Annotated in this window: 46 protein-coding genes; 4 read left to right on the forward strand and 42 right to left on the reverse strand. The window is 41.4% G+C overall.

Going from position 1 to position 44,700, the window contains the following annotated elements; all coding sequences use genetic code 11:
* Nucleotides 1-219: 219 nt before the first annotated feature.
* From D5F11_RS23340 to D5F11_RS23450, 24 genes are all read right to left on the reverse strand, one after another.
* Complete coding sequence (locus D5F11_RS23340; protein ID WP_244861997.1) at nucleotides 220-1,635, reverse strand: amino acid permease; 1,416 nt, start codon at nucleotides 1,633-1,635, stop codon at nucleotides 220-222.
* Nucleotides 1,636-1,946: 311 nt separating this feature from the next.
* A complete protein-coding gene (locus tag D5F11_RS23345; RefSeq protein WP_120119481.1) occupies nucleotides 1,947-2,147 on the reverse strand; it encodes a 4-oxalocrotonate tautomerase in 201 nt (66 codons plus the stop codon).
* A gap of 19 nt (nucleotides 2,148-2,166) precedes the next feature.
* A complete protein-coding gene (locus tag D5F11_RS23350) occupies nucleotides 2,167-2,958 on the reverse strand; it encodes a 2-keto-4-pentenoate hydratase (RefSeq protein ID WP_120119482.1) in 792 nt (263 codons plus the stop codon).
* Between the two features lie 2 nt (nucleotides 2,959-2,960).
* Entirely contained in the window at nucleotides 2,961-3,986 is a 1,026-nt protein-coding gene (dmpG, locus tag D5F11_RS23355) for a 4-hydroxy-2-oxovalerate aldolase (protein ID WP_120119483.1), read from the reverse strand.
* A 39-nt stretch (nucleotides 3,987-4,025) separates the two neighbouring features.
* Nucleotides 4,026-4,901 carry an acetaldehyde dehydrogenase (acetylating) gene (locus tag D5F11_RS23360; protein WP_120119484.1) on the reverse strand — a complete coding sequence of 292 codons (876 nt, stop codon included), beginning with the start codon at nucleotides 4,899-4,901 and terminating at the stop codon, nucleotides 4,026-4,028.
* Between the two features lie 25 nt (nucleotides 4,902-4,926).
* Nucleotides 4,927-5,703: a 2-keto-4-pentenoate hydratase gene (locus D5F11_RS23365; RefSeq protein WP_120119485.1), complete on the reverse strand. Its 777-nt coding sequence runs from the start codon at nucleotides 5,701-5,703 to the stop codon at nucleotides 4,927-4,929.
* Nucleotides 5,704-5,767: 64 nt separating this feature from the next.
* Nucleotides 5,768-7,237 (reverse strand): aldehyde dehydrogenase, encoded by a 1,470-nt coding sequence (locus D5F11_RS23370; RefSeq protein ID WP_120119486.1) that lies wholly within the window; start codon nucleotides 7,235-7,237, stop codon nucleotides 5,768-5,770.
* The gene (locus tag D5F11_RS23375) at nucleotides 7,234-7,731 is read right to left on the reverse strand and encodes a RidA family protein (protein WP_120119487.1); all 498 of its coding nucleotides are present in this window, start codon (nucleotides 7,729-7,731) and stop codon (nucleotides 7,234-7,236) included. The genes D5F11_RS23370 and D5F11_RS23375 overlap by 4 nt, the downstream gene beginning before the upstream one ends.
* Nucleotides 7,728-8,738, reverse strand: a complete 1,011-nt coding sequence (locus D5F11_RS23380; protein ID WP_120119495.1) for an amidohydrolase family protein — start codon at nucleotides 8,736-8,738, stop codon at nucleotides 7,728-7,730. Before D5F11_RS23380 ends, D5F11_RS23375 begins: the two co-directional genes overlap by 4 nt.
* Complete coding sequence (locus D5F11_RS23385) at nucleotides 8,735-9,280, reverse strand: 3-hydroxyanthranilate 3,4-dioxygenase (protein ID WP_120119488.1); 546 nt, start codon at nucleotides 9,278-9,280, stop codon at nucleotides 8,735-8,737. The genes D5F11_RS23380 and D5F11_RS23385 overlap by 4 nt, the downstream gene beginning before the upstream one ends.
* A 294-nt stretch (nucleotides 9,281-9,574) precedes the next feature.
* A complete protein-coding gene (locus tag D5F11_RS23390; protein WP_120119489.1) occupies nucleotides 9,575-10,231 on the reverse strand; it encodes a cysteine hydrolase family protein in 657 nt (218 codons plus the stop codon).
* Nucleotides 10,215-10,364: a hypothetical protein gene (locus D5F11_RS26985; RefSeq protein ID WP_185830879.1), complete on the reverse strand. Its 150-nt coding sequence runs from the start codon at nucleotides 10,362-10,364 to the stop codon at nucleotides 10,215-10,217. Before D5F11_RS26985 ends, D5F11_RS23390 begins: the two co-directional genes overlap by 17 nt.
* A gap of 67 nt (nucleotides 10,365-10,431) precedes the next feature.
* The gene (locus D5F11_RS23395; protein WP_120119490.1) at nucleotides 10,432-10,959 is read right to left on the reverse strand and encodes an FAD synthetase family protein; all 528 of its coding nucleotides are present in this window, start codon (nucleotides 10,957-10,959) and stop codon (nucleotides 10,432-10,434) included.
* A 38-nt stretch (nucleotides 10,960-10,997) separates the two neighbouring features.
* On the reverse strand, nucleotides 10,998-12,503 hold the full coding sequence (locus D5F11_RS23400) for a 4-hydroxyphenylacetate 3-hydroxylase family protein (RefSeq protein WP_120119491.1): 1,506 nt from the start codon (nucleotides 12,501-12,503) through the stop codon (nucleotides 10,998-11,000).
* A gap of 21 nt (nucleotides 12,504-12,524) precedes the next feature.
* Nucleotides 12,525-13,016 (reverse strand): flavin reductase family protein, encoded by a 492-nt coding sequence (locus tag D5F11_RS23405; RefSeq protein WP_120119492.1) that lies wholly within the window; start codon nucleotides 13,014-13,016, stop codon nucleotides 12,525-12,527.
* Between the two features lie 612 nt (nucleotides 13,017-13,628).
* Complete coding sequence (locus D5F11_RS23410; RefSeq protein ID WP_120119493.1) at nucleotides 13,629-14,912, reverse strand: TRAP transporter large permease; 1,284 nt, start codon at nucleotides 14,910-14,912, stop codon at nucleotides 13,629-13,631.
* Entirely contained in the window at nucleotides 14,909-15,394 is a 486-nt protein-coding gene (locus D5F11_RS23415; protein ID WP_126646672.1) for a TRAP transporter small permease, read from the reverse strand. Before D5F11_RS23415 ends, D5F11_RS23410 begins: the two co-directional genes overlap by 4 nt.
* A gap of 15 nt (nucleotides 15,395-15,409) precedes the next feature.
* Nucleotides 15,410-16,429, reverse strand: a complete 1,020-nt coding sequence (locus D5F11_RS23420; RefSeq protein WP_120119613.1) for a TRAP transporter substrate-binding protein — start codon at nucleotides 16,427-16,429, stop codon at nucleotides 15,410-15,412.
* Between the two features lie 68 nt (nucleotides 16,430-16,497).
* Nucleotides 16,498-17,286 (reverse strand): IclR family transcriptional regulator, encoded by a 789-nt coding sequence (locus D5F11_RS23425; RefSeq protein WP_120119612.1) that lies wholly within the window; start codon nucleotides 17,284-17,286, stop codon nucleotides 16,498-16,500.
* A 212-nt stretch (nucleotides 17,287-17,498) separates the two neighbouring features.
* Entirely contained in the window at nucleotides 17,499-18,719 is a 1,221-nt protein-coding gene (locus D5F11_RS23430) for an MFS transporter (protein ID WP_245998305.1), read from the reverse strand.
* Nucleotides 18,709-18,969 carry a hypothetical protein gene (locus tag D5F11_RS23435; RefSeq protein ID WP_221768462.1) on the reverse strand — a complete coding sequence of 87 codons (261 nt, stop codon included), beginning with the start codon at nucleotides 18,967-18,969 and terminating at the stop codon, nucleotides 18,709-18,711. Before D5F11_RS23435 ends, D5F11_RS23430 begins: the two co-directional genes overlap by 11 nt.
* 235 nt (nucleotides 18,970-19,204) lie before the next feature.
* Complete coding sequence (kynB, locus tag D5F11_RS23440) at nucleotides 19,205-19,837, reverse strand: arylformamidase (protein ID WP_120119135.1); 633 nt, start codon at nucleotides 19,835-19,837, stop codon at nucleotides 19,205-19,207.
* Nucleotides 19,838-19,950: 113 nt separating this feature from the next.
* Entirely contained in the window at nucleotides 19,951-20,943 is a 993-nt protein-coding gene (locus tag D5F11_RS23445; protein WP_120119134.1) for a TauD/TfdA family dioxygenase, read from the reverse strand.
* Between the two features lie 173 nt (nucleotides 20,944-21,116).
* Nucleotides 21,117-21,299 carry a hypothetical protein gene (locus tag D5F11_RS23450; RefSeq protein ID WP_120119133.1) on the reverse strand — a complete coding sequence of 61 codons (183 nt, stop codon included), beginning with the start codon at nucleotides 21,297-21,299 and terminating at the stop codon, nucleotides 21,117-21,119.
* An 827-nt stretch (nucleotides 21,300-22,126) separates the two neighbouring features.
* On the opposite strand from D5F11_RS23450, the gene D5F11_RS23455 reads away from it, so the two are divergent.
* The 3 genes from D5F11_RS23455 (at nucleotide 22,127) to D5F11_RS23465 (ending at nucleotide 26,493) form a co-directional block, all read left to right on the forward strand.
* Complete coding sequence (locus D5F11_RS23455) at nucleotides 22,127-23,536, forward strand: sigma-54 interaction domain-containing protein (protein ID WP_120119131.1); 1,410 nt, start codon at nucleotides 22,127-22,129, stop codon at nucleotides 23,534-23,536.
* A gap of 341 nt (nucleotides 23,537-23,877) precedes the next feature.
* The gene (locus D5F11_RS23460; RefSeq protein WP_120119130.1) at nucleotides 23,878-25,044 is read left to right on the forward strand and encodes an alanine dehydrogenase; all 1,167 of its coding nucleotides are present in this window, start codon (nucleotides 23,878-23,880) and stop codon (nucleotides 25,042-25,044) included.
* Nucleotides 25,045-25,065: 21 nt separating this feature from the next.
* A complete protein-coding gene (locus tag D5F11_RS23465) occupies nucleotides 25,066-26,493 on the forward strand; it encodes a sodium/glutamate symporter (RefSeq protein ID WP_120119129.1) in 1,428 nt (475 codons plus the stop codon).
* A gap of 930 nt (nucleotides 26,494-27,423) precedes the next feature.
* On the opposite strand, the gene kynB (D5F11_RS23470) is transcribed toward D5F11_RS23465, so the two are convergent.
* The 4 genes from kynB (D5F11_RS23470) to kynU all read right to left on the reverse strand — a co-directional run bounded on the left by kynB (D5F11_RS23470) (nucleotide 27,424) and on the right by kynU (nucleotide 31,774).
* Entirely contained in the window at nucleotides 27,424-28,050 is a 627-nt protein-coding gene (gene kynB, locus D5F11_RS23470; RefSeq protein WP_120119128.1) for an arylformamidase, read from the reverse strand.
* A 63-nt stretch (nucleotides 28,051-28,113) separates the two neighbouring features.
* Nucleotides 28,114-29,457: a sodium-dependent transporter gene (locus D5F11_RS23475; RefSeq protein ID WP_120119127.1), complete on the reverse strand. Its 1,344-nt coding sequence runs from the start codon at nucleotides 29,455-29,457 to the stop codon at nucleotides 28,114-28,116.
* Between the two features lie 88 nt (nucleotides 29,458-29,545).
* Complete coding sequence (kynA, locus tag D5F11_RS23480) at nucleotides 29,546-30,325, reverse strand: tryptophan 2,3-dioxygenase (RefSeq protein WP_244862005.1); 780 nt, start codon at nucleotides 30,323-30,325, stop codon at nucleotides 29,546-29,548.
* Nucleotides 30,326-30,496: 171 nt separating this feature from the next.
* Nucleotides 30,497-31,774 carry a kynureninase gene (gene kynU / locus D5F11_RS23485; protein ID WP_120119126.1) on the reverse strand — a complete coding sequence of 426 codons (1,278 nt, stop codon included), beginning with the start codon at nucleotides 31,772-31,774 and terminating at the stop codon, nucleotides 30,497-30,499.
* 166 nt (nucleotides 31,775-31,940) lie between these two features.
* Here kynU and D5F11_RS23490 point away from each other — a divergent pair, with 166 nt between their 5' ends.
* Nucleotides 31,941-32,555: a TetR/AcrR family transcriptional regulator gene (locus D5F11_RS23490; RefSeq protein ID WP_120119125.1), complete on the forward strand. Its 615-nt coding sequence runs from the start codon at nucleotides 31,941-31,943 to the stop codon at nucleotides 32,553-32,555.
* Between the two features lie 261 nt (nucleotides 32,556-32,816).
* Here D5F11_RS23490 and D5F11_RS26990 read toward each other — a convergent pair whose 3' ends face one another.
* From D5F11_RS26990 to D5F11_RS23540, 14 genes are all read right to left on the reverse strand, one after another.
* On the reverse strand, nucleotides 32,817-32,984 hold the full coding sequence (locus D5F11_RS26990; RefSeq protein WP_185830880.1) for a hypothetical protein: 168 nt from the start codon (nucleotides 32,982-32,984) through the stop codon (nucleotides 32,817-32,819).
* 40 nt (nucleotides 32,985-33,024) lie between these two features.
* Entirely contained in the window at nucleotides 33,025-34,296 is a 1,272-nt protein-coding gene (locus D5F11_RS23495; RefSeq protein ID WP_120119123.1) for an ATP-binding protein, read from the reverse strand.
* A gap of 304 nt (nucleotides 34,297-34,600) precedes the next feature.
* Nucleotides 34,601-35,320: a hypothetical protein gene (locus tag D5F11_RS23500; RefSeq protein ID WP_120119122.1), complete on the reverse strand. Its 720-nt coding sequence runs from the start codon at nucleotides 35,318-35,320 to the stop codon at nucleotides 34,601-34,603.
* A 166-nt stretch (nucleotides 35,321-35,486) separates the two neighbouring features.
* Entirely contained in the window at nucleotides 35,487-36,794 is a 1,308-nt protein-coding gene (locus D5F11_RS23505) for a purine-cytosine permease family protein (RefSeq protein WP_120119121.1), read from the reverse strand.
* 101 nt (nucleotides 36,795-36,895) lie between these two features.
* On the reverse strand, nucleotides 36,896-37,468 hold the full coding sequence (locus D5F11_RS23510; protein ID WP_120119120.1) for an amino acid synthesis family protein: 573 nt from the start codon (nucleotides 37,466-37,468) through the stop codon (nucleotides 36,896-36,898).
* Between the two features lie 43 nt (nucleotides 37,469-37,511).
* The gene (locus D5F11_RS23515; protein ID WP_120119119.1) at nucleotides 37,512-38,687 is read right to left on the reverse strand and encodes an amidohydrolase family protein; all 1,176 of its coding nucleotides are present in this window, start codon (nucleotides 38,685-38,687) and stop codon (nucleotides 37,512-37,514) included.
* A gap of 7 nt (nucleotides 38,688-38,694) precedes the next feature.
* The gene (locus D5F11_RS26995) at nucleotides 38,695-38,859 is read right to left on the reverse strand and encodes a hypothetical protein (protein WP_185830881.1); all 165 of its coding nucleotides are present in this window, start codon (nucleotides 38,857-38,859) and stop codon (nucleotides 38,695-38,697) included.
* 51 nt (nucleotides 38,860-38,910) lie between these two features.
* Nucleotides 38,911-39,588 carry a cysteine hydrolase family protein gene (locus D5F11_RS23520; RefSeq protein WP_120119118.1) on the reverse strand — a complete coding sequence of 226 codons (678 nt, stop codon included), beginning with the start codon at nucleotides 39,586-39,588 and terminating at the stop codon, nucleotides 38,911-38,913.
* Between the two features lie 148 nt (nucleotides 39,589-39,736).
* Entirely contained in the window at nucleotides 39,737-41,539 is a 1,803-nt protein-coding gene (locus tag D5F11_RS23525) for a sigma 54-interacting transcriptional regulator (protein ID WP_120119117.1), read from the reverse strand.
* Between the two features lie 115 nt (nucleotides 41,540-41,654).
* On the reverse strand, nucleotides 41,655-41,798 hold the full coding sequence (locus D5F11_RS27000) for a hypothetical protein (protein WP_185830882.1): 144 nt from the start codon (nucleotides 41,796-41,798) through the stop codon (nucleotides 41,655-41,657).
* Between the two features lie 118 nt (nucleotides 41,799-41,916).
* Entirely contained in the window at nucleotides 41,917-42,675 is a 759-nt protein-coding gene (locus D5F11_RS23530) for a coiled-coil domain-containing protein (RefSeq protein WP_120119116.1), read from the reverse strand.
* Between the two features lie 6 nt (nucleotides 42,676-42,681).
* Entirely contained in the window at nucleotides 42,682-42,837 is a 156-nt protein-coding gene (locus tag D5F11_RS27005; RefSeq protein ID WP_185830883.1) for a hypothetical protein, read from the reverse strand.
* A 262-nt stretch (nucleotides 42,838-43,099) separates the two neighbouring features.
* A complete protein-coding gene (aguA, locus tag D5F11_RS23535; protein WP_120119115.1) occupies nucleotides 43,100-44,200 on the reverse strand; it encodes an agmatine deiminase in 1,101 nt (366 codons plus the stop codon).
* Between the two features lie 227 nt (nucleotides 44,201-44,427).
* A partial coding sequence (locus D5F11_RS23540; protein ID WP_143253789.1) for an RNA-guided endonuclease TnpB family protein occupies nucleotides 44,428-44,700 on the reverse strand: 273 nt, incomplete at its 5' end.

Here is a 44,700-nt window from a genome sequence, read left to right on the forward strand (position 1 = left end):
GCGGTTGCACTCGAACAGTCGGTCAATGGTTTCCTTGCTTGCGCGAAACAGAGTTTTCATGCAACGGAGCATTTCGTTTCCTCCCACTCGTAAATAATGAGGATACCTATGTCTCATTATAACACAAAAGGAACAAATGTTCCCGAAAATTCCAACAAAGCAAGCATTCATCCCCCACCTACGCTTTGCGTTGAGGAAGGGGACTTCTGCCCTAAGTTGTTAAAGTGCCTCTTCCTGACTTTCCACCCCATCCTGATCCGGCTGTATCTTTTTCCATACGAAATATACAGCGGTAATTAAAATCAACCATGGGATCCCATAAATTAACGTTTCTTTGAAGTTTTCCGAGTACCAAGTAGAAATGACGACAGAGAAAACGAGAGCTGCCCCTAAAATAGATGTAAAAGGATATCCGATCATTTTAACCGGTAGTTTTCTACCTCCTATTTCATTCCAAGTTTTCCGGAACGCCAGGTGGGTAATAAAAATCATAAACCAAGTAAACATCGCTCCAAAGCTGGAGATAGAAATCATTGTTGTAAATGCTGTTTCTGGCGAAACAACTGTGTAAACGGTCGCAATGGCGATACCGATAACGGACGTTGCTAGGGCCAATGTTGGCACAGATCTTTTACTTAATTTTCCAAATATCTTTGGTGCATAGCCGGCTCGCGATAATGAAAACATCATGCGTGTGGATGTATATAGCTGACTGTTCATTGCTGATAGTGCTGCGACCAGAACAACGAAGTTCACAATACCTGCAGCCCCAGGAATATTTAAAATTTCCATAACCTTTACAAAAGGACTTACTTCTATACCCGCTACACCCCACGGAACAATCATAAGCATAAGTGATAAAGATACAATATAGAACAATATTAATCTTACAACGGCAGATTTTAAAGCGATGGGAACTGCCCTTTCCGGCTCTTTCGCTTCCCCTGCACTAACCGCAATCATTTCAATACTCAGGTAACTAAAAAGTGAAATAAATATAGCGATCCACATACCCCAAAGCCCATTAGGGAAAAAACCACCATCGTTTGTATAATTTTGTACGCCAATTCCAGAAGAACTATCTGCTCCCACTATTACGTATACTGCAAGGATAATAAATGCAGTAATCGCTACAATTTTGATTAGAGACAGCCAATATTCAACTGCCCCAAACATGTTCACACTCGTTGCATTTACATAAATAAGAAGGCCCGCAAAAAGAAGAATCCACACGATTCCAGGCACTGTTGGGAACCAATATTTCATATAAATGGCAATCGCTGTTACTTCCGTCCCTACCGCACACACAAGGCAAAACCAATATGAATATCGGACAGAGAAGCCTGACCATGTGTTTAAATATCGCTCGGCATAGGCGCCAAATGAACCGGAAGTCGGGTGCGCAACGGTCATTTCAGAAAGAGCTCCCATCAATAATAGAGCGATAAGTGCACCTATTGCATAGCTGATAATGACACTTGGCCCAGCTGTGCTGATGGCTAGTCCGCTTCCCAAAAACAATCCTGTTCCAATTGCACCGCCAATGGCAATCATGGTCAGCTGTTTCGTAGTCAATCCTTTGTTGAGTCCTTTTTCTCTTTCAATAATCTCTTTAATTCGATCATTTTGTTGCAAGTATCTCACCTCAAATTCCTTTTTTGTCATTTCGGTTTTTGAAGGCGTTTTCATTTTTTTAAAAAATAATCTTTGTTATCCTTCAGATTGATCCCGTTCAAGATAATTATTATCGAAAAAATATTTTATTTATATGACTTTCTCAATCCCACGACAACGATGAAACTTGATATGCTGTTCCGTACCATCCTGATCCCTCTCTATGCTTTGCTTTATCATGGTCTGCTGGAAACCTTATTTCAGAAAATAAATATACGTTCGAACATCCGCAGAAAAAGACTCTTACCATAAGGCTTTCTATTATACTTAGTTTAATCCTTTTGCCTCCTTAGTTCTTCCATTGGGAGGCCACCAGCCCCCCAATGACTATGTTCAATTTCCGTTACCAGCACCCTAACTTGCTCCGGCTTGACTGAAAGATTTTTTACTGCAGCTTGTGTTACATCCGCAATTAACCCCTTCACCTGTTCGCGACTCCTGCCTTTTAAAACTTGAACTTGAAAGATTGGCATAACATCCCCCCATACACCTTCATTGGCAGTAGAAAGAGACACTGCCTAAGCCGTGAAACTGGGCTACGATCGTATCTCCGGAATCAAAAGAAATAGCTTCGGACATCGCTCCGCTAAGGATAATTTCACCCTTTTTAAACCCTCTGCCCCTTTTGCTTAACTGGCTGGCCGCCCATGCTATGGCTGTCGCAGGATGACCAAGAACAGCAGCACTTGAACCGGTCTGCTCTACTTTTCCATTCTTGGACATGACCATACCGATATTTCCCAGATCCAATTCACGAGGACTGACCAACTGGCTGCCCACAACAAACTTGATAGATGAACAATTATCCGCAACAACATCTGTCAATGTGAATCGGAAATCCTTATAACGGCTGTCGATTACTTCCAATGCAGGAGCTACATACTTGGTAGCTTCCATAACATCTTCTTCCGTTACATTTTCTCCTTCCAAATCCTTTTCCAAAAAAAAGGCGATTTCAGGTTCAGCTTTCGGATGGATAAGCTCCGACCTTTTCATCGGCTCCCATTCGTATGCCAGCATATCCGCATGCAGGTAGCCATAAATAGCTTCATTGACTCCCATCATTTCCTGCTTAGCCTTGCTTGTCAATCCTAGTTTAATACCAACTGTTTTTGTTTGGTTGTCTTTCAGTCTGCGGGCAAGAAGTCCATCCTGAAGCTCATAAGCTTTTTCAATCGTCAAGTCAGGATATGTATCTGTAATTTTGACTACTTCACGAGCTTCACGTTCGGCAGACAACAGATAGTTAATAATCTCTTGATCCTCATTTGTTTTTAATAACATGATCATGCCTCCACTGTTTGTTTTTTAGACAAATTGGCCGCCACATCCAAGATCATATCTTCCTGCCCGCCGACAACCTTCATTTTGCCCAGCTCTATTAAAATATCACGTGGGTCGATTCCGAATTTGTTGCCAGCACGCTCTGCATGAAGTAAAAAACTTGAATATACCCCTGCATAACCAAGGGCCAAACTTCCTTTTTTAATTTCTTGGGAGCCAGGTATAATCGGTCCAACCACCTCTTCTGACAAATCCATCATTTTATATAAATCAATCCCGACATCATACCCCATCCGCTCCATCACCGCCAGCAGCACTTCCGTCTGTGTATTGCCTGCTCCTGCTCCGAGACAGCGTACACTGCCGTCAATCCGTGTAGCCCCTTCCTCAATGGCAGCAAGGGTATTAGCAACTGCTACAGACAAGTTGTTATGTCCATGAAACCCGACTTCGATATCAAGGGATTCACGGAGGGCTCTTATTCTTTCCCGCACTTCATGCGGAAGTAAAGCTCCGGCAGAATCAGTGACATAGACTGCTTCAGCTCCATAGCTTTCCATTAATTTTGCCTGTTCCACTAGTTTTTCGACTGGTGCAGAGTGTGCCATCATCAAGAAGCCCAAAGCTTCCATTCCCAGTTCGCGAGCCATATGAATATGCTGAGCTGAGACATCTGCTTCCGTTACATGAGTTGCCACTCTGACTAGTTTCGCACCGCACTTGCTGGCTTCTTTTAGCTCATGCACCGTACCGATGCCCGGCAGCAGCAAAACTGCTATTTTGGATTGCTTCACTTCCTCAACAGCTGCTGCAATCAATTTCAGTTCATTCACAAGAGACCGGCCGTATTGGATTGTAGATCCTCCAAGTCCGTCCCCATGGCTGACTTCTATATAATGCATACCTGCGTCATCCAATGCCCGAGTTACATCCCGCACTTGCTGCTCAGTAAACTGGTGAGCCACCGAGTGACTTCCGTCACGTAGACAAACTTCTGTAATTTTAATATCCTTTCCAGGTTTACTCATAAGGTGTACTCCTTTCTGATTCGATTATTAACTTCTGGCTTAAGAGACGACAACCATGTTGCGAGCAATATCTTCCCCTACTCTTGCAGCAGCAGCTGTCATAATATCAAGGTTTCCTGCATATGAAGGAAAATAGTCTCCAGCCCCTTCCACTTCTAGGAAGATTGTAACGATATTGCCGTCAATGAGAGGCTCCTGCTTTAATCGATAACCCGGCACGTATTCCTGTACTTTTTTGGCCATGGAATGAATTGAATCAAGAATCGCTTGTTCATCCATATTTTTCACTTCGCAATAAACCGTATTTCTCATTAAAATCGGTGGTTCCGCAGGATTTAATATGATGAGGGCTTTTCCCTTGTCCGCCCCGCCGATTTCCTCGATTCCACGTCGGGTTGTCAGTGTGAACTCGTCAATATTGGCGCGAGTGCCAGGTCCTGCACTTTTACTGGAAATAGTGGCTACAATCTCTGCATAAGCCACATCTGCTGCCTGATTCACTGCGTTCACCATCGGAATCGTTGCCTGACCGCCACAAGTAATCATGTTGACGTTATCTGCAGGGTCATCCCCAACCTTGGTGCCGACTGCCGGGCTAAAAAATGGCCCTACCGCTGCGGGTGTCAAGTCTACTACTTTCTTCCCCATCTCTTTTAAAATTCTCGCATGGTTCAGATGGGCTTTGGCTGATGTAGCATCAAATACAATATCGGCGAGGTTTGGATGATCAATAAGCGCCTGGATTCCATTAAAAAATGTCTGGTACCCTTTATTCTGTGCTCTTTTCAAACCTTCGGAATGCTCTTCTATGCCGATCACAGCCGTCAATTCGATTACATCACTGTTTTCAAGCTTATACATCAGGTCTGTACCGATATTCCCCGAGCCGATAATAGCGGCCTTTACTTTTCCCATAAAATATTCTCCTTTCATATCACTTCTATTTAAATGTCACACTGACGGACCCCAACGAGCCGAAGTCGGCTTTTACATAATCACCGGCCTTAACCGCAATGGCAGCGGAGAGGGCCCCAGGTAAAATTAGTTCATCTTTTTTCAAAGTGATGCCGAATTCATGCAATTTATTAGCCAGCCAGGCAATGGCCTCCGCCGGATGTCCAAGAGCAGCTGCTCCGGAACCGGTAGCTATTAGTTCCTCATTTTTATAAAGAGCCATTCCCGCTGCACGAAGGTCTGTGTTTTCCAAGCCAGTCTGCCGGTCTCCCAACACCACTTTTGCTGATGATCCGTTGTCTGCTACCGTATCGATCAGTTTAATTTTCCAATCGGCGATGCGACTGTCGATGATTTCCAAAGTAGGAATAACATATTTTGTAGCCATCAAAACATCCAAATAGGTTACGTTCGGACCGACTAGGTCCTCGCTTAACATGAAGCCGATTTCGGCTTCTACCTTTGGAGCTATCATGTCAGCTGTATCAATTATGCTGCCATTTCTAATTTGCATATCATCAAACAGATGCCCGTAATCCGGTTCTTCAACATTGAGCATCTTCTGCATGGCCACACTCGTTAATCCTACCTTCTTACCGATCACTGTTCTTCCTTGTTCATTTTTTAATTTGACTGTCTCCAATTGAATTTGATAGGCGTCTTTTATCGTTAGTGACGGGTCACGTTCTGTCAAAGGAGACACTTCTTTTCGGGTTTCTTCAGCATTTAACAGCTCTTTGGCATAATCCGCTAATGTAGTCAATTTTTCCCCTCCACAAGTAAGTAAAACAAAGGAAAGGTGATGGGATCACCTTTCTTTTGTCTTGTCATTTTTTAACTGTGATTGTTTTAGCCTCAGTATAGAAATCAAAGCTGTGTCTTCCGCCCTCTCTTCCGATGCCACTGGCTTTGGAGCCTCCAAACGGTGTGCGCAGATCACGGACATACCAGCAATTGACCCACAATAGCCCAGAATTGATAGCAGACGAGACTCGCTGAGCTCTTCTCAAATCGTTTGTCCAGACCACACCAGCCAGGCCATAGATGGAGTCGTTGGCAATAGCAACAGCCTCTTCTTCGGTTTTAAATGGAATAATCACCGGGACCGGCCCGAAGATTTCTTCCTGTGCCACTCGCATTTTGTTATTCACATCATATAAAACAGTCGGCATATAGAAGTTTCCTTCTTCAAGTCCTTCAACCCTCTTACCTCCATACGCCAGTTTGGCCCCCTCTTCAAGCCCAATCTGCACATACTTGTCAACCGTCTCCAAATGGCTTTGGGAGACAAGAGCACCCATATCAGTAGACTCATCCAATGGATCTCCCACCTCAATATCGCGGACTGCTTCTACAAATTTGTCCAGAAATTGGTCATAAACGCTTTCTTGCACTAGAATTCTAGATCCTGCTAAGCAGATTTCTCCCTGGTTACGGAATATCGCTTCGATCGAACCGGCTACTGCTTCATCTAAATCTGCATCTTCAAAAACGATATTAGCTGACTTTCCGCCTAGTTCCAGTGAAACAGGAATGAGGCTCTTCGACGCATTAGCCATGACCGTCTTACCGGTTTCTGATTCGCCGACAAAAGATATACGGCGCACAGACGGTTCGGTAGCCATCACCTTACCTACCGTACTGCCCGGGCCGGTTACGATGTTCAGCACACCCGCGGGCAATCCAGCTTCATTGGCAATTTCCCCAAGCATGACAGCACTTAGAGGTGTATAAGAGGCCGGTTTAACAACAATAGTGTTTCCCGCCGCTAGGGCAGCCGATGCTTTCCAAGTCATTTGCATAAACGGTAGATTCCAAGGAATAATCAGACTGGTGACCCCCGCTGGAGCATATTGGGTATAGGACATATGGTTGCTCATATCATAGTGTTCATGGGCCATATACTTAGCCATTTCAGCAAAAAAACGGAAGTTTGCTGCTGCACGCGGAATGTCAAAATCCCGGCTTTCTTTGATCGGCTTCCCAACATCCAACGTTTCCACAAAGCTGAGCTCATCTACTTTTTCTAAAATAAGGTCAGACATTTTGCATAAAATACGGGATCGCTCTTCAACCGGCATGCCGCTCCATACACCGCTGGTGAAGGTGCGCTGAGCGACATCGATGGCGCGTTTCGTATCAATTTCATCTGCACTTGCTACAGAAGCTAGTCTTTGGTTGTTTGCCGGATTAAGGGAATCGAACGTGACTCCAGAATGGGCATCTACATATTGGCCATCTATAAAAAGCTTAGCATCTTGTATTCTTGCTTTTTCCAATATTTTCTGTTTCGTCACTTTGATTCCTCCTCGTCCTCCACTTCAAGAATCATTTCAATTTCAATTGCTGTATTGTTAGGTAGTTGCGCCATCCCAACAGCAGACCGGCCATGTTTACCTTTCTCACCGAAAACTTTTCCAAGGAGATCAGATGCTCCGTTCATGACAACCGGCTGCTCTGTGAAGTCTTCCGTACTGTTCACCATGCCCAACACTTTTACAATCCGTTTCACCTTGCTTAAATCACCTAATTCATTCTTGACTACGCTGAGCAAATTGAGCATTGACTGCTGGGCCGCCTTATATCCTTCATCTGTTGTCAAATCTCTGCCTAGCTTTCCATGGTACTCATCCACTCCCTGCCCTGCGGTAAACAAAAGATTTCCTGTCCGTACGCAACTGACATAAGAGCCGACAGCTGGCCTTAGAGGTGGAAGCTCCAGTCCGAGCTGTTCCAATCTTTTTTCAGGAGTTTCAGCTATATCTGCAACATTTGCTTTTGGATTCGTCATTTTAACAATTCTTCCTTTACATTGATATTTAAGAAAGCTAGTGCGTTTTCACCAAGAATGGCTTTCTTTTGTTCTTCCGTTAGCCCGGAAGTGTCATCAATCACCTTCCCCGGTGGAATCTCCCGTAGCAAGAAAGGATAATCGGAGCCCATGACAATTCTCTCATGGCCGAAGCGGTCAACTAAATATTCCAGATTCATTGGGTCATAGTTCAATGAATCAAAGTAGAATTTTTTAGCATAAAAGCTCGGCGGCTTCTCGATTTTTCGGATGTCCGGCCAGACACTCCAGCCTTGATCCAGACGAGGCAGAATATAAGGGAACGATCCTCCGCCATGTGCAAAGCAGACTTTCAGGTTCGGATGTTTCTCCATAACAGCTCCGTTGATCAGGCTGGATGCCGCCAAAGCCGTCTCACTCGGCATTCCGACTGTATACATGAAGTTATGACGCGGAAAACGTTCCCTTCCAAGGGTCTCCCAGGGATGAACAAAGAGTGGGACGTTCCACTTTTCTGCCATCTCAAAAAAATCGGCAAAAGATGGATCATCCAAGTTTTGGCCATTAACGTTTGTGCCAATTTCTATTCCCTTTAGACCAAGTTCAAAGATACAGCGTTTCATTTCACGTATAGCCGTATTCGCATCCTGCATGGGAACGGTTCCAAGACCGATGAAGCGATCCGGATGATCTTTTACCGTTTCGGCGATAAAATCATTTTGTATCTTGGAAAAATCCTCGGCTTGAGCCGAATCCGCCCAGTAAGAAAAAGTGACCGGGATCGGAGACAATACCTGAATGTCGACGCCTTCTTTATCCATGTCTTCAATTCGCTTTTGTGGACTCCATACCTGATCAGTAACCTCACGGAAATTCCTGCCGGAAACCATAATATTGGCCCCGCACGAACAAGTTTTCTCCAATACGGGCCAGCGACCACCCCCATACTTTTCGACAAAATTCGGAATGTCTTCTGGAATAATATGTGTGTGGAAATCTACTCTCATTTCCACAAGCCTACTTCCTCAGGCATAGCATGGCCGCAATTGTCACACATGCGAAGATCCTCGCTGCTGTTAAATTCTTCAATGCCAGCTTTTAGTTGAGTTTCAATATTGGTCAGCTGCATGGTAATGCGATGCAATTCATGATCGCACTTGTCACAGAACCAAACCATATCCTCTAATTGCCCGGGTCCACGCTTTTTCTCAATTACAAGCCCGTACGTGTCAGCAACACGATGAGGTGAATGCGGTACGTTGGCCGGAAGTAAGAACACTTCTCCTTCTTTGACTGTGACCACTTCCCGCTTCCCCTCGTCATTAATGATTTCAACATAACAGTCTCCTTCGACCTGATAAAAAAACTCTTCGGCTGGGCTAACGTGGAAATCGCGGCGTTTGTTAGGCCCACCTACCATCATGTAAATGAAATCAGAGTCTTGCCATAAAGCTTTATTGTTCACCGGCGGCTTCAACTGATCTTTGTTTTCCTCAATCCATCCCTTTAGGCTAAATGCTTTAAACGTTCTGATTGTGTCTTTTGACATAATCAATACCCTCCATTCTAAATTCTCCCTAAATAAAGCGCATTCATCGGCGAGTTTTCAGCGGGGCACGCTTTCTAGCTTAGGAGTTTTATATTTAAGATTAGTATAATGAAAGGGCATTATTTATACGGCGGCATTATTTCATCATATGAAATATACCAATATTTCTTTAAATTTTTTCCTTAATGTATTTTTGGGTAATTAGCAAATGCGCACATAAAAAGCTTGTAGAGAAAAAACTATTTTTCTCTACAAGCCAAGCAGCACTTTTGGGTTAGTTATCTCAAATCAAGCCTACACCTGCTCAACCTCCTCCGTACCTTCAACCTTCTGCATAAAGTCTTCCGCTTTCATCACGTGAGCAGTAGATCCTCCCAAAATCGTTAAACATACACGGTGAACTTCCTCCGCTGGAACCTTTCCGAAGCCAATGTCCCCATAATCATAGGTACCTGTCACATCTGATAGAAAAGCGACCTTATATCCTCTATACATCGCATCCCGCGCTGCCGCAAAACAACAATCTTCTGTTGTCAGTCCTACAATCGCCACATTCTCAATCCCCTGATTCCGCAGGATCATATCCAAGTTAGTACCAAAAAAGGGACTGTATCGATGCTTTTTAATCACAATCTCATTTTCCAAAGGAGCGACTTCAGGATATATCTCTGTACCCAGTGTGCCATCAATTAAGCAGGCTCTATCAGCAACAGACGGATAAATCTCTTCGTACAATCCCATATCGGATCCGTCTTCGCGGTGGACATGGGCTGTATAGATCACCGAAATTCCTTTTGTCCTTGAAAACTCCAGAACATCTTTGAGTCTCGGTAGCATCTTTTGTCCCATCGCAGTCTCCAGCGGTGCTCCTGATGCGACGAAATCATTTTGCATGTCTATTACCAATAAAGCTGTTTTTTTCGGATCGATATGATTAATTTGTAACCCCATACTTATCCCTCCTTATCAAATGCGCCTTGGCGTATTTGCGCCCAAATTTTATCGAGCTCCGCTCGATAAATTCCTCTGAAAATCTGTGGCATCCGCCGGAGGCCTTAACTTTATTTAGCTGGGGTTTGACCAATAGGCTTTCATCTCACCATTTACAGATGTGGGAGACTTCCGCTGAATGAAGTTAACTTACCTCATCACTACCCCCACCCCAGCAACGGCAAGGCCTGATCCTGCTTCCCCTGTAAAATCAACTCTCTTATCCTAGTGGAAGAAATGCGCTCCCCATTTGCACAACAGATAGGACGAATCGGGTTGACGAGGAAATGTTTCTTTAAAAGGGAAACATCCCCACCACGCTTATGTCCAAACCTAAAATCATCTCCAACAGTAATTGACCTTGGATTCATCATAGATAACTCATTAATAAAATCATCCGGCGTCCGTTGCAAATAGTGTTCATCAAATTTTGCAAGCACGACATGGTCTACACCTAAATCCTTCAAAAGCTTTAGCTTTTCATTCGGGTTTGTCAGTATCTGAGCCCCCTGAAAGTACGCTCGGGGAGGCGGATCAAATGTATACACTACACTCGATACTCGCTTGGAATGGCTGTTCTTTACCATTTCACGAATGACGGTTTGATGTCCGCAATGCACCCCATCAAAAGCTCCGATAGCAACAACCGACCCGGATAGTATAAGACTTTCAGGCTCGTGAACTCGCAACTGCTCTCCCTCTTTTCATCGAATATGAAATTGCAAAGCTACTTAATTACTTCTTCGACACTGCTTTGATATTCCTCAGACATTAACAGCGACTCCTCCAATGCACGATCCACACGGGAATAAGAAGGATTGTTTCTCTTATGCACATTGTAGAACATTCCCATTTTGCGAACAGGATCTCCTGAATAATAGCGCTCATATTGTAACAGCCTTTGACCAAACGCCTCTCCGCTCAGATCCCAGGCAAGCTTGAACAAACGCACTCTCTTTTCAGATGAGATACCTGAACGGCCAGCATAATACTTATTCATATCATCAGCTATTTCCGGATTATTAAAATCTGCTCCTGTCGGTGACATCAAGAGGCCGCCCGCTGCGATTGTCTGGAGAATCTCTATTGCTCTCGGATACATATTAGGCAGTAAGCCACGAACAGTTTCCAGCGGTACAATATTTGGAATTGCTTCTCCTTGTTCCGTGATAGTAAATTCCCGTTCAGCAGTGCGCACCAATGATCTAATGGTTTCCACGCCTTGAATCAGTTCAGACAATTGATTTTGAACGTTCAGGAACCCATCCACCCCAATGGAATCTGCTATGGCACACGTCACATCAGTTACAAAAGAGATTTTTGCCAATCCCCTTACAGCCGACTGATGAGAAGGCTGTAAATTGGCGCCCGTTTTCGGATACAATAAGTTCCCGGCCTCTACATTTTGATTGATAAATACACGATCCCAAGGAACTAGCACATCATCAAAAACTAATACCGCATCCATTTCTTCAAACCTTGAAGCAAGTGGGTGATCCCACGTTGAGCGTTTTCCATCCTGGGTTTCTTCACGGCAGTAGATTTTCAAACCAGGTGTGTCGATTGGCAGAGCAAACGAAAGGGCAAACTTTTCATCACCTGGCTTAAAGCTTGGATAAGAATAAATAATCACTTCATCTGTAATAGGCGCAAGCGTTGCCAGCATTTTAGAACCGCGGACAATTAATCCATCTTCCGCTTCTCTTACCACCCCCAGGTGAGAGTATTCTGATTCTTGTTCATGCGAAGATTTACTTCGGTCATTTTGCGGATTCACAATCGCATGTGTGAGAAATAGATCGTTATCCCTTACGTATCTGTAATAATTAATGATATTCTCGCCGAAGCGGTCTTCCCCATACTCCCTGAAGAACCAGTCATTTGTCGCAAAGGAAGTGAGGACTACATTCAAGAAATCCGGAGTTCTCCCCATCAACCCAAAAGTAGCTTCAGCCCATATTTCGAATACGCGTCTGCGCTTCTGCAGATCCTCTCCGTCCCTTGGAATCAAAAACGAATTATTGACTCTTTCTCCTGTCTCCTCACAAATATGAGTAATTTCTTCCTGGTACTCAGGGTCATGCTGCATATCATATAGCCTGGCCAACTCTTTAATCGGCTGCGTGAAAACCGGATGATTATATACATCTGTTATTCTTTCGCCACGAAGCCATACCTCCGGTTGCCTTGATTTAACTCCTTTAATGTAATCTGCTCCTGTTCTAATCCCCATTTTCTTTCCCTCCATTTGTTATTAAAAAGATTTATTTCCTGCTAAAATAGCTTTATATTCCGTTTCGAAAAACCTACCTCTGTAAAAAATGAGCCCTTCACGGTCACTGTGGGAAAAACCCTCAATCTTACCTACAAACAACAGATGGTCCCCACCTTCATATTCCGCCCAAGGAGAACATTCAAAATGAGCCGAGGCCCCTTTTAGTCTGGGACCTCTTGTACTTTCTTCCCATTCCACAACTAAATCTTCTTGAGGGCGCCCTGCAAATTGCATAGCATAGGCTGACTGATCCGCAGATAAAACGTTGATTACAAATGGCCTGTTCCTTAATTCTTCAAAAGCTTTTGTCCTTTTATCAATTGAAACGAGCAAAAGTGCCGGGTCCAAAGATACTGAAGTAAAGGAATTAACAGTAATCCCTCTTCTTTGACCTTCATCATTCACCCATGTGACCACTGTGACACCGGTTGCAAAACAGCCAAAGGAATTTCTTAACTCTCTAACATCCATGTGCTTACTTCCTCCAATCTCGGCGTTTGTAATATCACTATATTGAAAACGCTAACAACGCTCAATCTCAGGATTCCTCATGATGAAATCATCAAAATTTTTTTCAAATCCACTCAGAACAAAAGCGCAAGCGCCTGTTCATCGACGTACAGACTGAGCTGAAATGCGGAAACGCCTTGGTCAGCCCCGACAAGCATAAGACGATTCCCGAGGAGGCAGTATTTCAGCCACCACAGGGAATTGGCTTATGACCTCGAGGGGCTAGGCGTTGGAGCTAGACAAGAGTGACTCCAACTAGATAAAGGAAACACGGCGACGAAGGCCGCCTCAGACCCCCACATCCTGTGGCTTCGGTGGCACTAGGACGTCCTGTCCGTCGGCAGGCTCAATCGCGACATCCTGTCGCTTCGCTTGCACTAGCACTTCCTGTACGTCGGAGCCGATGTTGACTTATCGTAGGAGGAGGCGCGAAGTCTGCTAGTCGATAGGCGCTGGAGCTGGATGCTGCACAATCTGATAAACAAGTTATACACAAGTATAGATTTTTATAATTTCCAAGACTTTAAAAAAGTGCCCCTGACGGATCACTAAAAAAATATATGTAAGATATTTTTACTTGTAAAGACCAGGAAGCCATAATACAGCACTTTCCCAATATGTGATAATCATCAATATAATTACAGTTGTAATCAGGAATGGCATAATGGCTTTTACAAGAGATTCTATTTTGACTTTTGCGACAGAAGAAACAATAAATAAACCTGTACCCACCGGCGGAGTTAATAAACCGATGGTTAAGTTAATCGTAACGATAACGCCGAAATGGACAGGATCGATTTGATAGGTTACGAGAAGTGGCGCCAAAACAGGAACGAGAATGATTAGAGCTGCAATTCCATCCAATACAGTTCCCAACAAAAGCAATAAAATGTTGACCAATAAAAGAAACACAAGTGGATTTTCTGAAATGCTTAACATGGATTCGGCCATTAATTGAGGGATTCTCTCATAAGCGATGATATACCCGAACAAATTGGCCGTCACAATCAAAAATGTAATCGTCGCCGTATTGACAACTGTATTCAGCAAAATCTCCGGAAGATACTTTGCTTTTAGCTGCTTATAGGAAAAGCCGATAATGACAGCTATAATACAGGCAACAGCAGCGGATTCAGTCGGTGTGAAAATTCCACTTAATATACCATATATAATAATGAAAGGGATTAGCAACGCTGGCAAAACATTCAAAAAGCTTTTGAAAATTTCCTTTAGTGTTCCGCGTTCGCTTCTGGGAAAATTCTCTTTGACATTCATGATGCCAATGACGATGATAAACCCAATCCCCAACAAACTCCCTGGAATGATCCCCGCTATAAACAGATCACCGATAGAAGCACCTGTCAGGGTTCCATATATGATAAACAACATACTGGGTGGAATAACTGGAGCCACCACAGATGAAGCCAATGTCAGAGCCGAAGAAAATTCACGTGAGTATCCTTCTTTTTCCATTTCAGGCACCATTACTTTACTCATCATCGCTGCTTGTGCATTTGCTGACCCAAGTATAGAAGCAAGAAACATATTCGCTATGATAGAAACATAGGCTAAACCGCCTTTAAAATGACCAATCAACACTTTCGCAAATTGTATGAGCCGAGTTGTAATACCGCCAAAGTTCATCAGTTCACCAGCCAGCATAAAAAGCGGAATCGCAAGCAGTCCGAAATTATCCATCCCGGAAAACATTTTTTGAGGGACTGTCGCTAGCAATGTGAGATTATCAGTTAAAAATAGATAAGAAAGAGATGTAATGGCCAAAACGAGAGAAATCGGGATTCCAATAATCAACAGCAGAATAAAAACGATGATGGTTGATATCAAGCCAAATGTCATAATACATCACTTCTCTTCGGTGTTTTTTTAATTAGGTCTACCATGTAATCCAATAGATGAATAAAGGCAAAAGTCAATCCCACCGGAACAGACAAATATGGAATCCACATCGGAATACGCATGGAACTGGACTTCTGAGGTGACAAGGTTAAGACCCACTCATAGCTTAAATACAGTAATAAAGCAAGAGCGGCCAAAATAATGATATGGGTGATAATCAAGAGAATTCTTTTACCTTTTACAGAAAAACGGTCAACCAAGAAAGTAATAGAGGCTTGGGACTTATATTTAAGTCCCAAACTTCCTCCTAGAAAAGTCAGCCAAGTCATCATAAAAATAGCCGCTTCATTCGCCCAGAAGAGGGGGGCGCTTAAAAAATATCGGTAAACAACAGCAATAAACAACACTAGAGTGATAGCAGCCATCAATAAAATTGAGGCGGTTTTTTCAATCCTTTCAACCCAGTTGCTCAAGGTTTTCATAATAAGCAGCCTCCCCTATTTGCGGAACGTATCAATAAACTCTGAAATCAAAGGATCTTTAGCCTTATATTTTTCATCGAATTCTTTAGTATATTTTTCGAACAAGGCGGAATCAATTTCGTAGATATCCATTCCTCTTTCCTTAAGAGTTTTGATAAATTCCTCTTCTTGGGACGATCGTTTCATAGTAGCGAATTCAGACGCAGCCGCCATGGACTCTTCAACGATCTTCTTGTCCCCATCGGACATTCCATCATACAGGGCTTTATTGATGAACATGACAGAAGGCCATACCATATGATTGGTTAGAGCCCCATAACCCGTTACTTCGTTATAATTGGAAGTGATTGCTGCATCCAGATCCATATCCATTCCGTCGATGACGCCCGTTTGGGCAGATTGATAGACATCGGGCAATGAGATGGACTCAGGGCTGATTCCAAGTGAGCGATACCAGTCTTCCAATGCCGGGCTTGGTGTTACGCGCAGGGCTAGGCCGTCCATGTCTTTTGGCGTTTCCACTTTTTCTCGGAACATCATTGTACGGTTACCGGAGAAAAAGTAATCCAATGCTTTTAACCCTTGGTCATCCAGCGTAGCCAGGATTTTTTTTGCTTGATCACTTTTACTTGCTTCCAATGCCTCTTCATAAGAATCAAAAAGATATGGCGCAAACCATGCGCTGAACGCATCAGATTTAGATGTTAAGAAAGCGTTTGTAATAAACGCAAAGTCTAAAGAGCCTGCTTCCAGTTGTTGAACCATATCAGAGTCGCTCCCTAGCTGTCCCCCAGGATACAGTTCCATTTTCATTCTTCCATTGGAACGTTCCTCAAGTTCCTCCGCCAACTTCTCTGCTGCTTCATTCCAAATATGATCAGGCGGAGCAATATGGCCTAACTTAAACTTGTATGTTTTTTCTCCACCTTCACCACTGGCGCTGGACGCTTTCTTAGATTCATCACTGCCGCATGCAGCTAAAAACATCAATACCACAATCAACATGCTCAGCAAACAGATTTTGTAGTTCTTCAAAACAAAGTCCCCCTAATTTCGTATTTTTATGTAGATAAATCATTGATGCAGCAATCAAACTGACAATATTAAGAGTATTTCAATTTATTCGAATATTCTTTGTCTGAACTTTTAACCTCTATATAACCCAATTCGCGAGAGATTGCCTTTGCCGTGTTTACTACACTTTGAATAATATGCCTTCTGTGAAGGCTTTTCATATAGCCTGTCGGTCCTACTAAATTTACTGAAGCGATCGTTTCACCCGAATACGACATAATTGGAGCAGCAATTGCATAAGTGCATGTATCGTTCTCATTATTGCTGACAGAATAGCCTTGTTGTCGTACGGTCCCCAAGTCTTTTTTAAGTATTCTGATATCTGTAATCGTATTGGGGCCTTGCTGTGATAGCCCTTTATCAATCGTTTCATGAAGATAAGCATCATTATAAGCAAGTAAAGCTTTGCCTGCACTTGTACAATAAGCCGGTTTTCTTGCCCCTAGATAGGTTGGAACTGAGTCAGCATCCTCCGAAGAAATTCTTAAAACAAAAACGACATCGCCTTGATCGAACATACCAATATGGGCTGTACCTTTAAATCTATTAGTCAACTCTTTTACTAAGGGCATTGCTCTATTATAAAATTCCTGTTGAAACATAACACTATTATTCCATTCCAGCAGTTTCCATCCTAATCTATATTTCCTATCGGCATCTCTCATTAATACACCTTCATTGCAAAGAGTTGTAATCAGATGGTGCGTAGTACTTCTGCTCAAACCGAGTTTTTCAGCTATCTCTGCATTTCCCATAACGGGCTCATCACTTGTAAAACAGCTTATTATAGCACAAGCCCTTCTAACTGAAGCAATCATAGTAATCACTCCTTTTTCTTTTAGGAATTCCAACAATTGAATCCACTGTCAAAGTATATAGTTCTATGTCACCCCTTTTCTAGTAAGCGCTATCATTTGGAAAATGTTAAATATTAAACATCAATATAATGACTAAACAGGTTAATAACAAGCAAGGAGTTTAAAATAGTGAAACTTTATGTTTTTTTTTATAATTTTTTGGAGAAAAAAAGTTATGCTTGTCGTTTTCTTTTTTTCAAAACAGCCATGGCACTAAACAGGAAGACCATCACAACAAGCATTATAAAGGCCACAAAAAACCATCCAATCCTAAAGGATCCCGTAACATCCAAGATGAATCCGAACAAGGGCGGTCCTATGATTACTCCCCATGAACCGACAGTAATACTGAATCCCGTAGCAAGTCCAGACTGATCAGATGGAACAAGTTCTGTTGTTGCATTCATCCAAATCCCATTAAATCCTGAGACACTCAAACCAAATACAAAAGCAATAGGAATCATCGTCCAGTAAGAAGTCCCCGCTGACAGAATCGCCACTAAAACAGATACACAAGCTGCCATTAAGGAAATCATGAATAGCACAATGATCCTTTCACCTTTGAATAGTCGGTCACTGATCACTCCCCAGCCAATCCTGCCAAATGATCCGCCAATTTCAGACACCACCAGTAATGTACCTGACAGAAATAAACTAATGCCAAGCCTTTCATATGAAAACAACACTAGATAAGTGTTTAAAATCATCTGCGAACCACTTAAAATTAGTGCCCCCAAAGTGACAAATAGCAAGGGCTTATTCTTCAACAAATTTTTAAAATTCTGCAAGGCATCGCTCTTCTTAGCTGGTGAATTAGTGCTTTTGTTCTCTTCGGGTTCTTTGTATGAAAAAAAAGTCAGTATCCCTACCGCTATCAAAATGGTGCTTGCCATTAAAATGGTCGGACGCCATCCCCAGTGGCCTGCAATTGGTAATAACACCAAAGCAGCCATGGCAGAACCAAACGTGACACCCATTTGCTTGATCCCCATAGCTGTCCCTCTTTTTTCAGCCGGAAACCAAAACATAATTCCTCGATTTGTGGCAGGGTGGGATGCACCATAGCCAATGCCTCCTGCCACTACAACCACAAGAAGTGGAATGAAAGAAGTGGTGAAGGACATTAGCAAAAAGCTCGCCCCCAGACAAATGGTCAACATCATAAGCAATCTTCTTGATCCCACTTTATCTGCCAGCAACCCTGCAGGTATTGAAACCAATGACTGCCCCAAGAATAAAGCTGCTGGCAGCATTCCTATTTGTGCTTTCGTTAAAGACAGATCCCCACCTATGACTAAACCTAATGGAGCAAGACTTCTTCCCACAAAAGCCACTAGAATTTGGATAAGCAACAGCCATCCTAGCATTTTCCAAGGTAATGTACTAGTATGCATGTATAACAACTCCGTCATTCAATTCATTCTTTTTCAAGACTAAATTATCAAATGCGCCTTGGCGTATTTGCGCCCAGATTTTATCGAGCTCTGCTCGATAAATTTCCTCTGAAAATCTGTGGTATCCGCCGGAGGCTTTGACTTTATTCAGCCGGGGTTTGAACCTCCACTGAATGGAATACCAATAGGTATTCTTCTCACCACTTACAGAAGTGGGAAATTTCTGCTGAATGAAGTTAAATTGAAGCACTAATTTATTTAACTTTATCAACTTTTTTCATTAAATAGCTAACTAAGTTTCATAAAGTGAAATCCAAGGAAATTTTTTCTTTACACATAGTGCTAGATAGCAGCGTCCAGGAATAGCTGACCACCTCTTTCCGAAAAAGTATAACATTGGGATGGTACGAAGGTAATTTTAAATATGAGACCCTGCAAAAAACAAACAGGAGGACACTTGCTCCTAAAAGCAATGTCCTCCAATTTCAACCAATCGGCCTCAACACAGCCCTCACCGGGCTCCCATCCGCCCCTTCAATTGCAAGAGGTAAAGCAATTAATTCATAATCGCCAGGTTCCACGTCGGTCAGCACGATGTTCTCCAAAATATAAACACCGTTGTCATTCAGCGAATGATGGGCATCCATCGTTTTGCTGTCAATCGCGTCAACAGACGGGCCGTCCGTTCCAAGCAGGCGAACGCCTTTTTCTTTAAGGAACGGGCCGATATTTTCGCGGAAAACTGTAAATTTTTCAGGAAAGCGGCCCAGATCCCTTCCATCCGAAGTTTTGAGAAGTAGACGCTCTACACCCTCCAAGCTGAACTGCTCCAGCTCTTCTTTGCCAACCATCTCACAACCAGTTACATCGACAACCCTGGCTTGCCCGACATAGATATTGACGTCCAGTTCATGAACTTTCTCTCCATTCTCGTCAAAATGGTATGGAGCATCAATATGCGTACCGGTATGGGCACTTGTTGTGAATTGTCCGATGTTGACCGACCCCGTCTGCTCTTTCGTGAAACTCAGTTTGAAGTTAAACGGCGTATCACCGGGCCAAACGGCCATATCGTTGGTCAAGGGCTGCGAAATATCAATCCACGGTTTGTTCTTCATCTCGATCACCATCATTCTAAAAAAATATGTATCCTTTATGTTCTATTTCTTCCATGTGGAAGAACACCTTTCAAGAAATTTAAAAAGGTGCTCTCGCCTTGGTTTATTTTCTCTTACTTAACAGCGGCTGCTTCACTTTTCACAATACCGCTGCGTGTAGAGAAGTCCGGAGCAAGTTCCCGGCTATTTGGCATTGTGAGCCACAATCTTAATAAGTGCCGCCTGCGTTCAGGCTCTTCGTAGTCTTCAAACAAAGTCCGCGAATGGAGGACAATGTTATTGTTTGCGAATTGGATATCCCCTGGTTCCAGCATCATATCCATACGGATATTTTCATCATGAAGAATGGAATCTATTAGATCAAATGCCTCCAGCTCCACTTTCGACAATGGAAAGCCCTGTTTTTCCTGTCCTGATTCGATATACTTCCGCATATATCTACAGCTTAATTTACCGTCGTAATAACTAAAAAGCGGTGACAAGCCCTGTGATTTTTCAACCCCTAGGTGGTCAAAGTAGAATGGACGGTATAGAAGTCCAATATACTCCGGATGCTTTTCCAATAATTCATTATATAGGGTAGCGGTGCTCGCGAGGCTGCTTAAACCACCTGATTTCGCCTTACGAAGTGACAACAGCCCGACAACATCAGATAAATCTGAGTGATAAGGAAGGTGTGAGTTTGTCTGGTAAACTCGTACTTTTTTGGTATCTAAGGCCCCTACATTTTTGACATGCCCCAAGAGGTCTCCCTTTGCATTTTGTGTTACAGGGATTCCCATGTGAAGTCCGAGTCCATAGTAAATGATGCTGGCTTCTTCATCAGTATACCTGTCAATCGGCAGTCCGCGAAGCAGCAAGAAACCTCTTCCGTCTTCCAGCTCCTCCGCAAAGTAGGCGATTTCATCAGACAGATCTTCAATCGGAAAATCCTCTTTCGTAAAATCAGGCGATTTTAACCCTTTTCCCTGAACCTTCTCTAGGGCATTTTCAAGTGATGCAATTGTTTTTTCGGACAGATAGTAGATCCAAGAATCATCTTTGGACAACTCCGATCCTTTCCAAGCCGAAGGCCCTTGAATCTTTTCCTTTAAAACCATTCCCATAATGAATCCTCCCTTTAAACAATTGATATTAACCTGAATTATGAAAGTAAAATTTAGTTTATAAATACAAAAAGGGCTCCAGCCTTTGGTATAATTGAGTTTGGGTAAAAAAAATACCCAAAGAAAGGAGCAACTTTAAGGTGAAGTTTACCAAGAAGCCATCCAGCCAATGATCAAATAGACAATAAGCTTGCGAAACAGAAACGTTGAATTTCCTTTTTTGATGGAATCAAAACAACGAAAAGTGCTTTCAATCTAGAATAGCTGTCCGTGTTGACAATTTTCTTAAGCATGCTAAAAATTCCATTTTCGTTTTGCTCGAGAAAATCATTGATACTCTTTTGTTGAACAAGCATCTGATAACCCCCCTAAGACCAATTTGTTTATAGTGAACTGCACATTATTATATCAGATTTTTATATTAATTCTGATATAATTTGCTTTTTTTGACCGAATGGCTAATCAAAAAGAGACACTACTTAGAAAAATACGAAACAGAATGAACAACTGCAATTATTTCAGGAGAACAAGACGATTTTGAGGCGGTTCTTTTTCAAAAAGCTAAAAAATCGCTTAAAATTGTGTAAAATATGGCAAGTGTATGGGCATGAAAGGGTTCAGCAGGTTTTAAACAGTATGATCGGAAATAATAATGTCAAAAATCCCATTGGAAATATCACCCATATTTTAAAAGCAAAGGGTCATCGGGAGGCCGGCGCCACCGCCTTGGAGCAGCTTCTCCCCCAGTTTGCGAGTACCCGCGAAAAATTTCCGGATTAGTATGTTGAAAAGAATTCCATTGAGCACTTACAGAAAGCCTTTCTCCTCAGTCAGGAAGAGGCATATGAAAACGTTTATTGATATCAAGGATACATTGTATTGAACAGCTTGGAATAAAAGACAGTGTTCCCGAACGAAGAGATGGACAAAGGCTGAAAGAGCTGCTCGAGATTCAAAAGAAGTATAAAAAGAACGCAAAACTAAGGAATGATTAACAATAACATTTTTGGTGTGCGAACCGTGATCAAAAAATCCTGATGACGGTTCTTTTGTTGTATAGTACAGCAATAGGCGCTTTTTCGTAATTTAAATGAATGTTAAGAATCATAGCAAGTCCGCTAAGGCTTATTCCCATGGTTTGTTCCACTGATCCTAAATCCCAACCATAAAGGAGAAGAATACAATGAGTCGATTAGACAATTACGAGATTCTAAATCAATTGAAATATATTGATGGTATTACAATTGCAGACAACAAAGGGATCATCTTGTTTACAATCAAATTTAATCCGCAATTTCACTCAGACATTCTTGAACATGAGGAGATAGTAGGAGAAAGCTTATTTTCAGTATTTCCTACTCTTAATGAAAAAACAAGTACATTAGTAAATGCGATGAAAACAGGTGGTCCTATTTTTAAAGATAAGCAAGAATTTGTTGATTTTAGGGGAAGAAAAATTGAAACCACGAATATTTCTTTACCAATCAAAGCTCATGGGAAAGTTATTGGTGCAATTGAATTATCGAAAGAAATAAGTAAAGAAAATCCTAATCTAAATAATGCAATCGAAATCAATTCAGAAATGTTTAAAGCGAATAAACGATTAGTCGAAAACATTCAACCTGAACGAGCAAAATATACGCTAAAAGACATCATTACGAATAACGAACAGATGAAAAAATTAAAACGCTTAACCGAAAAAATTGCAAAAGGAAGCTCACCTGTATTTATATACGGTGAAACGGGAACAGGAAAAGAATTATTTGCTCAATCACTACATAATGCCAGTAATCGTGCAGAAAAGCCTTTCATCGCGCAAAACTGTGCAGCAATTCCAGAATCCTTAATCGAAAGTATTTTGTTCGGTACAACAAAAGGTAGTTTTACCGGTGCGGAAAATAACCCTGGTTTATTTGAAATTGCGGAAGGGGGAACCATTTTTTTAGATGAGATTAACTCAATGCCAATTAATCTACAGTCCAAGTTATTAAGAGTTTTACAGGACGGATATGTTCGAAGGTTAGGAGATAAAAATATTAGAAAAATTGATGTGAGAGTAATTACAGCGTCCAATAAACGCCCAGAAGATTGTGTAAAAGATGGAGATATGAGACTTGATTTATATTACAGGTTGTGCGTAATGACACTGAACATTCCACCACTACGTGAGCGAAAAGATGATATTAAGCTTTTATTAGAATTTTTTATCTCTAAATATAATGATTTGCTACACAAGAAAGTGAACAGTATTTCGAAAACGGTGTATGATTTTCTTTTGAAATACAGCTGGCCGGGAAATGTAAGGGAGCTGGAACATATTGTTGAATATGCAATCAATCAAATAGATGACTGGGAAGATACACTTCAAATGAAAGATATTGAAGAGCGGATAAAAAACTTCATTCAACATAATGAAGAAGAGGTCCAAATTGAACCTTTGAAAGAAGCAGTTGCAAGATTAGAAAGGAAAATGATTGAAAAGGCGATTCATCAAACGAAAAGCAATGTATCACAAGCAGCGAAATTACTCGGAATTCCCAGACAAACCTTACAAAATAAAATCAAATTCTATGAAATTATGCCCAAAAGCTAACAATAAGGAAATAAACTCATGTCTACGGTGCCCAAATTATAACATTACCTGCCCAAAAGTTAACATCTTAATAAATTATTATAAAGAAAAGCTATCATTTCTTCTGTTTTTTCTACTTAAATCGACGAAATATGGTAATTTCTTTGGCATGCTTCTTGCTTTAATAAAAATGAAACATAATAGAATTGCTTTTTTACAAATATGAAACTGTATAGAGGGGTGTAAGTTGGGTGTAAGTTGGATGTAAAAGAGTCTTACATGAAATTAATTGTGACAAGGAAAGCACAGACGGTATTAACTTGCAGCATGCTTGAACATATTGAAACCGTGGAGGGAAGAAAATGATATTTGGTGTATTGAAAGACATTAAAGCGGGAGAGTCTCGAGTAATTGCCACTCCATTAGAAGTCGGAACTATTATAAGCGATGGTCATACAGTTCTTGTTCAAAAAGACGCTGGAATTCGGGCGGGATTCAGTAATGAAGATTATGAGGAGCAAGGTGCTGAAATAGTAGAGAAATTAGAGGAGATGTATGAAAGATCTGACCTTTTAGCAAAAGTGAAAGAAATTGAAGAGATTGAGTACAAACTACTTCGAGAGAATCAAATAATCTTCACCTGTATCCATCCAGCTGCTAATCCACAAGAAGTCCAAGCCATTCTTGACAGCAAGTGTATTGCATTTACAGCAGAAGATTCACATAGATTCGGCTCGGTGAACTGTGAAGCAGCAGGTAAACAAGGAGCTTTAATGGGCTTACAATCGATGCTATCGATAAATGGGGGTAAAGGGAAATTTGTAAGCGGGCTAGCGGGAGCACCTGGCATTAAGGTCCTTATCCTCGGAGGAGGGCTGGTCGGAAAGTCTGCATTGCAAGTTCTACAGTCGTTAGGAGCTTGGTGTACTGTAATGGATGTAAACTTTGGTACTTTAAGAGAAATTGGAAAGGTTTACAACGAAAAAGTAAATACTCAATTATCAACTAAGGAAAATATCAAAAAAATACTTCCGGAAATTGATATGGTCATTAATTGTGTGAAATGGCCAAAAGGAAGTAAGGATTATTTGATAGATAGAGACATGCTCAACCTTATGGAAAAAGGATCCGTCATTGTTGATATTAGCAATGATACCGAAGGGGCAATCGAGTCTTTCCGTGAAACCACTCATGATAGTCCCACATATATTGAAAACGGTGTTGTTCACTATTGTGTGGGCAACATTCCTGGGGCTATTGCAAATTCCACATCCGTAGCATATGCCGCTTCTGTATTAGGCCATCTTAGATCTATTCTAAACTTAGGTGTCACAGAAGCTTGTATTAAAGATGGCTTTTTAAGACGGAGTCTGACGGCATATAAAGGGTATCTCACACATGAAGAAACAAGTGCTATTCAAAACAGATCATGGATAAAACCGGAAGATATTCTTGATATTACGGATAAGAAATTGGACATTGCACCGCCCGCTACAGTTACAAGATCAAATAACTATCTAAAGCTATAATCTAAAAAGGGGGATACATTAATGACGTTATATACGCTATTGGTAGACTTCACTCTCGCTAGCATACTTATATTACTAAGTATGCTAGCGCGTTCAAAAATCAAGTTCTTGCAAAAGAATTTTATTCCAGCAAGTTTATTGGCGGGTTTTTTGGGTTTAGCGTTAGGTCCCGGATTCCTGAATATCCTGCCTTTTTCAGGGGAAATCGGTTCGTATGCAGGAGTCATCATTATTTTTGTGTTTGCTTCGGTAGGAATTAATGGATTCTCATTTTCCCCAGGGAATATGAAGAAAGACCTGAATAGAATGGGTGCATATGCTTCATACAAAATATTGATTATGTGTGTCATTATTTTTATTCCCATTGTATTTTCAATATTAGTCATTTCTAAATGGGTGCCGGAAATTAATTATGGTTTTGGATTACTCTTAGCAACGGGATTCTATGGTGGTCACGGAACAGCAGCTGCAGTAGGGTCAACTTTTGAAAGTTTAGGTTTTACAAACGCAACAGATTTAGCCATGACCTCCGCTACCGTTGGTATTTTAGTAGGTATTTTTGGTGGACTCATATTTATAAAAATGGCTACCAAAAAAGGATATACCCAATATGTTAAAGACTTCTCCCAAATATCAGAAGATATGAGGACAGGTTTAGTAAAGCCAGAGAATCGGCCTTCCATTGGGAAGGGGACGATTTCACCCATAGCGCTGGATCCAATAGCATTTCATTTGGGGCTTTTACTTATTCCATCCGGTTTAGGTTACTTGCTAAATACATATATTGCTGATACTTGGGGGCTCGACTTTCCAACATTTACAATAGCATTCATTGTTGCATTGGTCATGTATGCGCTTTTGGGTAAGGGACAAAAAGGTGTATATAAGTATGTAGACGAAGAAGTAGTAAATAGGTTAGGTAGTTCAGCGACCGATTACCTTGTATTTTTTGGAGTAGCCTCAATTAAGCTGCCTATCGTTCTTGAATATGCACTTCCACTTGGATTATTAATGCTTTCAGGCTTGATCATTGTTATTTTAATATTGTGGGTAGCTGGGCCTGCTATGAATTATGAAAGTTGGTTTGAACGTTCAATATTTGTTTATGGCTATGCAACAGGTGTCTTTGCGATCGGTCTGACCCTATTAAGGATAGTTGATCCAAGGAATAAATCTAAGACAATTACAGATACGGCTATTGTTGGTCCCCTTAATACGCCTATAGAGTTATTTGCATGGTCGGCTGGACCAGCCATGCTACTAGGAGGGCAACATTGGGCGTTTGTTGGCATTTTCGCTGTAATTTCTATCTTATGTATTGTAATATCTATCAAGTTTAAATGGTGGTACTGGAAAATACCTTTAGCGGGAAGACCGGATGCATCTGCACTTGATAGCGATGGAGTAAGCGTCAAATCCAATACTCAATCTATTCATAGATCATCATAAATCTAGTGAAATACGAAATAAGGGGAAATCGCTTGGCCAAGCCGATTTTGAAGGATTCCTATTGATGAAATTATAAATTTCCTAAAGCATTCTTTGACCTGATTTCGATCGATTAGTACAAAATATGACCCTAGCATAATATTGAGTTTTTGAACAATTTTATTGTCACTCAACAAAATCATCAAATGCGCCTTGGCGTATTTGCGCCCAGATTTTATCGAGCCTCCGCTCGATAAATTCCCTCTGAAAATCTGTGGCATCCGCCGGAGGCTTTGACTTTATTCAGCCGGGGTTTGAATCCCCACTGAATGGATTACCAATATGCATTCATCTCACCACTTATAGAAGTGGGAGATTTCTGCTGAATGAAGTTAAAAATTAGATGTAGCAACTACAAATAGACTCCCCGCTATTTTTACAGCGGGGAGCATTTATTTAGAGTACGAACGCCTCTCAGTGTTAAATCATTCGCCACTATGGTTTTGTCGGAAAACTGCTGTACGGTTCCCTGTTCGCATGCGGGCCTATCAGCACACAAAGACAATGGAATTTCTTTTTTTCTTTCGTCAAATTCAAATTTTTGAGAATGCTGGCGAGAATGAAACTGGCCCCGTCAAAACAACGGATAATCTTTGGCTTTTGTTGAGACCTATTTAGAACTGAATGAAGTAGAGGAGGAAAGTATGATGGCAGAAGTCAGAAAACTGCAGAAGCTGATGAAATACTAGAGTTGCCTATTTCTTAAGAAAAGGTCAGAAAGAGAAAAAAAGAGATTAACACTGCAAATGCAAGGATTAACGGTTGATTTGATCGCTGAAATTACTCAATTGGAATAGAGCGAAATTGAAAATCACTCCGTAACACGCTGTGAAGTTCCGCCATACATAAAAAAACAGGAGACACCGCCACCTATGGCAATGCCCCCTTTATTTATAGTTGTCTCAACACAGCCCTCACCGGACTCCCGTCCGCCCCTTTGATTGAAAGCGGCAAAGCGATCAATTCATAGTCGTCAGGCTCCACTTCGTTCAGCACGATATTCTCCAAAATATATACGCCATTGTCATTCAGCGAATGGTGGGCATCCATCGTTTTGCTGTCGACTGCATCAACAGACGGACCGTCCGTTCCAAGCAGACGGATGCCTTTTTCTTTCAAAAACAGGCCGATATTTTCTCGAAACACTGTAAACTTTTCCGGAAATCGGTTCAGGTCTCTCCCACCCGAAGTCTTAAGAAGCAACCGCTCTATGCCTTCCAAATCAATGTGCTCCAGTTCTTCTCTTCCAACCATTTCACAACCAGTCACGTCAACAACCCGTGCAGGGCCCACATAAATATTGATATCCAGTTCGTGCACTTTCTTCCCTTGCTCATCAAAATGGTACGGTGCATCAATATGTGTTCCCGTATGAGCGCTTGTTGTGATTTGACCAATGTTAACGGAGCCGGTCTGCTCCTTAGTAAAACTCAATTTAAAATTAAATGGCGTATCGCCGGGCCATACTGCCATATCATTGGTCAGCGGCTGCGAAATATCGATCAATCTTTGTTTCATATCCATCCACCACCATTTTCGAATTAGCTATTGTTTCGACAAATTCCGAGGAGTACCAGGCACCTAAATAACCCCTAGCATATTCAAGAACACTATGACAATCGTAATCGGCACCACCCATGTCATCAAAATACGCCAAAAGGAATACAATCCGATTGAGCCCGATCCATTCAACTGAAACTCTTCTTTTACGAGCTCTTTATCCATGCGATGGATAATGAATAGTGCGATGAGCAGGCTACCAAACGGCAGCATGATGTTACTGACAAGGTAGTCAGTCGCATCGAAGATGCTTTTTTCAAAAATCGTAAATTCCGCCAGGCTGCTTGAAGAAAGTGCAGCGGGAATTGCCGCAAGGACGATAACTAATCCTGCAATCCAGGTGACTGGCTTTCGTGAACGTTTCCCGTTCGATGTAAACGCAGCTACAATGATTTCATACAAGCTGAACGATGATGTCAATGTGGCAAATAAAAATAGGATTAGGAATAAACTCAGGAATAATTCGCCAAAAGGCATTTGTGCAAATACCGAAGGCAATACGATGAACAGCAGGCCAGGCCCCTCGGCCGGCTCATAACCGAACGCAAAGACAACCGGAAAAATCGCAAGGCCTGCGAGCAGGGAAACAAAAATGTTCATTCCAACGACAGAACCTGCAGAAGAAGTCAAACTCACATCTCTCTTTAAATAAGAGCTGTATGTCACCATACAAGAAAAGCCGACTGCAAGCGAGAAGAACGATTGCCCTAAAGCATATAGAAGAGATTTCCCAGTAATATTTGAGAAATCCGGCGCCAAGAAAAATTTTACTCCTTCCATCGCTCCGTCAAGTGTCAAAGCACGTACAACCAATATGATAAAAAAGATAAACAAAAGCGGCATCATGTATTTGTTCGCTTTTTCAATTCCGTTTTGGACACCCATGGAGATGACCAAAATATTGATTAAAGAAAATAACAGCAAGCCTAACAGTGTCACTCCAGGACTCCCAACGACAGAGCCGAACAATTCCGGATAATTGGCCCCTTCACCAATCACCTTTCCAACAACAGACCTTCCTGTATAAACCAACACCCAGCCGCCAACAACACTGTAAAATGAAAGCAGCAGGAAGCAACCAAGAACGCCTAGTCTTCCGACCCACACCCAAAAGCTGTCAGGAGCCAGCTTTTTATATGCACTGATGGCTTCAGCCCCAGACCCCCGGCCAATAATAAATTCAGAAACCAGCATCGGCAGTCCAATCAGCAAAGTAAATGCGACAAAGATAAGGAAAAAGGCTCCTCCACCGCTCATTCCAGTTACATAAGGAAATTTCCAAATTGCACCAAGCCCAATTGCGGCACCCGCCGAAGCCAAAATAAAGCCCAGTTTGGATGACCATTGATCTTTTCTCTCCTCCATTTGCTCTCCCCCTCCTCTAAACCTTCTGATTATTTTTGATCAAAACCATCATTAGCGTATAAAGGCTAATGATGGCGGCAAAACAACCCTACAGCTCAGTTCTCAAATCCCAAAGCTCAGGGAAAAATCGATGATCCAATACTTGCTTCAAGTAGTTGACTCCTGAAGATCCTCCAGTACCCATTTTAAACCCGATGATTCTCTCAACAGTTTTCATATGACGGAAACGCCATTGCTGAAGCCAATCTTCGATATCAACAAGCTTTTCCGCAAGTTCATACAAGCTCCAATATTTGTCTACATTGCGGTAAACCTCTCTCCAAGCTGCTGCCACGGTAGGATCACCCGAATAGATTTGTGAAAAGTCGCGGTCCAACAGTTCCGGGTTAATATCGAATCCTGCGCGAGCCAAAGCCTTGATAGCTACATCGTAAATGCTTGGAGCCTTGTATGCCAGCATAAGGGCTTCGTGCACCTCAGGATCTTTCTCGTAGATTTTTAAAATATGGGTTGATTTATAACCAAGCGCAAATTCAATCAGCCTGTATTGATATGATTGAAAGCCTGAAGCCTGGCCAAGAGAATCGCGGAACTCCAAATATTCGGCTGGAGTCAATGTGGAGAGCACATCCCATGCCTGTATGATCTGGGTCTGAGTTTTGGATACACGAGACAGCATTTTGAAAGCCGCGTGCAGCTCTCCTTCATCAATCGCTTTAATAGCAGCCGTCATCTCATGCAGAATCAGCTTCATCCACAACTCACTCACCTGATGAATAATGATGAACAGCATTTCATCATGATGGTCTGACAGCCGTTTTTGACTTGATAAAACTTTGTCCAGGTTCAAATATTCCCCGTAAGTCATGTTATTTTTGAAATCAGTATGGATACCCTTTTCGCTTTCCAGTTTTTTATACAGCTCCGATATGGATTTTGACAATGTCTTCTCCTCCTTTTGGATGTATGTGAGCGCATTCAATAAATGAATGAATTTTAAAAGCAAGGGACGTCCGGCTTGGCCAGAGCCCCCTCCTGTTTATGCAACAACGTCGCGTTGGTTCTCAAATTTCTTGTATTCTTCGTTTTTCATAATCTTTTTCAAAATCTGAACGACCTGCCATACTTCCTCAAATGTATTGTATAGTGCGACCGGCGCCAGGCGGATTCCATTGGGCGTACGGAAATCCGGAATAATGTTATTTTCCTTAAGAGCTTTGCAAATCCTTGCAGCTTCTTGATGCTCTAGGAAAATATGGCCGCCTCTTTTTTTATCATCCCGAGGATTGGCCACGGTAAAATTAAACTCTTCTAATTCTGCATCAATCAATGTCATCATGTATTCTGTCATTTTCAAAGACTTGTTCCGGATTCTCTCAATCCCTGCTTCTTCAAACATCGACAATGATCCCAACAGTGGAGCAGCACTAAGCAAGTGTGGGGTCCCCATTTGCATCGATCCAGCATCGGGTGCCGCCGTCAATTCATGCTCCATGTCAAATTGCTTATTTTTATCCGAGCTGAACCAGCCTGCCAACCCTGGGCTTGTGCCAAAATGTTTCTTGTTCACATACATGCCGGCAACCGAACCTGGTCCGCCGTTTAGATGCTTATACGTACACCAAAAAGCGAAATCCACATTCCATTCACTCAAAGAATGAGGAACAGAACCGATGGAATGGCATAGATCAAACGCAATCAATATGCCCCGCTCATGTGCCGCTTTAGTCAATCGTTCCATATCTAAAATTTGTCCACTACGGTACAAAACTCCCGCAAGAATAATGATCGCCACTTCATCAGACATTGCCTTGATAATATCATCCTCATCGAGTGTCTGCCCATCTCTGCTTTTCACCTGTATCAAATGCTCTTCAGGGTCTAGCCCATGAACTCGAAGCTGGCTTTTAATCGCATATATATCCGTTGGGAAGTTCAATTCATCCGCTAAAATTTTCGTTCTTTTTCCATTCGGCTTATAAAAAGTCGATAAGATCTGATGCAAATTAGCCGTCGTGGATCCGGTTACAATAACTTCCTTAGGATCAGCTCCAATAAGTGAAGCGCTTTTTTCACCAAGCTTTTCTGAAAAATAAAACCATGGGTTTTCTCCCTTTAACCAGCCGTCAATTCCGAACTCCTTCCATGAATCAAGCATGGACAAAAGTGAATCTTCCGCTCTTTTTGACAACAGTCCTAAGGAATTCCCATCAAAGTAGATTGTTCCGGGCTGGATATAAAACTCATCCCGAAACTTCTTCAAACTGTCCTCTCCGTCCAACTGACGGGCATACTCTCTTGATAATTTCTCAGCCATATTACCTACTCCTTCACCCTTGAATTTTCAGTATAAATTTACTATACCCGAATAGTTTATCATCAGTCAATGATATTGTGTCAATGACATTATATCATCCATTTGATTGCCTGTGGACATTGAACAAGGTAAAATAGGATAAAACACCAAGGAAGGAGCAAATAGAATGGACGGTTCTGAGCACCTGTCCAAGCGACAGCTCCAAGCACTGCAGACGAGGGAAAACTTGTTGAATGCGGGGCGTTCGGTATTTTTGGAAAAAGGGTTTCAAAAAGCAACCATGACGCAGATCAATAAGCTTGCACACACAGGCTATGGAACAGCATACGTCTATTTCAAAAACAAAGACGATCTGTTTACAGAATTGATGGAAACAATCATGCAGAAAATGTATGACGTTGCAGCACTTCCCTTTAAACCCAGTTCCAAAGAGGAAGCCTTCGCACAGATACTAGAGCAAACCCGTCTTTTCATGAAATCGTCATTGGAAGAAAAAGAAGTGATGAAGGTTGTAAAGGAAGCAATCGGAGTTTCTGCAATCGTTGAAGAAAAGTGGAATAATATCCGCGCCCGCTTTATCAGAGGAATTACAAAAGATATTTTATTTGTCCAGGAAGCCGGACTGGCCAATGAAAAATTCGATGCTTCCCTGATCGCAAAGGGATGGTTTTACATGAATGAGCAGGTCATGTGGGAGCTTGTCCTTGGAAAAATTGAAGATGATCTGAATGCAGTATCTGAAAACCTGACAAAGTTATATACGGGGGGACTGTATAAATAGCATTCCGAAAGAAGCGCAAGGGAAAATGCGTAGAGGTGTTTGGCTTGAATCCCCTCGATGAAAGCACCACGTCGGCATTCTGCCGCTTCACTTGACTAGAAGTAGTACAACTTGTTTGAATAGGGACTAATTTTTACTTTTTTCCTTTAAGAAAGCCTTTGAGCAAACTGCTCAAAGGCTTTAAAACCACAAACAAAATATCCTTGAAAATGAAAAGCTTTTTGCGCCCAGTATCATTCTCATGCATTAGAGGGGCTTCATTCATTTGAAAAATAAGTTATCAAATGCGCCTTGGCGTATTTGCGCCCAGATTTTATCGAGCTCCGCTCGATAAATTTCCGCTGAAAATCTGTGGCATCCGCCGGAGGCTTTGACTTTATTCAGCCGGGGTTTGTACCCCCACTGAATGGAATACCAATAGGCATTCATCTCACCACTTACTGAAGTGGGAGATTTCAGCTGAATGAAGTTAAATGCCAAACCCCACTTTGGAATAATCCGCTTCTCCCCACTCCTGGGTACGGGTCTTCTCGTTCGCTGCTTCAAGATTTTTAATGATACCGTCAGTATCAACCGCTTGGTCGTAATGCCACTGAAGAGCCGCGGATGTGTACAGCTCGTTTAACTGGGCAATGGAGAACTTTTCGGTCTGCTCTGCAATATAAATAATATCCGATTTCGACATAAACCGCTCCATCTGTTTGATTTGAAGAAGATATTGAAGTCGAAGATCGAAATCCGGGCGCTTAATCTCGTAGGCACGATCAAATCGGCCAGCACGATTGATTAAAGCAGGATCGATTTTTTCCGGATAATTAGTTGTACCGATTAAGAAAATTCCCTCTTTCGAAGTAGCTCCATCTAAAGTATTCAAGAACACGGATCTCGAAGATTCCGGCATGGAGTCAATATCCTCAATCACCAAAACCATCGGCGCCATCTTCGCCACGATGGAAAAGACCTCTTTAATGGAATAACTCGTTGTATATTCCGTGATCTGCCAATAAGCAACAGGAGCATCAATACTGCCTGCAATGGATTTCACGAGGGTCGTTTTCCCATTGCCTGGTTGCCCATAAAGCAGAATCCCCCGCTTATAAGGGATATTATAAGTTTTAAAAAAATCGCCACTTTCGTTGAAGAACTCGTCAATGGAACGGTAGATTTCCGATTTCAGCCCCTCTTCCAGCAGTACGTCGTCCCTGAGAACAAGGGAAGTGACCTTCTCCTTTTCCCGTTCTACACCTTCTTCAGTGTCGGTGAAGACGCTGACGGAATCCTTCATGATTTCCTTTTGGCGTCTGTAGACATATTGCAAAAATGCAAGCAGGCTCTCATCACTTTTGGCATAGATAAACTCATGCTGATAATCTGTAAAGCTTTGAAAAATGGGCAACTTGACCAATGCAATTTCAAAATCCGGGTAAAAATAAACGGCGTTATTAATGGATGGTTTTATGACAAAGCCATTCTCGTTTTGCTCATAATCAATACATCCGGTTTCCACATGATCATAAATATATGAAAGTAGTTCTGCTTTACCACAAGCTAAATCCTCTTCGAGGACATTCCAGATTTCCTCCACATTTTCATTGTCCAGATACATTTTCAGTATGAGGCCGGTCTGCTTTAAAATAAATCCATGAACTCGGTCCAGCGCCACACCGTAATCGTAATAGTTCGGCAAAATTTCGCGGTTATTTTCTGGTAATCGAATAATGAATGATTCTTTCAATGTCATTTCCTTCCGTCTATATAGGCTGTATTACACATTTTAGTTTACTGGAAAATGAACAAATTGAAAAGGCAATCCGATTTTCAAACTAGCGAATAATGCCAAGCCGAAAAAATTGTAATCTTAATTCTCCCAGAGACATGCTACGATTAGTAACCAGTTTTACGGGCAATTTAAAAACGGGCAACTTTACGCTCGAAAACTGCCCGTTTTCCAAGAAAGATCCTAATTACTTACCAAATTGAGCATTTCATAGAAAGACATTGAATCCGGTTCCTCAGTCACCAAAAGAAAACATTCTTTTAGCTTATTACATACCGGGATGCCCTTTCGGAAATAATATGAGCTCTTCCTTAAATGGAAACAATTTCATCTCTCTCGCCTTTTCTCCGTGATTGATCATGATTTCGTGGAAGATCTCCTGATCGGTTTTTCCATCCGTGTTTACACCTAGCTTCTGAGCCGCATTGTGAATCATTGTTTTTCTTACATCCATAGCCACCTCACGAAGATCTCTGCCCTCCGTTTGAATGCCGTATTCTTTGGCATATTTCAGGATTTGAGCCTTACGCACCTCGTAAGTGAGCTCTTTCAAAGATTTTCCTTCACTGGAAATCCCCAGTTCAGCAGCTTCTTTTTTCACCTTTACTTCTTTAATTTCTTTCTTTAGGGTTTTGATGTCTTTTCCCTGCGTGCTTATTCCATATTGTTGTGCAATTTTTGTCACCCAAACCGTTTCAATCTCTTTCTCCAATTGTTCTGTACTTTTTCCTTCAGTTGAAATGCCCAATCCTTCCGCATGCTTTTTGATGGAAACATCACGTATTTCCTTCTTGAGCGTTTCCATATCCTTGCCTTCCGTATCAATGCCCAGCATTTCTGCATATTTCTTCGTCATTTCCGGGTCGTTTTTAAATTGGCGTTCTCCCCATTTCGCGTCATGCATTTCCGCTGACACAGTTGATCCCATGCCACCAAGGACCCCCAGGGCGATAATCCCTGCAAAAAAATATGTAGCCAGCCTCTTCATTCAAGCTTCCTCCTTTAAGTGAATATTTCACTTTTAGCATGCCCTTTCCCGGACAGAGCATGAATAATTAATATAAATTTTTCATATAAAAAGACGATACACTTTGCGCATATCGCCTTTAAGTATTACAACATAAATCTGAATAGAGGAAATATTCCATGTGCGATTAACCAACTTTATCTTCAGTTACGATAACAGAACTAGAATTATTATTTTTTATTTTTTCAAATAGGATATAGAAAATTCCCGCGGACAGCAACCCCACAAGCGGCGAAATAAAGAAGTTTGTTTTCAATGAAATATAACTTAAAACTCCTCCAATTATCCATGCGAATAATGCTGTTTTATTAATCCAAGATTCATTTTTAGACTTTTTTATAAAAAACCCCTCAGCAATAATAATTCCAGGAATTGGCGGGATTAATATTGATAAGAATTGGATGATCGGCATGATGTACGCGAAGATACCTCCTGCCGCAAAAATCGCAGCGGCTGTTGCTACAATTGTAGCTGTATGTTTATGCTTCACTTTTCCATGGAGTTTTGTCTCTTTGATGATATTTTGAAGTGCCAAACTGCCTGTATAAATTTCTTTGTCTTCAGTTGTCCACAAACAGAATACTGCTGTGATAAATGCGACAAATCCAAGACCTGACTGAATCATTGCCTGGATAAAGTCTGTTTCTCCAGTACTAATAGCAACAATTGCCCCAGCAATTTGAAAGCCTAAGCACCCAATAGAAAAGGCAATAATTCCCGCAATGACAACATGGGTTTTCCTTTTGGCAAAACGAGTCACGTCCGCCGTTATTGTTGCACCATAAATCCATCCGCCTACTATCGCAGCAGTAGCCGCTGTAAATGTCAATGAGGTTTCTGGAACATAATTGACTACATTTGATAAACCGCCCTCTGAAAAAGCAACAAATACTACTCCAAATATTGATAATAATATTGCAGCCGGCACTCCGATATTACTCATTAATGCTAAACCTTTATATCCTCTCATAGCTGATAAAAGCCATAAAAACACTACTATCGCAGCTGTCAATGGAATTGGTATGGGCCACCAAGAGAACAAAGAATTGACTAATCTTGAAAATATATCACCATTCATGGAAATCCATGTGAGCGCTGATAAAAATAACAACACAGAGAATATATACGAACCAATTTTCCCAAAGGCATTCCTTGACAAAAATGTACTAGAGAGACCTTCTTTGGAAGCCAGCATTCCCATAAATATTACAACTGCCATCAAAACGAGATTCCCTACTATCAATGCCAGCATAGCTTTAGCGAATGGTAATTGAGATGCTACCATTCCGCCTATGATAAAATTAGATAATGCAATTGGAAAGCCCGCTAAAACAACTGTTAAACTCAACAAATTCTTTCTCTTATCCTCTGGTACTCTCTCAAAAGCATATTCAAAGGCTGGATCCTGTGGGAATGATTCAACTTTCTCTTTCATAAACTACACCTCCAATTAATTTGTAATACTGGCAGGCTACCTATCTAACAATTAGATATATGTAGCCTGCATCTAACATTCAAGTTACAAAATCAGATCAGTTATCTTAAGCCATCTTTGCCAACAATATCTTCTTTTAAAAGTCCACCCAGTCTTGAGTTAGGACGCCCCCCGTTAGCAATTACAGATATAATGGCTATTTCATCATCCAAAGGTGCGTCGCTTAAAGTAAGAGTCATACCGTCTAGGTGGGAACGGACATACAACGCGTCTTTATGCGCCAGCGGCACATCAATCATTGTCCCTGCAGCGCCTTTCTTTTTCATAGATGGAATCCAAGCGACTCCACCACCTACTGCACTGCGCAACTCTTCACCAAATATATTTGTCAACATCGCTACACCATGTTCCTGCTCGCCAGCAAGTCCTACTAAAGCACCTTTACCATAGCTTTCAACAGAATAATTCCCCATTGCTTCAACAGCCATCATGCTAATTTTTCTTCCTATTTCTTTGCTTTCTTCGATGAGATAGCTTAAATCCTCCTGATACACCCCTGCATACGGGTTTTTTACAACTGCCACCACTGCTACCTTTCTTAACGGAGTATTAACCTTTTGTCCTTGATCACTATATATTTCTTCAACCACAGTATATATTTTTCTTAATTCCATTTTCCTTTATCCCCTTTATAGTGAATTCCTGTTTCTTTAACGATTAATACATTGTCCCTGATTCATAGATTGGCTGCCTTGCTGTTGGTGGAGTGTTCCTACTTTGGTTAACCCGGACTTTTCCATCAATCATTACCATCGCAACCGCAGGGATATCTCCGCATTCAATCGCGGACAGTGCATCTTCTCCGGATGAACCGATCGGTGAGTCAATAACTACAAGATCTGCTTCTCTCCCAGCAGCAATCATTGAAGTATTCAATTCAAAAACCTTAGATGTGTTACCTGTAGCACATGCAATCACTTGCTCTGCAGGTATGTCTGACATTGCCGCTGTCTGAACGATCGTTCTTAACATACCCAGCGGCATGACTCCACTCCCTGAAGGGGAGTCTGTTCCCAAGATAAGACGTTCAAGCTGGCCATTCTCCTTTAGCCTCCGTGCAATATGATCCGCTGCTTTCATATTGCCACACTGAACAATTTCCAATGGTATGGCACTTTCATCAATCAGCTTGTCTATTTCTTTAATAGAAATGGCTGTCGGACCGCCATTTGTATGCGACGACAACGTTGGTGCCACGTTCATAACCATTTCTGCTGTTACAATCGAACTTCCCGGAATTGAGATACCGCCAGTATGCATGGCCACTTTCATGCCATATTTTTTAGCCCATTCAACCATTGGTGCAGCTTCCTCTGCCTCTTTTATACTTCCAAGGCCCACTTCTCCAACTAACCACAGTCCTTCATCAGCCAGCTCTTTAAAGTCTTCTTCAACTAAACCTTTTTCGAGTATTAAAGCACCTGCATACACCTTTATCCCTTTCGGTCGGAATTTTGCAAATGATTTATGTGCAAGAACTGCAAGAGCCTTTACGCCTGCAGGATCTGTCGGCCTTCCCGGTGTATGCACTTCACCAGCCGAAATAATAGAAGTGACACCCCCATGAACTGAGCCCTCAAGAAAGTTGAAGCTGTTTTGTCTAGGCGTGTAATCACCAAGCACCGGGTGTGTATGACTATCTATTAAGCCTGGAATAACAGTCGCCCCCTGAACATCTATCCATACATCCACTCGATAGTTTTCTAATACGTTAGTTGTCCCAGCAGCCTCTATTACTCCCTCCTTGACAATAATTGTATTGCCTTCGATTATAGGATGATTAATATCACCGCTTACAATTGTGCCGATATTTGTTAAAGCCGTAATTGTCATCAGGATGCTACCTCCGTTTTGCAATAATTAAAAGATCAAATGCGCCTTGGCGTATTTGCGCCCAGATTTTATCGAGCTCCGCTCGATAAATTTCCTCTGAAAATCTATGGCATCCGCCGGAGGCTGTGACTTTATTCAGCCGGGGTTTGCCCCCCACTGAATGGAATACCAATAGGCATTCATCTCACCATTTACAGAAGTAGGAGATTTCTGCTGAATGAAGTTAAATATTCTTATCCTTCAGTTGATGAATGCTCTTCATTTCTTCGATAACGTCATCAGAAGCTACTACTCTGCCGAATGCCTCGGCAATAAGATTAAGCTCCATTTTGCACCAATCTTCTGCAGTAGCTCCTGCATGGTCATAGGAACTGACGGCATCAGATATGACAGTGACATCATAGTGTTTGTGATAAGCCGCCCGGACTGTACTATCAACACACCAATTCAAAACTGTCCCTGCCACAAGCAATTGGGATACATCCAAGCTTTTAAGAGTCGCATCCAAATCCGTCTCTGCAAAACAGTCATATCCAAATTTTTTGATAACCCTTTCATTAGGAAGCGGCTTTAACTCAGGATAAATTTCTGTTTCAAATTTTCCATCCCACAACTCACAATATGGAGCTTCAACTCTCAAGCCTCTTTGTTCCGCGATTTTCCAATAAAACTTATAATGAAAATCGGGCCGTATACAAAATTCCGTATAAATGATAGGAATACCCTTTCCTCGGCAATAGGAAAGCATTTTTTTTATAACAGGGACCTGCTCGCGAGCCATTGGCACTTCCAATGGAGATCCTTTCTCTAAAAAGGCATTTTGCATATCGATAACCAGTAAAGCACTTTTTATTGGATCCATCTGAAAAACAGGCTTCCATTCCCAATAATCTTTTGCCATTTTACTCCCCTCCTTTTTGTTCGTCTTACCTATTTGTTATTCGCAAGAATAATGCCAACCATAATAAACGGTAAAATTCATTTTTTTTCATTATTTTTATATCAGTTATGACATATACGTCAAAAATGACATGTCAAAAATGACATATTTAATCAATGTTCAGCTTTTTCATTTTTCTAATTAAAGTACTTAGGCTAACCCCTATAAGGTCCGCTGCTTTAGCCTGTGTTTTTCCGATGTCCAATGCCCGGCTGATCAAATCAAATTCCATTTGATTGGTTGCTTGCTGGAGTGTGAACAGCGGTTGATTATTTTCTTCCATAGGATAAAGCTTTAATTTATCAGCATGATGATTAGAATTATTCGGAAAGATTTCAGGAGTCAAAATGTCACCTACAGCTGTTACAACCATCCGCTCGATTACGTTTGCCAATTCTCGAATATTTCCGGGCCACCTATATGTCAATAAAATATCCATTAATTCATTTGAAATTATTTTATTGAGTCCATACTTTCTATTGTATAAATTTAGGTAATGTACCGAGAGCGGAAGTATATCTTCTTCTCTGGCCCGCAACGGAGGAAGCGAGAGAGGGACAACATTCAGACGATAATATAAATCTTCCCTGAACTTTTCTTCATCAATTAATCTTAATAAATCTTTATTAGTCGCGGAAATGAGACGGACATTCAACTTGACCGGCTTTGTTCCTCCGACTCTCGTCACTTCTTTCTCCTGTATCACATGCAAAAGTTTAACCTGTAATTTAAGTGGAAGTTCAGCTATTTCATCTAAAAACAATGTCCCGCCTTCCGCCAACTCAAACATCCCCGGCTTTCCGTTCCTGTTGGCTCCAGTAAATGCCCCACCCACATAACCAAACAGCTCCGACTCTAATAATTCCTGTGGAATGGCGCCGCAGTTTACTATAATAAAAGGCTGATCCTGCCCTCTTTGACTATTCTGATGAATAAACCTTGCAATTACCCCTTTACCTACGCCAGACTCACCTGTTAATAAAACAGTACTTTCCACTCTGGCTACACGAGAGGCCAAGTCCAGCAGATCTTCCATCACTTTGCTCTCAGCAATGATGCTGTCTTCGTTTGTCTGTTTCAATCTGATTTGAGAAATCTCATTATGATACCTTTCTGCAAGCTTTTCTTTGCGTTCAAGATTTTCTTTTAATTGATAAAGCTCTGTTACATCCCGAATATTAATGATGACTTGATATAATTCATTATTTTCATCGAATATAGGACTACCTGTCATCATCGCCTGCTTTCCGGACTTCATTTTTTGAATGATCGTCGTTGGTTTTTTCGTCTGAATCACTTTCATTGTCACTGAATCACTGAAGTACTTTTTTTCCACAAGATGCTCTAGCGGAATACCGATAACATCCTTCCGATTCAATCCAGTAAGCCTGTCCCATGCTTTATTAACCCTAATCGTAATGCCCTCATTGTTTGTAATGGCAAACCCATCATAGGAATGCTCTAACATTTCATTTAGTTCATTAAAACTTTTCTGCAAAAGCATCGCTTCTCCGTTTAGTTGACTTGCTTTATTCATCTCATAAGTCAAAAGAAAAGAGAGTTGTTCATTCATACTTTTTTCTGTAATGACGCCTAACAAAATATTGCTTTCCACTACGGGTAAAATAGGCAAAGCAAACTGCTGGAATTGAATTTTTTCAATCGAAGTAAATGGGGATAATACTGGTAAGTCCGTATACATAAGATCCTCTATTATCTGAATTGACCTTGACTGGGCAACGGTCTTAGCTGTTATTGCAAACATCCCCACATATTGGTTTGCATCATTGATCACAGGTGCATAATCAATACCTTTTTCGGCCAGTAAACTAACAGCATCATTATACGTAAAATCAGCTTTTAACGTACATTCATACTTTTCCATAAAATCCTTCACGACTCTGGTTTTCATAAAATTAAAAACCTCCCTTGTACCAAAATTAAGAATTAATCAAATATAAAAATCAATCATCAGTTTTTTCCAGCCATTTGATTCTCTTAAGCTTTTTTATTATAAATGAGATATTTCAAAAGAAAACAAAAAAATTCGAATACAGGACTCTTTTTGCAAGCCCATATTCGAAAACTGAATCAAATGCGCCTTGGCGTATTTGCGCCCAGATTTTACTTAATTCAGCTGGGGTTTGAACCCCCACTGAATGGAATACCAATAGGCATTCATCTCACCACGTACAGAAGTGGGAGACTTCTGCTGAATGAAGTTAAATTTACTGGTTTTTGTCCCACTGCTTGTTGCACAAGCGAATGGCTAGCTCGGCATTTTCGTCATCACTGATTCTGCTCTTCGCTTTCTTTTTGCTGCCCTTTTTGTTCAATCAGAAAAAGCTGCAATGGCTCCACGGAACCATTCATAAGTTTGTAAATGTAAGAGGAAGTGAGATGGTAACTGTTCTCGATTTTTTCGGCGAGGTAGTTGGCTCTTTCAAACAAAATGGAACGGATATTTGTCACTTGCCTGAGGATTTTTTCAGTGATCGCTTCTTGGTTATCCAATCGGCTAATCACTTCTTGATGCCTTTCTTCCTGCTTCAAAACTTGTGCAGTCATCTCTTTTTGGAGTTCATACTGCTCATTTAATTTCGTTAAAAGCTCTTCATTGTCAACTTCTACTGATTTTAAACGCTGTTCAATTTCTGCATTCGTCCCACTCACTTGCAGAAGCTGCTCCATTACTTCTTTTTTAAAGAGGATCTCCTGTTCAAGCATCTCCTCCAGTTTTTGGTTTTTCTCATCAATAGCCATTAACTGGCCCTTTACGTTTTCATGGTCTTCAGCATGATTCCTGTCATTTCTTCTTAACTCTTTCAGCTGATAATTCACTTTCTTCCATTGATTCTTTCGTATCTGTTCCTGATTTTTCATTACTTGATTCAAATCCCAAAAGGATTGCTGCAATATGGAGTTCGCTTTTTTCTGTGCCTCCATAAACTCGGACCATTCATCTATTTGAGCAACCGATTGGTTGGGTTCATCGATCTTTTCTTCAGTTTTATAAATATAGTGTTCTTCATTGAAATACAAACCCATGTTCCTTTACACCCTCCCTTGCTTATCAAATTCGTCTTGGCGTATTTGCGTCCAGATTTTATCGAGCTCCACTCGATAAATTTCCGCTGAAAATCTGTGGCATCCGCCGGAGGCTTTGACTATATTCAGCCGGGGTTGAACCCCCACTGAATGGAGCACCAATATGCATTCATCTCACCACTTACAGAAGTGGGATATTTCTGCGGAATAAAGTTAAATCCATGCATTAGCTTATGCAAAACAATTGCAAGGAGGGACGCAAAGTTCACCATACCAATTTTGACTTTTGCCAATATTTCATGGCTCAATAGTTCGGGCACAAATTCAGGTGGAAACAATCATGGTACAAAAATAGAAAAAGCTTGTAGAAACTATACTTTTCTCTACAAGCTTTTCTCTCATTGGATATAATGTTTTGACAGAATTATGGTCTAGGTTGAACCAACGTCATGCAATGTATATTGCCGCCGCTTAGAGACCACTCCTTAGTCGGAAGGCCAATCACTTTTCGGTCTGGCATCAATTCTTGAAGTATTTGAACAGCTTCCTGATCCCGAGGGTCATTAAATTGAGGAACTAGAAATCCTCCATTCACGAAATGTCCATTAATATAAGTCACTGCCAACGGCTGATTTGGTTCACGGGGCGCCGCATCCGCAGCAATATCAAAGCCTTTATTTTCCTCTTCTGTTATATGGATGACCTCCGGTATATGAATTTTATGGATTTCAAACTTTCTCCCTTTCGCATCCGTTTCTTTACTTAAAACATCATAAGCTTCTTTGAATACAGGATACTGCGGGTGATTTACATCATCAACCCATGAAAGAGCTATTACCCCTGGTTTGATGAAAAAACAAATATCATCCACATGACCGTCCGTTTCATCATATAACATACCTCTTTTTAGCCAAATCACTTTGTCCAAGCCTAGATATTCCTTGCAGTTCCTTTCCACTTCTTCTTTTGACATATCCCCGTTCCGATTCGGATTCAGGTTGCACTGTTCAGTCAAAATAATAGTGCCTTCTCCGTCATAATGTGTGGCTCCTCCTTCAAGAATAAAGTGTTTTGCATCATATGAATCTATATTTTCAAGTTCAAATAGCTTTTGTGCAAATTGCTGATCCAAATCCCACGGAAAATAAAGACCGTCTTTGAGCCCTCCATATGCATTAAAGCCAAATTGAACTCCTCTCATTTCACCTTCATCATTGATCACGTAAAATGCCCCTTTATCCTGAACCCATGATTCATTCGTCGATATTTCCACAACCCGGACTCTTTCAGATAATCTTGCTCTTGCATTTTCATACTGATCCGCAGAACAGATGACCGTCATTTCTTCAAATTCTGCAATGGTATTTGCAACGATGACTGCCACTTCCTGAGCCGGTTTTCCCCCATTCCTGAATGCAAAGCCTTTTTCTGGCCAGATAATGAATGATCCCTTATGCGGTTCGAATTCTCCCGGAATTCTAAATCCGTCTTTTTTTGGTGTGCTGTTTTTAATTGTTCTTGCCATAGTGATTCTCCTCTTTTTCATATGATGTGATTTTTTTATGTTTTAATGATCATTATTAAGTTCTTGCCGACTAACTTTAAAAAGTTTGGTCAAATATAAAAAATGAAAACAAGCAATGTTTGTCCAACACAAAACATATAGTTTTTGAACCTCTCGCCACTTAACAACCTTACGGTCTGTTTGAAGTGGGAGATTCCTAAGAACACCTTCGTAACCGAAAGTTTTGATTAGGCTATCCCCGTAGTTCCTACGGTTAGAAGTCTTATAGCTTCGTTTCTAAGGTTTTGTCCTGCGTTAATATCTCTATCGTGATGTGTGCCACAAGATGGACAATCCCACTCACGAAGATTTAAATTCTTAACGTCTTTGTTTTGGTAACCACAACATGAACATAGTTGAGAACTTGCGAATGTCTTTGACACAGCCACTACTTGCTTGCCATACCATTTTGCTTTGTATTCCAGCATCGTTCTAAATTGTGACCACGATACTTCACTAAT

The organism is Siminovitchia terrae (assembly GCF_003605405.2).
Lineage (GTDB): Bacteria > Bacillota > Bacilli > Bacillales > Bacillaceae_C > Siminovitchia > Siminovitchia terrae.

Bases quoted from the DNA above. Each gene is read 5' to 3' on its own strand.
- kynB (WP_120119128.1), bottom strand. From the start codon at position 28,050: ATGAAACAAAGATTGATCGATATTTCGCAGCCGCTGACCAATGATATG.
- D5F11_RS23475 (WP_120119127.1), bottom strand. From the start codon at position 29,457: ATGGAGGAGAGAAAAGATCAATGGTCATCCAAACTGGGCTTTATTTTG.
- dmpG (WP_120119483.1), bottom strand. From the start codon at position 3,986: ATGAGTAAACCTGGAAAGGATATTAAAATTACAGAAGTTTGTCTACGT.
- D5F11_RS23500 (WP_120119122.1), bottom strand. From the start codon at position 35,320: ATGAAGAGGCTGGCTACATATTTTTTTGCAGGGATTATCGCCCTGGGG.
- D5F11_RS23445 (WP_120119134.1), bottom strand. From the start codon at position 20,943: ATGGGAATGGTTTTAAAGGAAAAGATTCAAGGGCCTTCGGCTTGGAAA.
- D5F11_RS23385 (WP_120119488.1), bottom strand. From the start codon at position 9,280: ATGTCAAAAGACACAATCAGAACGTTTAAAGCATTTAGCCTAAAGGGA.
- D5F11_RS23450 (WP_120119133.1), bottom strand. From the start codon at position 21,299: ATGCTTGTTCAACAAAAGAGTATCAATGATTTTCTCGAGCAAAACGAA.
- aguA (WP_120119115.1), bottom strand. From the start codon at position 44,200: ATGGCAAGAACAATTAAAAACAGCACACCAAAAAAAGACGGATTTAGA.
- D5F11_RS23495 (WP_120119123.1), bottom strand. From the start codon at position 34,296: ATGACATTGAAAGAATCATTCATTATTCGATTACCAGAAAATAACCGC.
- D5F11_RS23415 (WP_126646672.1), bottom strand. From the start codon at position 15,394: ATGAAAACCTTGAGCAACTGGGTTGAAAGGATTGAAAAAACCGCCTCA.
- kynU (WP_120119126.1), bottom strand. From the start codon at position 31,774: ATGGCTGAGAAATTATCAAGAGAGTATGCCCGTCAGTTGGACGGAGAG.
- D5F11_RS23455 (WP_120119131.1), top strand. From the start codon at position 22,127: ATGAGTCGATTAGACAATTACGAGATTCTAAATCAATTGAAATATATT.
- D5F11_RS23345 (WP_120119481.1), bottom strand. From the start codon at position 2,147: ATGCCAATCTTTCAAGTTCAAGTTTTAAAAGGCAGGAGTCGCGAACAG.
- D5F11_RS23525 (WP_120119117.1), bottom strand. From the start codon at position 41,539: ATGAAAACCAGAGTCGTGAAGGATTTTATGGAAAAGTATGAATGTACG.
- D5F11_RS23425 (WP_120119612.1), bottom strand. From the start codon at position 17,286: ATGATTGCTTCAGTTAGAAGGGCTTGTGCTATAATAAGCTGTTTTACA.
- D5F11_RS23515 (WP_120119119.1), bottom strand. From the start codon at position 38,687: ATGACAATTACGGCTTTAACAAATATCGGCACAATTGTAAGCGGTGAT.
- D5F11_RS23375 (WP_120119487.1), bottom strand. From the start codon at position 7,731: ATGACGAATCCAAAAGCAAATGTTGCAGATATAGCTGAAACTCCTGAA.
- D5F11_RS23430 (WP_245998305.1), bottom strand. From the start codon at position 18,719: ATGCATACTAGTACATTACCTTGGAAAATGCTAGGATGGCTGTTGCTT.
- D5F11_RS23510 (WP_120119120.1), bottom strand. From the start codon at position 37,468: ATGGAATTAAGAAAAATATATACTGTGGTTGAAGAAATATATAGTGAT.
- D5F11_RS23490 (WP_120119125.1), top strand. From the start codon at position 31,941: ATGGACGGTTCTGAGCACCTGTCCAAGCGACAGCTCCAAGCACTGCAG.
- D5F11_RS23460 (WP_120119130.1), top strand. From the start codon at position 23,878: ATGATATTTGGTGTATTGAAAGACATTAAAGCGGGAGAGTCTCGAGTA.
- kynA (WP_244862005.1), bottom strand. From the start codon at position 30,325: ATGACTTACGGGGAATATTTGAACCTGGACAAAGTTTTATCAAGTCAA.
- D5F11_RS23465 (WP_120119129.1), top strand. From the start codon at position 25,066: ATGACGTTATATACGCTATTGGTAGACTTCACTCTCGCTAGCATACTT.
- D5F11_RS23400 (WP_120119491.1), bottom strand. From the start codon at position 12,503: ATGGGGATTAGAACAGGAGCAGATTACATTAAAGGAGTTAAATCAAGG.
- D5F11_RS23520 (WP_120119118.1), bottom strand. From the start codon at position 39,588: ATGGCAAAAGATTATTGGGAATGGAAGCCTGTTTTTCAGATGGATCCA.
- D5F11_RS23505 (WP_120119121.1), bottom strand. From the start codon at position 36,794: ATGAAAGAGAAAGTTGAATCATTCCCACAGGATCCAGCCTTTGAATAT.
- kynB (WP_120119135.1), bottom strand. From the start codon at position 19,837: ATGAAGAACAAACCGTGGATTGATATTTCGCAGCCCTTGACCAACGAT.
- D5F11_RS26990 (WP_185830880.1), bottom strand. From the start codon at position 32,984: ATGAATGCCTATTGGTATTCCATTCAGTGGGGGTACAAACCCCGGCTG.
- D5F11_RS23405 (WP_120119492.1), bottom strand. From the start codon at position 13,016: ATGGATGTTAGAGAGTTAAGAAATTCCTTTGGCTGTTTTGCAACCGGT.
- D5F11_RS23360 (WP_120119484.1), bottom strand. From the start codon at position 4,901: ATGGGAAAAGTAAAGGCCGCTATTATCGGCTCGGGGAATATCGGTACA.
- D5F11_RS23530 (WP_120119116.1), bottom strand. From the start codon at position 42,675: ATGGGTTTGTATTTCAATGAAGAACACTATATTTATAAAACTGAAGAA.
- D5F11_RS23380 (WP_120119495.1), bottom strand. From the start codon at position 8,738: ATGAGAGTAGATTTCCACACACATATTATTCCAGAAGACATTCCGAAT.
- D5F11_RS23350 (WP_120119482.1), bottom strand. From the start codon at position 2,958: ATGTTATTAAAAACAAATGAGGATCAAGAGATTATTAACTATCTGTTG.
- D5F11_RS23390 (WP_120119489.1), bottom strand. From the start codon at position 10,231: ATGGGGTTACAAATTAATCATATCGATCCGAAAAAAACAGCTTTATTG.
- D5F11_RS23410 (WP_120119493.1), bottom strand. From the start codon at position 14,912: ATGACATTTGGCTTGATATCAACCATCATCGTTTTTATTCTGCTGTTG.